The following is a 57,671-nucleotide window of genomic DNA, read 5'->3' as shown; positions in this document are numbered from 1 at the left end:
TCCTGCTGTTTATATGTAAGCGCTTATACAGATGACGGAAGGTGCAGACATGTTGAAAAGGTTGATACGAACCACTAATAATCTCAAATTAAAGCATAAATTGCTCATTTCCTATGTACTGGTTGTCATGATTCCGGTCCTGATTGTTGGTCTTGCTGTGACCAGTTATTTTCGCCAGCAAGCCCTGGACAACGCGATAGGACAGACGATCATCAATGTGGACAAAATCAAGAGCCAGACGGCAACCATGCTTCGTGTACCAACCGATATATCCAATCTATTAATGTTTAATGCGGATCTCAAGGAGATCGTCAATAAACGGTACAAGAGCGTTGTAGAGCTAACCTCAGCGTATCTTGCATACAAAGACTTTCAGGAGTACAGGCGTTTGTACCGTGAGATAGCAGGCATTCGTTTTTACTCAACTAACCCAACATTGATCAACAACCTCGAATTCATCCCGGTAGACAAGCAGACGGAAGAGAGCTACTGGTACCAACAGGCACTGAAAACAACCAGCATCGGGTGGTTCTACATTCCAGACAAGGAAGATAATCCTGTACACAAGCTCAGCCTGGTGCGCAAAGTACCTTTTGCCGAATATCGGACCGAGGGCGTGTTGATGATTGTGATCAATCAGGATGAGCTGAATGGATTGTTGCGTCAGGAACAGTTTGAGACGATGATTACGGACGAGCAGGGGTATGTGGTTGCGGCCAAGAATACCGAGCTGGTGGGTAAAACGCTGGATGAGCTTGATTTTGGCGTTGATCTGCAGAATCAGGCGAAAGGCACCATAGAGGGGGATTTCCGAGGGGAACCATCTAATATTGTTATTGATGAGCTGGGCCCTGGATCGAGTATGAACAGCCTGAAGGTGATTTCGGTTTTTGCCACCAAAAATATCGTCAAAGACGCTAACACCGTCAGCTTGATTGGCATGATTTTTATTATCCTTGTGCTGGTTATCGCCCTATTATTCGTATATATCATCTCGTTCCTCACTTCGAACCGATTGCTCCGGCTGAGTAAACACCTCAACAAGCTGGCATTAGGAGACCTGAACGTGACTTCACGGATTGATGGAAACGATGAGATTGGACAACTGTCACGACAGTTCAACTATATGGTGAAAAGTATCAATGAACTCATGACGCAGGTGGTAGAAGCGACCGAACAGAACAATCAATTGGAAATCGCCCAAAAAGAGATTAAATTGAAAATGATGGCGAGCCAGATCAATCCCCATTTCTTGTTTAATGCACTGGAGTCCATTCGGATGAAAGCGCATATCAAGGGAGAAGCAGAGATTGCCAACATCGTCAGGTTGCTGGGCAAGCTGATGCGCAAGAGTCTGGAGATTGGCAGTGGAAAAACAACCTTCCGGGCTGAACTTGAAATGGTACGTTCCTATTTGGAAATTCAGAAATTTCGTTACGGCGACCGCCTTGCATTCCAGATCCATATCGATCCCGAGGTGGAGAAGATGTACATTCCGCCTTTGATTATTCAACCTCTGGTTGAGAATGCGATTGTCCATGGTCTGGAGAACAAAGAGGGCACAGTCCGTGTTCATATAAGTATTCGTTTAGTAGAGAACATTGTGCAGATCCGTGTGGATGACAATGGTGCAGGCATAACGCCAGAACGACTGGCTGAGGTGATGCAGTTTATCTGTGGACCGGAGGAACAGGAGAAGAGTCGGATCGGCATGCGTAATGTACATCAACGCTTAACCTTGACGTACGGGGAGCCATATGGGTTACAGATTACGAGTGTATATGGGGAAGGAACAGAGGTTTCTTTCACTTTGCCAGCAGGAGGGGACCAACATGTATAAAGTGTTTTTGGTGGATGACGAACCGAGCATACGTGAGGGACTGACAACCATTATCGAGTGGGAAAAATACGGATTCCAGGTTATCGCTACAGCTGCCAGCGGGCGTGAGGCCATCTCCCGGTTTGAGGAATTGGAGCCTGATCTGACGATTATTGATATTCGCATGCCCGGTATGACCGGGCTGGATGTGATTGAAGAAGTGCGCCGGAATCATCCGGATTCGCACTTTTTGATATTGAGTGGTTACGCGGATTTTGATTATGCCAAAAAAGCCATCAGTTTTGGTGTGGATGGTTATCTGCTCAAACCGGTGGATGAAGAAGAGATTATTGGTGAACTGGAGCGTATTGCTACAATCCTGACCCGTGAACGGGAGACAATGGCACGTCATGCTGGTGAAGATATCGTCTTTCGGGAGCATCAGATCGAGGCTTTGCTCTTTGACAGTCTGGAGGGTGCGGGCAGCATGGAAGAAGATAGTCTGGGGCTGCATTGGCCTCACTATCAGATTGTGCTGCTTGAGATGCATGTAACCCCCGACCTGCAACGGGGAAGTGTTATGAAACGCAAACTGATTGAAGCATTTGACCATAAAGACCGAGGCATTGTATTCTCGTTCCATTCTGGTCTGGGACTGTTAAGTAAGGAAATAATCACATCCGAGTCATCTGCAAGAAATCTGTATGATGAGCTGGAAGGACTGCTGGGAGAATGGGAGGTTCACATGTATGGTGCTGCAGGAGAACCCGTACATTCCACTTCTGAAATTGCGCAGTCATACACGCAGGCAAATTGTTTACTCGGGGAACGCTTCTTGTTCACGGAGCAACGCATCATTCTGTGGACTGAAGGCAGCGAAGGCCAAAGCGTTGTTAAACCAGAAGTTGAAGCTGTGGACGGAGCACATGAGCCAGTTGAGGACGAACTCGCGGACAAGCTGTATTATGCGTTAGACATCCGCAGTAGTGAGTCCGTTATGCGGGTGCTGGGTGAGATGGAAGAGCGCCTGGTTCCATATCACCGAACAGAGCAAGCGATTAAGACGGCGTTCTCACAGGTATTTTCCCTGGCTTTCAACAAACTTGCAGCGACGAATCAACATATGCACTCCATTATGCAGGAACATTCGGTTCTGATTAATGAAGTCTATCATCAATTTACGATGTCTGATCTCAAAGTCATGGCATCGGAACATTTGAATCGACTTATTCAACGTATGGGTGGGGGAAGCAAGGATACTGTATTGAAACAGATGATTGAATTTATCCAGCGTAACCCTGGCGAAAATCTCAAACTCGAAGTGCTGGCAGAAGTGTTTAACTATAACAGCAGTTACTTGGGTAAGTTGTTCAAGAATCATACTGGAGAATATTTCAATGCATTTCTGGACAAGGTTCGTATGGAAAAGGCCAAGGAATTGCTGGACGAAGGACTGAAGGTCCATCAGGTCGCGGCGAGAGTGGGATATGCTAATGTGGACTACTTCCACGGTAAGTTCAAGAAATATGTAGGGGAATCCCCATCCGCTTACAAACAGGCCAGAACCCAATCATCAATTAAAGGAACGGCTACGGATATAAACGAGGAATAAGTACGGAGTGCTGGGCTTTGCCCCTACCTATTGTGTAAAACGTTTTCGGTATTCCTGAGAAATTTCCAGATTCATCATATTGTCCATGCACTTCCCATGATAAGCAATGGTCCCCGAATGCTTTACATTTTAGACTGGATTTACAAGTATCCAGATGAAGGGATGGCTATACGATATGAATTTGTCTGATATAGGCTCTGTGCGTCATACATTGAACTTAAATGGAACATGGCAGTTTTGTTTGGATCTGGAGTCCGATATACTCGTTGAACAAGAGATATTACCGCCATCACAGTGTGAAAATACATCATGGGAGACCATTCAGATTCCCGGTTCATGGGAAGAGCAAGGATACGGAGATGAGCCTGAATACGAAAGGCTCGATACTTGGACCAAGGTACGCGAATTTGAAGGCTCAGCCTGGTATGCTCAGGATGTTCATGTTCCATCAGACGGTCCCGGATGCCACTATGTATTCAGATTGGAAGGTGTCCGATGGACAACGCATCTCTGGATCAATGGACAGTATGCCGGGCAGCAGGATAGTCTGGTGAATCAACAGAAGTGGGATGTTACCTCTCTGGTGAAGCAGGGAGAAGTGAATCGTGTGGAGATGCGCGTGGATAATACGATGAAACTTCCGCTGGCGGGTAGCCATATTCATTCATTGCATACGGCCACAGCCTGGGGTGGAATCACGGGTGGTGTTTATCTGGACAGTCTGCCCCCATGCCGATTACAGACGTTACGTATTCAAACAGATGCTGAGAACGGAACCATTCTGGTTGATTGTACTGTAAGCGCTCCCGCAGATGATTCCGCTAGATCGATGCAATTACATGTGGATATCCAGCAACCGGACGGCACATGGCTTGATCGATATAGTTGTCATGTGGATATGAGTGTTCCAGCGCATGTGGATATAAGCTCAGTAGGTGTAAATGAAAGCAACGCTTTAATAGATCAGTGGCGATTGGAACTTGGGACAGGAAAGTCTGTCGCAAGATGGTCAGATGAATCCCCTGAATTATACAAGGCAGTGATCCGTCTGCATGACGGTGAACGGGAACTGGATCGGCTGGAGCAATCATTTGGTGTACGCTCCTTTGCAACAAACGGGAAGCAGCTTGAGTTGAATGGGACACCAGTATATTTGCGTGGATACGTCGATTGCTGTATCTTTCCACTGACGGGTTATCCCGTCTGGGACAAGGAGCATTATCTTCAGCAATTTCGAATCGCCAGATCGTATGGCTTCAATCATGTCCGACTGCATGGGTGGAGCGCGCCGGAGCCTTTCTGGGATGCTGCTGATGAAGCAGGCATGCTGGTGCAGGCAGAACTTCCCCATTGGTCTCGTTTCTTTGAGCAATCGGATCAGTCTGCGCCAGCTGAAGTATTGTCCTATCTGACACAAGAACTGGACGGGTTGCTTCAGTCGCTGCATAGGCATCCTTCATTCGTCATGTTCTCCATGGGGAATGAACTCATTGGTCCGAACGGCCACCCTGAACTCAATGCATTAGTATCGAGGGCAAGGGATATGGACCCGACCCGGTTATATACGGACAATACAGGTTTTGGACAGCTTCCGACGCAAGGGCGGGAAGGTGATTATTATATTCAGTCGTTGAACTGGCATCCCCCGTTGGAATCCGCATATTCTGCTGTGCCGGATACCACGCTGGACTATCATGCAGTCACTCGGCTCGCGGAGCATCCCGTCATTGGGCACGAACATGCACAGTACACCATGTATGTGCGGCCCCAAGAGCGAGCGAAGTATACTGGCGTATTGCGTCCTAGCTGGTTACGACCGATCGAAGAATCGTTAACAAACAAAGGTATGATCGAGGACCTGGAGCATTTTCAACAGGTCAGTGGTACCCATCTGGTACGTTCCTTAAAAGAAGCTATGGAGCGAATTCGGCGAACACCGGACGCTGCGGGCGTACAGCTTCTGGACATTCGTGATTTTCCAGGGCAGGGACATGCTACGACGGGCATTCTGGATGTATTTTGGGATGACAAAGGCATTACAACACCAGAAGAATTCATGTGTTTCAACGCAGATGTGGTGCTGTTGTTAAGCTGCAAGGAGCGTACATTTTACGCCGGAGAACCCATTCATGTCGATGTACGCATCTCTCACTACGGTAAGGAGCCGCTTGAGGACGCGGTTACTCAGTGGAGGTTAATAAGCGATGATGTGACACTTACTGAAGGGGAATGGAAGACCGGAGATATCCAATGTGGGTCTGTCATGTCACTGGGAAGCATCGTCGCTACCGCTCCTCATGAAGGGGCAGTAGCTTTTCGGATCGAAGCAGAGCTGATATCAGGCGATTCGGAAAGAACTGTAGCGAATGTATGGCATGGCTGGTCGTTTCCTTTTTATCAGTCTCATCCTAGTTCAAATCGGTTCTGGAATACCGTGGCAGAGTTGAAGCCATTATTGGGTGAAGCGCATGATGATTGCGTAGATCGCATCGATGGATTCCAGTTGTTGAAAAATCGGGAGATTGACTTGGTTATCGTTCAGTCGTTAACACCCAATGTCGTTGATTATGTGGTCAACGGGGGGAGTGTTTGGCTACAGCCAACCGCAGAAGGGTTATATGATTCAGTGGAGACCAAGTATCTGCCTGTATTCTGGAATTACCTGATGTTTGCTACACAGCCTGGTGCAACGATGGGTATGTATTTGAGAGATCGGCCAGCACTACTAGGCTCCTTCCCGCATGATGGGGCTTCGGACTGGCATTGGTATCACTTGGTGAACGGTACACCAGCGATATGTTTGGATACGTTGCCCGGGGTGGAACCGCTGATCGAAGTGGTGGACCATTTCCATCGGGCCAAACGACTCGCTTATGCCTTTGAGGCAAAAGTAGGGAAGGGCAAGATTTTGATATCCTCACTTCCGTTTGCCAATCTGGCTGTAATGAAGCGTCCGGAAGCCGCCTACTTATTTCAGGAGATGCTTGCGTATCTGAATGGAGATCAATTCCGTCCAGCAACCTCCATATCCGTAGCGCAATTACTCGGCATCGTTAAACTGCAAACCATTCAATTTACATTGTAATCAGAGGGACCCGAAAGGGTCCTTTTTGTATGCCATGTAATTGAAGTAAACGATTACTATAAAACGTTTTCGATATTTACCACTTTAGATAGTATTTTACCTTAATATTACTTTTATATCATTTGAAAGTAGAATTTATCACTGATTTTAACGAATTAATGTCTGATTATATATGTCTATATCTAATTTTTATATGATTTTCTCTAAAATCCAGATGGTATTTTGAAAACGCTCTATCGAGTATGATTATTTTATAAAACAGAGGAGGGGGAACGGAGATGGAAACGCTAACAAAAAAATCCGCTTCCGCGAACAGAAGCAGTGACCCCAAACCGCCTTTAAAGAATCGGCGGAACGGAATTTGGGACAGAATGAAACAGCAGAAATATCTCTATCTCATGTCATTGCCATTCGTAGCTTGGGTTTTCGTATTTAACTATCTGCCACTATGGGGATGGACGATGGCTTTCCAAAATTATAAACCTGCCAGATCATTTGGTGATCAAGAGTGGGTTGGTTTTAAACACTTTGTAGAGCTTTTCAGTGATGATCGTTTCTATCTGGTACTTCGTAATACGCTTGCAATGAGCTTGATGGGACTAGTTGTCGGTTTTATCGTACCGATATTCTTCGCTATTCTCCTGAATGAAATGAGAGGCATGTTCTTCAAACGTGCCGTGCAAACGGTATCATATCTGCCTCACTTTGTATCCTGGGTTGTTGTAGCCGGGATCATTACGAAGATGCTCTCCACCGATGGAGGGATTATCAATGATCTATTGGTAGGACTGAACATTATCGATCAACCGATCCAATTCATGGCCAAGGGGAACTTGTTCTGGTACATTGTAACCGCTTCAGATATGTGGAAGGAAACCGGTTGGAATGCCATCATCTATCTGGCGGCGATTACAGGTATCGACAATGAGCTGTATGAAGCTTCCCGTGTAGATGGAGCCAACCGCTGGAGACAGATGTGGCATATTACGCTGCCTGGCATACGGACCACGATTTCTGTACTTTTCATCATGTCGATTGGACATCTTATCAGTATCGGTTTCGAGAAGCAATTTTTGCTACAAAACAGTCTGGTCACAGACTACTCGGAAGTACTTGATCTATACGCGCTCAATTATGGTTTGAATATGGGACGATTCTCGTATGGTACAGCCATAGGTATATTCAACTCCGTTGTCAGTATCATCCTTCTGTTTACTGCGAACGGCTTGTTCAAAAAATTCACAAAAGAAAGCATCATGTAGGGAGGGGACGACATTATGGCGAACAAAGCATTCAATGCTACTCGGGGCGATAAACTGTTCGATATATTCAACATCCTCGCGATGACCATGGTGCTGGTTGTAACACTTTATCCATTCCTTAACGTACTAGCCATCTCACTCAATAACTCGACAGATACAGTACGTGGCGGAATTTACTTGTGGCCTCGCGAATTCACATTACAGAACTACAAAACGATTTTCCAATATGATGGATTGTTACAAGGTTTGCAGATATCCATTCTGCGTACACTTGTAGGTACCGTGCTCGGATTGATCAGTTCATCTATGATCGCCTTTACACTGAGCAGACCTGACTTTGGACTTAGAAAATTTGTATCCACAACACTCGCACTCACGATGTATTTCTCCGGTGGTCTGATTCCGGTATACATCCTGATGCGTGACTTGGACCTGATCGGTACATTCTGGGTATATGTATTGCCTGGCATGATCAGTGCATTTAACGTGTTTATCATCCGTTCATTCATTGATGGCCTGCCATACTCATTGCAGGAATCCGCGAAGCTGGATGGAGCGAATGACTTTACAATCTATTACAGAATCATCTTGCCACTGTGTAAACCAGTGCTTGCTACCATCGCATTGTTCCTGGCTGTAGGTCAATGGAATGCGTGGTTTGATACGTACCTGTATAATGGTTCAAAGGCACATCTGACCACGCTCCAATATGAGCTGATGAAAGTATTGCAAAGTACACAGCAGGGCTCAGGTGCTGGACGAAATGCCAATGATATGGCGCAGCAAATGACACAGATTTCACCGGAATCGATCAAAATGGCGATTACGATCGTTGTGACGGTTCCAATCCTCATTGTATATCCATTCCTTCAGAAGTACTTTGTTGGTGGTATGACACTGGGCGCAGTAAAAGGTTAAACAATAGGGTACAGGCTGCCACATAGAGCGGCCGTACATCTACAAATGAAGCATCAGGATACCCGAAGCGCAGCCATTTGGTCTGCGCTTCACCGTATAGGGCTGCGGTGTGGTATTCATGAAGCTATAGACAGGGACAAAAAAGTCCCGGACAAACAGACATATGAAACAGGGAGGATTACCATTATGGCAAGTTCCAAAATGAAGATTGCACTGGCACCAGTGCTTGCAATGTCTTTACTCGCAGGTTGCGGTGGAGGAAGCGGCAGTGATACGTCGTTCAAGGATACAAGCGCAGAGACAACTCCACTTACTTTTGATTTCTTCAGCGTTGACCCCAGTCCGAACTGGAATGGCATGAAGGATGAAGTAGGTAAAGTCCTTACGGAAAAAACAGGGATAACCCTTAACGGTGAATTTGCCGTTAGTGGTGGTCAAGATAAAATATCCTTAATGGCGGCGAGCGGAGACTATCCGGATATTGTCTCCCCCAAAGGAGAACTCAGCAAACTGGTGGATGCCGGAGCAATGCTCGATCTGACAGATCTGATCGACCAATATGCTCCCAATCTGAAGAAGCTGTATGGTAATTACATGGACCGGTTGAAATACAGTAATGAAGATCAGGCTATTTATGTGCTGCCAACGTATTATGCGGTAGACCAAAAGTACTTTGATGCAGGTGGTGGATTTGGCATTCAGCACCGTGTACTGAAAGAACTCGGATATCCGGAAGTACGTACACTTCAGGATTACGAGAATGTATTGAAGGCGTACAAAGAAAAACACCCAACAATTGATGGTCAGCCAACCATCCCGTTAACACTGGACGCGGATGATTGGAGAATCATGATTACCGTAACGAACCCAGCCTTCCAGGCAACAGGAGCTCCGGATGATGGTGAATACTACATCGATCCAGAGACGTATGAAGCAAGTCTGCATTACAAACGTCCAGAGGAAAAAGAATACTTCCGCTGGTTGAACCATATGTACAACACTGGATTGCTGGATCAGGACAGCTTTATCCAGAAAACAGACCAATACAAATCCAAAATTGCAAGTGGACGTGTTCTGGGTGTCATTGACCAGGATTGGGGATATTCCGATGCAGAAAATGCATTGAAATCCGCTGGTAAGACTGAAGCAACGTATTCACACTTTCCAGTAACCCTGTCCGAGGATATCAAGGATCATGCCTACCAAGACCCTGGTTTTGTATCCGGTTGGGGTGTAGGGATTACAACATCGAATCCTGACCCGGTTCGTACGATCAAATTCTTCGATTACCTGGCTTCTGAAGAAGGGCAAGTGCTGATGAACTGGGGAATTGAGGGCAAACAGTATGAAGTGCAGGACGGCAAACGTGTCATTCCTGCCGACATTCTGGATCAGAAAACCAATAATGCAGCCGTATTCCAGAAAGAAACGGGTATTGGACTGTACACCAATATGTCCGGTCACTATGGAGACGGTGTGAAGGATTCAACGGATAACTACTACACTACGAATTTCCCTGAACAGATCGTGGCAGCATATTCCGATGCAGAGAAAGAAACACTCAAAGCTTACGGTGCTACGACGTGGAAAGATCTGTTCCCGAGTGAAGATGAATTCCCAATCAAACCATGGGGAGCAGCATACAATCTGCCAACACCAGGTGACTCCAACTACAACGTCATCTTCAAGAAAACACAGGATATCATTCGGAAACGTATCCCGGAAGCCATTCTGAGTACTCCTGAACAGTTCGATGCGATCTATGACGGCATGATTGCAGAAGTGAACCAAGCAGGAGCAGAGGATATGGAGAAACAATATACAGAACTCGTTCAAAACCGTGTTCAATTGTGGAGCGGTGAAGAGGCTAAATAAACGATTAGCAATTCAGATCTAAAACGAAAAAGAACCCAGAATATTTGGGTTCTTTTTTTATATAAAACGTTTTCTAAAAAACGTTTTCAATTTTATAAATTCACTATTGACAAGGGATATAGGAGCGATTATTATTCAAGTATGAAAGCACTTACATTTGCTTGTACAACACGTGGCATACACCTGAATCTCAAAGTAAACATTTGCAGAATGAAGAGGAAATAAGGAAAGAAGAACATTTTTTTATTTTTTAAGAAAACGCTTCTAATGTTATAAAAACAAGAAAATTACATTTGTTTCATCTGGTCACGGTATGTGCAGGTCAGCCTGTTATACAAATATACAGCTTCATTAATATCCATAAGGGGGATTACACATGAAGGGCAAAACACCAAAAACATTCGCAATGCTTCTGTTAGCCAGTGCTCTTGCAATTACAGCAGGATGCAGCGGCAGTGGAGGAGGAACTAACGCTTCAGAGAAACCGGTTGATTCCGGAGATACAACCAGTCCAGTGACCTTTACATTCTTTGGTGCAGACGCGAGTCCGAACTGGAATAACATGAAGGATGCTGTCGGTCAAGAAATTACTAAGGCAACGGGAGTTACAATTGAAGCTGAGTATGATGTGAATAATGGCGGTGACCAAAAGATTCCTTTGATGGCTGCCAGTGGTGATTACCCTGATATTATCTATCCTAAAGGCAACTTGTCTAAGCTTGTGGATGCAGGCGCGATGCTGGACCTGACCGATCTAATTGAGGAGCATGCTCCCAACTTGAAAAAAATCTATGGTGATCAGATGAACCGTCTGAAATACAGTTTGGAAGATCAAGCCATTTACACGATCCCGACCAACATGGGTGTAGATAACGTTTCATTTGACGCTACGGGCGGATTCGAAATTCAACAAAGAGTATTGAAAGAGCTTGGCTACCCTGAAGTAAAAACGCTTGAGGACTACGAGAACGTACTGAGAACGTATTATGAAAAACATCCAACGATTGATGGTCAACCGACGATTCCGTTAACATTGAATGCAGATGACTGGAAAATTATGATTACGGTAACGAACCCTGCATTCCAAGCTACGGGTGGACCGGATGACGGTGAGTATTATATCAACCCTGAGACGTATGAAGCCGTTCTACACTACAAACGTCCTGAAGAAAAAGAATATTTCCGTTGGTTGAACAAAATGTACAATGAGGGTCTGCTTGATAAAGATACATTTGTTCAAAAGGATGACCAATACAAATCCAAAATTGCCAGTGGCCGTGTACTTGGTCTAATTGACCAAGAGTGGAACTATGGTGAGGCGGAAAATGCTTTGAAATCATCTAACGGTGGCGACAAAACATATGCCCACTTCTCCGTATCCCTGAACAAGGATATTGTGGATCATACGTTCCAACCGACAGGATTTGACGGTTATGGTATCGGAATCACAACTTCGGCCAAAGATCCGGTACGTATCATCAAATTCATGGATTGGCTTGCTTCCGAGGAAGGTCAGGTCCTGAGAAACTGGGGTGTTGAAGGCCAACATTACCAAGTAGAGAATGGTAAACGCATCATTCCGGATGACGTACAAGATCGCAAAACCAATGATAACTCTGCTTTTACCAAAGAATCAGGCGTAGGCATGTATAACGTATTTAGCGCCAGATACGGTGATGGTGTGAAAGATGCCACAGATAACTATTACACAACGAATTTCCCTGAACAGATTCAAGCAGGTTACACTGCCGCTGAGAAGGAAACGTTGAAAGCATACGGTATTACAACATGGAAAGATTTCTATCCTTCCGAAGATGATCTGAAGCTGAAAGATTGGGGCGCAGCATACAACATGCCTGTACCATCTGACACGGATTACAACGTAACGTTCCAGAAAACACAGGATATCGTACGTAAACGTATTCCAGAAGCGATCCTTGCCAAACCTGAGAACTTCGACAGCGTATATGATAGTCTTCTGGCTGAACTCGATAAAGCGGGTGCAGTGGAGATGGAGAAACAATACACGGTTTGGATCAAAGAACGTGTAGCTCTCTGGACTGGAAAAGATGTGAAATAAGCTTGAAAACCAAGCATTAAAGTTAAGGATTTTCATAGCAAAAAAAGCCCTTTCTCAAGGGCTTTTTTTATTGTTGACGTGAGGTGATGGATAGCCTATAATCTATCATGTAAGCACTTTCAGTAAGCGGTTTATCTCATTTCCGAAAACGTTTTACGTTTGTTAGAAGAAGAATCTTTCTTTTTGCAGAATCGAAACGTCAGCTTTAGTGAACACGTCGGAATGAACGATACCGAAAGCGCATTCAAAAAAAGTGGTATCCTCAGGCATAAAGCCTGTTATACAGATAAAACCTTCATAAATAATAGGGGGAACTAGACAATGAGAGGCAAAATGAAAGGCAATACACCCAAGACGTTTGCAATGTTGATGCTCGCAAGTGCAATGTTGGTTACAGCTGGTTGTGGGAATTCGGGAACCAAAGAGACTACAGAGTCCAGCGGTACCGAACCAATTACAGTTACGTTCTTCGGGGGGGATGCTAGTCCGACCTGGAACAAGATGCAAGATGCTGTTGGTAAAAAGATTACGGAACAAACAGGCGTGACAATTGAAGCTGAATATGATGTAAACGATGGTGGTAACCAGAAGATTGCACTGATGGCTGCCAGTGGTGACTTTCCTGATATGATCTACCCTAAAGGTAACTTATCTAAGCTTGTGGATGCAGGCGCGATGCTGGATCTCACGGATCTGATTGAGGAGCATGCTCCCAATCTGAAAAAAATCTATGGGGAACAGATGAACCGTTTGAAATACAGTTTGGAAGATCAAGCGATCTATACCATTCCAACCAATATGGGTGTTGATAATGTTACGTTTGACGCTACAGGTGGATTTGAAATTCAGCAAAGAGTATTGAAAGAGCTCGGATATCCTGAAGTGAAGACACTTGAGGATTACGAGAATGTACTTAGAGCCTATTATGAAAAACATCCAACCATTGATGGTCAACCAACCATTCCATTAACATTGAATGCAGATGATTGGAAAATCATGATCACGGTAACGAACCCGGCTTTCCAGGCAACAGGTGCACCGGATGATGGTGAATATTACATTGACCCTGAAACGTATGAAGCCAAATTGCACTATAAACGTCCAGAGGAAAGAGAATATTTCCGCTGGTTGAATAAAATGTACAATGAAGGCCTACTGGACAAAGATGCCTTTGTTCAAAAGGATGACCAATACAAGTCCAAAATTGCCAGTGGCCGTGTCCTCGGTCTGATTGACCAAGAGTGGAACTATCAAGAAGCGGAGAACGCGCTTAAATCATCTGGTAAGGATGATGCCACATACGCTCACTTCTCTGTATCACTTAACGATGAGATTGTGGATCACACGTTCCAACCAGCCGGATTTGACGGTTATGGCATCGGGATTACAACTTCGGCCAAAGATCCAGTGCGTATCATCAAATTCATGGATTGGCTTGCTTCCGATGAAGGACAAGTTCTGAGAAACTGGGGTATCGAAGGTGAACATTACAACGTAGAAGATGGTAAACGCGTGATTCCAGATGACGTACAGGACCGCAAAACGAATGACAACTCCAATTTCAGCAAGGAAACAGGAATTGGGATGTATAACATATTTAGCGCAAGATACGGTGATGGTGTAAAAGATTCTACGGATAACTATTACACAACAAACTTCCCTGAGCAGATTGTAGCTGGTTACACGGCTGCAGAGAAAGAAACGCTGAAAGCTTACGGTATCACGACTTGGAAAGAGTTCTATCCGGCTGAAGAAGATCTGCCAGTTAAGGATTGGGGCGCAGCGTATAACATGTCCGTACCTTCCGGTACAGACTATGAGGTAACGTTCCAGAAAACGCAGGATATCATCCGTAAACGGATTCCGGAAGCTGTTCTGACTACACCAGCAAACTTTGATGCAACCTATGATGCTTTACTGGCTGATTTGGACAAAGCGGGTGCAGTTGAAATGGAGAAACAATTTACGGTTTGGGTTAAGGAACGTGTCTCTCTGTGGACAGGAAAAGACGTAAAATAATATGGATTGTCTGTGATCCATGGTTACACAAGGAAAGGGCCCTATACGGGGCCTTTTTTTTGTGGAATGATGTGATGATTTGCATTGACGCAAATTTTGAAATCACATATAATTTTATTATTGTAAGCACTTACCGAAAACGTTTTATAACATAAGAAATATACAGCTTATTCAGGAACAGGAGCTAATCATGTCCCAACACAATAACCAACCTAAAATCAATCGTCTATGGTATCAACAACCGGCAAAACGCTGGGAAGAAGCATTGCCCATCGGAAACGGCCGTCTTGGAGGCATGGTGTACGGTGGCGCAGCAGATGAACGAATTCAGCTCAATGAAGATACATTATGGTCAGGGTTTCCACGGGATACGATTCAATACAGCAGTCAGCGGTATTTGAAGCAGACGCGAGAGTTGATCATGTCTGGGCAGTATGGTGAAGCTGAGGATTTGTTGAACCGTGAAATGCTTGGTCGTGATGTGGAGGCTTACCAGCCGATGGGTCATTTTCTATTGCACCATGAGGGTCTGGAAGATCTTTCATATGATGCATTTGAACGGGAGCTTGATCTGGAATCGGGTATTGCAACCTCAACCTACTCATTGGAAGGAACTCAATACGTACGTGAAGTGTATTCAAGTGCTTCGGATGATCTGATGGTCTGCACATTAACTGCTGATCAGAAGGGCGCTGTGAGTGTAAGTGTTACGCTAGACAGTCCCCATCCTTATCGCGTTGAGACTTCGGGAGATGCTCTAACCATGTTCAGTCGGTGCCCAAGTCATGTGGAGTCCAATTACTTCGGAGATCACCCGGAATCCGTTCTCTATGAAGAGGATCGGGGAACGGCTTATGCTGTCCGTCTAGCATTTACGGCATCTGGTGACCAGGTGAAGGTCTCCAATCTGGAAGGCAAGTTACATATTCTGGGTGCTGATCAGGTTGTGTTTTATCTGGCAGCGGCTACCTCCTTTGAGAGTTACGATGTGTTACCTGTGAAGGATCATCTTGTATTGGAAGAGGAATGCAAGGAGATGATCTCCAAAGCGACCACACATGGCGCGGAAGCGCTTCGTGACCGACATATTCAGGATCATAGCGCGTTGTTTAACAGAGTCTCTATTGATTTAGGGGTATCGGCTAACGGCGAATTACCTACAGATGAGCGGCTGCAGGCTTATCAGGCAGGGCAACAAGACCCTGGACTGGAGGCACTTTATTTTCAATATGGAAGATATCTGTTAATGGCTAGTTCGCGTCCGGGCAGCCAGCCTGCCAATCTGCAGGGAATCTGGAATCATCAGGTAGAGCCGCCATGGCACAGTGACTACACGATCAACATCAACACGGAGATGAATTACTGGCCAGCGGAAGTCTGTAATCTCAGTGAATGTCATGAGCCACTGTTTGATATGCTGACCGATCTCAGTGATACAGGACGAAGAACGGCGCGGATTCTGTATGGAGCCCGTGGATGGACTGCCCATCATAACGTGGATATCTGGAGAACCTCTACACCGACAGGTGGAGATGCAAGCTGGGCTTTTTGGCCGATGGGTGGCGTGTGGCTGACCTCGCATCTATGGGAGCATTACCAATTTACCGGGGATCAGCGTTTTCTTGAGGAACGTGCGTATCCCATCATGAAAGAGGCGGCGCTGTTCTGTCTCGATTGGCTGGTGGAAGGGCCCGATGGTTATCTGGTTACGATTCCATCCACTTCACCAGAGAATAAGTTTCTCACAGATGCTGGGGAGGCACGCAGTATATCCATGGCTTCAACGATGGATATGACGTTAATTCGTGAACTGTTCAGCCGCTGTATTGAGGCCTCGAAGCAACTAAATATAGATGAGTCGTTGGCAAGCGAGTGGAGTGAGGCTCTGGAGAAACTCTATCCATTCCGAATTGGAAGCGAAGGACAATTGCTGGAGTGGTTTAAGGATTTTGCCGAATCCGAGCCAGGGCATCGTCACGTCTCCCATCTGTATGGACTGTATCCGGGAGAGCAGATCAATCGAGTGCACACACCAGAACTTGTGGAAGCTGCAAGGGTATCGCTTGAACGTCGTATCTCACAAGGTGGTGGGCATACAGGATGGAGCTGTGCATGGTTGATCAATCTGTATGCACGACTGCTGGATGGCAGCCAGGCACATCAATTTGTGCGCACCTTGCTGGCCCGATCCACACATCCGAATCTGTTTGACGATCATCCGCCGTTCCAGATCGATGGTAACTTTGGAGGCACGGCTGGAATAGCCGAGATGTTGTTGCAGAGTCACTTGAACGAGTTACATTTACTGCCGGCACTGCCTGAACTCTGGACTCAAGGTCGAGTTGAAGGGCTTCGTGCAAGAGGTAGTTATACAGTGGGAATAACATGGGCGGACAACAAGCTTGCGTCAGCAGTCATCAAAGCAGAACGAAGTGACACGCTGACCGTTCGCAGTGCTTATCCGCTGCGTGTGGAAGGAAACGAACAAGCCAAGGCAGAGCTTACGCCTCAGGGCGATTATGTAATTATTTTAACCATGACCGCAGGACAGACGATCCGCGTGTCATTATGAGACGGAGGAGCCAACCATGACGATTTTTAAATTTCCGCAAGATTTTCGCTGGGGAACAGCAACAGCTTCCTATCAAATAGAAGGAGCTGCACAGGAAGGTGGACGCGGGGTATCCATCTGGGATACGTTTGCGCGCACACCTGGCAAGGTATATAACGGAGACAATGGGGATGTCGCATGTGACAGTTACCACCGTTACGAGGAAGACATCGAACTAATGAAGAAACTCGGGATTAATACGTACCGGTTCTCCATTGCGTGGCCGCGTATTATTCCTGACGGAGATGGTGAGATCAATCGGGAAGGTCTGGACTTCTACCACCGCTTCGTGGATGCATTAATCGCAGCTGGAATTGAACCGTTCCTCACACTGTATCACTGGGATCTTCCGCAAACGCTGGAGGATGACGGAGGCTGGGGCAACCGCAGAACTGTGGATGCTTTTGTGAAATATGCGGAAGTGATTTTCAAAGAATTCTCGGGCAAAATCAACTTCTGGCTGACATTCAACGAACCATGGTGTATCGCGTTCCTGTCGAACCTTCTGGGGATTCATGCGCCAGGAAACAAAGACCTGCAAACTTCTATTAATGTGGCACATGGATTACTGGTTGCTCATGGTAAAGCCGTTCAATCTTTCCGTCGCTTGGGAACAACCGGTCAGATTGGTATTGCTCCGAACGTGTGCTGGGCTGAGCCGTACAGCAAATCTCCCGAGGACCAAGCTGCGTGTGACCGATCAATTGCGCTTAATACCGATTGGTTCCTTGATCCAATCTACAAAGGTTCATATCCGCAGTTTATGGTGGATTGGTTTGCAGAAGCGGGGGCTACTGTGCCAATTCAGGAAGGCGATATGGAGATTATCTCGCAACCGATCGATCTGCTCGGCATTAACTATTACACGATGGGGATCAATCGCTTCAATCCGGAGGCAGGTGCTCTGCAATCGGAAGAAGTTGATATGGGCCTCACCAAAACTGATATTGGCTGGCCCGTAGAATCACGTGGTTTGTATGAATTTATGCATTACTTGCAAAAGTACGGCAATGTGGATGTATATATCACAGAGAATGGTGCCTGCATCAATGATGACCTGGAAAACGGAAAAATTAACGATGATCGCCGGATTTCATATTATGAGCAGCATTTGGCTCAAATTCACCGCATCATTAATGACGGCATTAACCTGAAAGGGTACATGGCATGGTCACTGATGGATAATTTCGAGTGGGCAGAAGGCTACCGTATGCGTTTTGGTCTTGTTCATATGGACTATCGTTCACTCGTGAGAACACCGAAGGAGAGTTATTACTGGTATCAGAACGTTATCAAGAATAATTGGTTGGAGACACGGAACGAACATAATCCCCAATAGTTTGGGTGGCAGGTTTCAAGGGTAAAGCAGGTCCTCATTATATATGGTTCCCTTATTAAAGCTGAGAACGACGGTAACATTGGAGTATTCCAATGTGCCGTCTTTTTTTGTGTTTTTACCGTTGGAAAGGAGTAGTTCATAAAGGTTTCATAAGGTCAAGTGCAGTTCCTGTTATGAAGAGACGTTTTTTGGGTTATAAGAAGTATGAAAGAATTTAATAATGTTTTGTCAATGGTCGAAATGAAAATAAAGTGTCCAAATTGCGAATAAAATTTGAACATTTGTTGACTAAAAATCATACTGATGTGGTATATTGGTATAAGGAAAGCACTTACAAAAAGGGAAAAGGAAGTGTTTACTATGGCATCGAAGACAGCAATGGTTAGCCAATTGGAGCGCAAAGACAAAAATATGCGGCGCGCCGTCTTGACGATGACAGTTCTGGCATGGGTCGCACTCATTACGGGAGTGATCATGTGTCTGATCAATCTGAACGAATTTAATGATCGTAATCTTGGCTTGATGGTTGGTATTGGATTCCTTGTAGGTAGTGTGTTTATTTACGTTATTGCCAAAGCGATTGGCCTTGTTCATACACGCCGGGAAGACGAAGGCGCTGATTGATTATAATCCTGCGTTAATTCGTTCATAATAAGACTGGATGAGTTCCCGGAATCCAGTCAATAAAGCCCTTTGCGGATTCGTTGACACTGTTCAACGGGACTGCAAAGGGTTTTATTTTGTGACTTGATGTGTAAAGATTACGAAGTACAAATATCAAGCATGCAAGCGATTTGTGAGAAAAAATTCACACATTTAAGGTGTAAAATCGACAAATTTGTTAACAAGAACAAAAAAGTTGTTCATTTCTGATATCTTTAGTAGGAAGAGAGTAGTATACTGATTTTTCAGTATGAGCGAATTTAAGGAGAGGGGATCAAAATGAACAAGAAACCTAGGTCGCTAATCCGGATTATCATTCCGGTTGTCCTGACGTTGGTTACAATTGCATTGATTGTCTGGCCAATGCTGGCAGGCGGACAGTACGTTGTTCTGGATCCGAAGGGGCCAATTGGCGCTTCGCAGAGAGATTTGATTGTCATCTCGACAATTTTGTGTGCTGTCATTATTGTGCCAGTACTCATTTTGGCTGCCGTAATCGTATGGCGTTACCGTGAGAAACCGGACAACAAAGCAGCATATGAACCTAACTGGGCTCATAGCACCAAAGCGGAGGTTGTATGGTGGACCATTCCAATTATTATTATTGGAATACTTGCAATTGTAACGATTCGTTACACGTATGTTTTGGAACCTTCGAAGCCGTTGGCTCACGAGAAAGCACCAATTACCATCCAAGTGTCTTCACTGGACTGGAAATGGCTGTTTATGTATCCAGAACAAGGAATTGCAACGGTTAATACGTTGAATATTCCGGCAGACCGGCCCGTGAAATTTGAACTCACTGCGGATTCACCGATGAACTCATTCTGGATTCCGCAACTTGGAGGACAGATTTATACGATGTCGGGTATGGCGATGACCTTGTATCTGCAGGCAGATCATGAAGGCAAGTACTGGGGTTCAGGCGCTAACTTCACAGGTGAGCATTTTGGAGAAATGCGTTTTGATGTGAATGCTACATCGGACGAAGATTTTGACAATTGGGTAGCTGAAGTGAAACAGAGTTCTCAGGCGTTGACTACAGAAGGTTACAAAGCACTGGCTGAGCCAGGCACAAGCAACGTTGCTTATTATTCTGCCTTCCCAGAAGGATTGTTCCAAAATATTGTGACCAAGTATGTAGTAGATGGTCAAAGTGCTCACAGTAAGCATGGAACTTCAAAAGAAGCTTCTGGAGCCATTCAAAATGCAACTGATACGTCCAATCAAGACGAGGACGAGAGTGCTAACTAAAGATTCGAAAGGAGGCCCCCAATGTTAGAGGGACTTAAAGAGTTTGCATCGGAGTTTTTCGTAACCGGTGATCCGCTCATTTATGGTGCGATGGTAGCTATCGGAATTACCATGATTACTATTGTAGCGGTGCTAACTTATTTCAAAAAATGGGGCTGGCTCTGGCGTAACTGGTTAACGACTGTCGATCACAAAAAGATCGGTATCATGTATATCATTGCTTCCATTATCATGTTGTTCCGTGGTGGTGTGGATGCGCTAATGATGCGCCTTCAGCTAGCTATGCCTAACAATGAATTTCTGAATCCTGAGCATTATAATCAGGTCTTTACAACTCACGGTACGATCATGATCTTGTTCATGGCGATGCCATTTATGTTTGGTCTATTTAACGTTATCGTGCCATTACAGATCGGAGCAAGGGACGTTGCGTTCCCGTTCCTGAATGCACTGAGCTTCTGGTTATTCTTCCTGGGAGCAATGCTGTTTAACCTGTCATTTGTTATCGGTGGTTCACCGGATGCAGGATGGCTGAGTTATCCGCCTCTATCGGAGCTGTCACACAGTCCGGGGGTAGGACAGAACTTCTATATATGGGGTATACAGATATCGGGTATCGGTTCCTTGGCTACCGGTATCAACTTCCTGGTTACCATCATTAAAATGCGTGCGCCAGGCATGAGATGGATGAAAATGCCGATGTTCACATGGTCGGTATTCTCCACTTGTATCATTATCTTGTTTGCTTTCCCGATCTTGACTGTGACACTTGCATTGTTATTCCTCGACAGGTTTGCCGGGGCGCATTTCTTCACACTTGATCTGGGCGGTAACCCAATGATGTATATCAACTTGATCTGGATGTGGGGTCACCCTGAGGTATACATTGTCGTCTTGCCGGCATTCGGTGTGTTCTCCGAGATTGTAAGTACCTTCTCTCGGAAAAAACTGTTTGGCTACAAATCGATGGTATTCGCGATGTTGATCATCAGCTTCCTGTCCTTCTTCACATGGGCGCATCACTTCTTCACGATGGGTTCCGGAGCAGACGTGAATGCATTCTTCGCCGTAACTACGATGTTGATTGCTATTCCAACAGGGGTTAAGATATTCAACTGGCTGTTTACCATGTATCGAGGAAGGATTCGCATGGCGACTCCGATGATGTGGACACTTGCCTTTATCCCGTGCTTTATTGTCGGGGGTATGACAGGCGTTCTGTTATCCGTTGCTCCTGCTGACTTCCAGTTCCACAACAGTTACTTCCTGATTGCCCACTTCCACCAAGTATTGATCGGTGGAGTTGTCTTCGGATACTTCGCAGGTCTGTACTACTGGTGGCCTAAAATGTTCGGTTTCCAACTCGAAGAGAAACTGGGCAAATGGGCATTCTGGACTTGGAATATTGGTTTCTATGTCTGCTTCATGCCGCAGTACGCTGTCGGTCTAATGGGTATGACACGTCGTCTGAGCACATACGGCTGGGATACTGGCTGGTGGGAACTGAACTTCGTATCCACAATCGGGGCATTCCTGATGGGTGTCGGATTCCTGTTCCAAGTTGCACAAATCGCAGACGGTATTCGCAAATACAAATCACTCAAAGCTTCCGCCGATCCATGGGATGGCCGTACGCTGGAGTGGTCAATTCCTTCACCAGCTCCTGAATACAACTTCGCCGTTACACCGCGCGGAGATGATATTGATGAGTGGTGGGAAGAGAAAGAACGTCGTGCCAAAGGCATCTATCCGGCAGAGCAACCGCTTGAGCCGATTCATATGCCGAAGAACTCTGGAATTCCGTTCATCATGTCTGTCTTCTGGTTCATCGCCGGTTTCGGCTTTGTATTCGGATGGTTGTGGATGGCAATTCTCGGACTCGCTGGCGTAGGGATCTGTATGATCGCCCGTTCATTCTCATATGATACGGATTATTACATTCCGGTCGACGAAATTAAACGTACCGAAGCGTCGTTAAGGGGGTCGGTATAGATGGCTCAAGCAGCCGCTAAGCACGGTGAGAATCATGCACATGGTCACGACCATGGACATCATGATCCACAGGAAATGAAAATTCTCGGTTTCTGGTTCTTCCTGATTTCCGACGTTATCCTGTTCTCCGTATTGTTCGCAACCTTCATTGTGTTGCGTGACAATACGGCGGGCGGACCGATTTTGTCTGAATTGATCAAAATGCCTGGTGTTATTGCCGAAACGTTTATCTTGCTCACAAGTTCATTCACGAGCGGACTAGCCGTACTGGCGATGAATCAAGGCAAAGTAAAACAATTAATCAGTTGGCTGGCAGTTACAGCCGTTCTGGGTGCAAGCTTTATCGCACTGGAAGTATATGAGTTTATTGAGTTGATTCACGAAGGGTTCAGCTTTACAACGAGTGCTGCTTCTGGCGCATTCTTCACCCTTGTGGGAACTCACGGACTTCACGTATCGCTTGGTCTGATCTGGATGATTGGACTTATGTTACAACTGAAAAAACGTGGTATTACTGATGTTACTCGCGGTAAAATCAACGTCATCAGTTTGTACTGGCACTTCTTGGACGTCGTATGGATTTTCCTCCTGTCGATCGTCTATCTCATGGGGGTGATGTAGATGGCAGAGCACAACTCACATGATTCCCACGGCCATGAACAACATGGCTCACTGAAGTCTTATGTCATCGGCTTCATTCTGTCCGTCGTACTGACAATCATTCCACTTGTGGTGGTTTTGAACGACATGATGGGCAAAACAGGAACACTCGTTGTGATTCTTGGTACAGCAGCACTTCAGTTTGTGGTTCAACTCTTCTTCTTCATGCATATCCGTGAAACAGGGAAACCACGCTGGAATGTGATGGCACTTATTTTCGGATTACTGATTATGATGACTATCGTGATTGGTTCGATCTGGATCATGCTTAACAACGCTGTTGCACATTAATTCACATGATGAAGAGCTTCACGACCTTGGAATTCAAGGTTGTGGGGCTCTTTTTTTCGAATCAGAAGTTATCGCATATTTTAATGAAAAAGTTGTATTATATCTTAATAAGTCGTTTATGAAATAATTTACCAGTGATACTATTGTCATACACTCTGGAAATATATTCAATATTTTAGTTAGAGAAATTTTAGAAAAATTATTTTAGGAGATGTACCAATGAAAGCAAGGGTAATCCGTTATTATCGTTTTGGCGAACCAAGTGAAGTGTTATGTATGGAAGAAAAAGATGTGATACCCCCTGGACCCGGTGAATTAGCAGTGAGGATGTATGCTCGGCCTATTAATCCCTCCGATATTATTCCTGTTCGAGGAGCTTACCCGCATCGTACCCGATTACCAGCTGTTCCCGGGTTTGAGGGTATGGGGATAGTAGAAGCAGTAGGATTGGGAGTATCCAATCAAATGTTGGGGCGCCGCGTCTTGCCACTAAAAGGCGAGAATACTTGGCAGGACGTCGTGAAGACTTTGGAGCGACATACAATTATTGTGCCGAATGATATCGATGATCACTCAGCCAGCCAGCTCTATATTAATCCGGTTACGGCTTGGTTGATCTGTACAGAGGTGCTTAAGCTTACGTATGGTGATACCCTGATTGTGAATGCAGGGGGATCTGCAATCGGGCGAATCTTTGCACAGATCTCAAAAATTTATGGATTTAAATTGATTGCGCTTACGAGAGATGATCGTCATACTGCTGAACTGTATCGTCTTGGAGCAGTTTCTGTTATCAATACGACGAAAGAGTTGCTACAGTCTAGAATTACGGAATTAACAGAGGGATACGGTGCTGATGCTGCCGTGGATTGTATTGGAGGGACAGACGGGGAACAATTGGTGAGTTGCCTTAAACCAAATGGGACGGTCATCAGTGTAGGACTGCTTTCGGGGATCACACCGTTATGGCATGAAGTAACCCGGGGAACACAAGTTCATGTGAAACTTTTCTGGTTAAAACATTGGGTGGAACGCTGTTCGCAAGAACGCTGGGAACAGGTATTTCATGAGGTGATGGAGCTGGTCAGAGCAGGGAGACTTGTCATGGCAAACATTGGGGCGACGTATGAACTAACGAATGTACAACAGGCTATTACAGCGGCTGAATCGGGTATCGAGGGGAAGGTTCTCTTAATACAGTAGTACATAAGACTTGGAAAAAAGTCTTAAGCTCATTATCACATAAATTACTTTTTCAAAAATAAAGGTACACAAAAGATACATAATGAACTAAAATGAACTTATATGAACATTATCAAACTCAATCCCAACTAATTTAAATGACGAAAGGAATGGATTAATAATGGAAAATCGTTATGCTACACATCCCAATGAAGTGAAAACGTATGATACATCTCGCCTGCGTGAGGAATTTTTGATGGAGCAACTGTTTGCAACCGATGAATTGGTAACGGTGTATTCTCATGTGGATCGTTATATTGTGGGAACGGCTGTACCTGAGAGCAAGGACATTACCCTTGAAGTGAACCTGAAAGATATCGGAACGAACTTTTTCCTGGAGCGTCGTGAAATCGGTATCATTAATGTCGGTGGTCACGGAACAGTGACAGCGGACGGACAAGGTTATGAGATTGGAGCGAAGGAATGTCTCTACATCGGTAGAGGTGTGAAGGAAGTTGTGTTCACAAGCAGTGACAAGGCTCAACCTGCCCAATTCTATTTTGTATCCACACCGGCTCATCACACCTATCCAACAGTTAAAGCAACGCAAGAACAAGCTCAGCCGAATCATCTGGGTAGCATCGAAACATCCAATGAGCGTACGATCTATCGTTACATTCACCAAGGAGAAGGTGGAATTCAGAGTTGTCAGTTGGTGATGGGCATTACCGAACTCAACAAGGGTAACATGTGGAACACGATGCCTGCACATACCCATAACCGCCGTTCCGAAGTATACTTGTACTGGAACTTGCCTGAAGACGGTGTTGTATTCCATATGATGGGTGAGCCAAACGAAACACGTCATCTGGTTGTACGCGACCGTCAGGCGATCATTTCCCCAAGCTGGTCCATTCACAGTGGTGTGGGTACAAGCAATTACACCTTCTGTTGGGCGATGGCTGGTGAGAACCAGACGTTCGAAGATATGGACGGCGTAGCGATGAAAGACCTGAAATAATAAATTACAGATGTCTGAGTTAAATTGACAGGGTAGACACTAGAACGGAGGGTACAGAAAGGACCAGAAGAAGCGAAGCGTGCGCCTTTATCACCAGATTTCTCCCTTTAAATAAGGGATCAAAGGAAATATGGGGATAAGAGTGATCGGAAGGTTTTCTGTACCCGAAGTGTAAGTGCGAAACTACCATTTAACTCAGGTAATATAGGAAGTTGATTATGATGAATCCATTGAAAAGACATGAAAAAATTATGGAGGCTCTGCTGGAACGCCAGGAAGTAACCGTCAGTGATCTGAGTGAGTTGTTGCAGGTGACGGGGAAGACTGTGCGAGAGGATCTCGACAAGTTGGAGAGTATGGGACTGCTCGTACGTGTCCATGGTGGTGCTATGCTGGCTCAGAATGACCAGTATGGCATCTTGAATAGCCGCGGAGTTACCGAGAAGCATCATTCGGAGAAGACGGAGATTGCTGAACGTGCCCTTGCTTACATTCGACCTGGAGATATCGTTGCTCTCGATGGTGGCAGCACTACGCTAGAGATGGCCAAACGTCTCGATAATCAACCGCTGACGGTGGTGACTAATGATCTATTCATCATTGCGGAGTTGACCAAAAAGGAGCAAGTGCGACTGGTTGTGCCTGGCGGGGCGCGTGTACGGAATATGCTGGTTGGGGATGATACGGCTGCATTTATATCCAGTCTTAACATTCATAAAGCCTTTATATCCACGACAGCCCTTCATCCGGAATTTGGATTATCCATATACACGGGAGATCTGGTTCCTTTAAAAAAAGCAATGATATCTGCCTCGCAGCAAGTATACGGCGTTGTGGATCATTATAAATTCGGACAATTTGCACTGCGAACTTTCGCCCAGTGTTCGCAACTGGACTATATTATCAGCGATAGTCGTTTGGATGAAGAGACGGCTGCCTTATACGAGCAGAGCGGTGTCACAGTGGATTATCAAAGTTAACCTCATTCATTATTCACGGCATTAAAGAACGGACGGATCTAAGGATTGCATATCAAAACCATGCGGAGGAATCATTCATGAACCCATTTGATTTAAGCGGACAAGTTGCATTGGTGACAGGTACCTCGGGAGGACTTGGACAAGGGATGGCCATTGGTTTGGCAGAAGCAGGTGCTGATGTGGTGCTGGTCTCTTATTCCAAGCCTGCGGCAACGGCAAGTGCCATCGAAGCACTCGGACGCAAAGCTTATGTGATTGAAGCGGATTTAAGTCGTGAAGATGAGTTGTCGGCTGTGTTCGAACAGGCGCTTGCGTTCCAGGGCAGAATTGACATTCTCGTCAACAATGCCGGAATCATTCGTCGCACACCTGCGGCTGATCATGCAGTGCAGGACTGGCATGATGTAATTGGTCTGAACCTGAACACTGTATTTTTCCTAAGCCAATTGGCAGGCAGACATATGATTGAACGCGGAAGTGGCAAAATCATTAATATTGCATCCATGTTGTCCTATCAAGGTGGGATCAACGTGCCAGGGTATACAGCCAGTAAACATGGCGTTGCCGGTTTAACCAAAGCACTCGCCAATGAATGGGCAGGGAAGGGAATCCAAATTAACGGTATCGCACCTGGTTATATGGAAACCGATAATACTACCCAGATCCGTGCGGACGAGAATCGGTACCGGGATATTACAGCTCGTATTCCTGCTGGGCGTTGGGGAACACCTGAAGATCTGAAAGGCCCGGTTGTCTTTCTGGCATCTGCCGCTTCGGATTATCTGAATGGTCATGTGCTGAATGTCGATGGCGGCTGGATGGCACGTTAATCGTTTGATAATCGGATTAGCATAGGGAGGCAGTGAGATGAAACTTGGTATCCTGGCACATACATTTGGCAAACAGCCTACAGCACAGCTTGCGCAGACGATTGCGGATAACGGATTTAATTCCGTACAGCTGGCGCTGGCCAAAGCATTATCCGATGTGGACTCATCGAATGGCAAGCTGAGCCCAGGGCTAGCGAATGAGATTGGAGATCAATTTGCCCAGCGCGGGGTGAAGATTGCAGTACTGGGCTGTTATATTAATCCGATTGACCCTGATCCGGTAAGACGACGTGCGGACATTGATCGATTCAAGGAGCATCTGCGTTATGCCCGGGATTTTGGTTGCAGCATGGTAGCAACAGAGACCGGGGGCTTGGACACCTATCAGGATACACATCCGGATGGATATGAGGAGAAGGCGTGGAGTGTGCTGAAAGAAACGGTTGAGGAGTTGGCTGAGGAAGCGGAGAAATGGGGCGTGCATGCGGCGATTGAGCCTGTGTCCACACATACTCTTCATACCCATGAACATATGACACGTTTGTTTGAAGAGATTCCTTCATCGAATCTGGGGATGCTGTTCGATCCGTGTAATCTGATCAAACAACCACATGCAGCAGATCAAGGGGCTTTCTTGCGCGAGGTGATGGAATCGCTGTATCAGCGCATGATTGTGATCCATGCCAAAGATGTAGCCTTTGATGCACAGGGAGAGAAGTACAATCCGGTACCTGGGGCAGGGATACTGGATTACCCGTTATTTTTTGAATTGTTAAAAACGTATAAGCCACATATCGATATTTCACTTGAAGGCGTAACTGCGGAGGAAGCTGTACCTGCGGCCAAACATTTGCGTGAAGTATGGAGTGCAGTTCGGGTCTAACCAAACCCAGGATGAGGTATTGCATACCGAAGCCAAAGTAGCTGAAAAACCTTTGCGAGTGCAAAGGTTTTTTTGGTACAGAAATTGATAATATACATATTTAATATTTCTTATCGGAAAAATCGGAAATAATTCTTTTCAAATGCGACATCTTGTGAGAGAATATGGAAAACATACGCCACCATGCGAAGACATCAGGAACTTAAAGAACGTATATATTGAGGGAGGATTCAGATTTATGTCAAACGAACGTGAGCTTTCATTTGAAACATTGGCAATTCACGCAGGCCAGGAGATTGATCCAACCACCAACGCACGAGCTGTGCCCTTGTATCAGACAACATCCTATGGATTCAAGGACACCGAGCATGCAGCTAACTTGTTTGGTTTGAAAGAGTTTGGCAACATTTATACCCGTCTGATGAATCCAACAACCGACGTGTTTGAGCAACGGATTGCGGCGTTGGAAGGCGGAGCTGGAGCGCTGGCTACAGCTTCTGGTCAGGCAGCCATTACGTTTTCACTTCTGAATATTGCTGGTGCAGGTGATGAGATCGTATCTTCGGCGAGTTTGTATGGAGGTACATACAATCTGTTCTCGACGACTTTGCCGAAACTGGGTCTGGACGTAAAATTTGTGGATTCCAGTGATCCTGAGAATTTCCGGGCAGCGATTACGGAGAAAACGAAAGCATTGTATGCCGAAACGATCGGTAATCCAAAGGGGAATGTACTGGATATTGAAGCGGTGGCAGCCATCGCTCATGAACATGGAATTCCTTTGATCGTGGATAACACATTCCCGAGTCCGTACCTGCTTCGTCCAATCGAACATGGCGCAGATATTGTCGTTCACTCTGCAACGAAATTTATTGGAGGTCATGGTACATCCATTGGTGGCGTTATCGTGGATAGCGGAAAATTTGACTGGAAAGCAAGTGGCAAGTTCCCTGGATTGACGGAGCCGGACTCCAGTTATAACGGTGTTGTATATACGGAAGCGGTTGGACCGATTGCTTATATTATCAAAGCTCGTGTACAACTTCTGCGTGACTTGGGTGCAACGATCTCTCCATTCAACTCCTGGTTGTTGCTGCAAGGACTCGAGACATTACATCTGCGCGTAGAGCGTCATAGTAGCAACGCCCTTGCGGTTGCAGAATTCCTTGAGAAACATGAGGATGTGTCTTGGGTAAGTTATGCAGGTCTACCGAGCCACGGTTCTTATGAGCTTGCACAGAAGTATCTGCCAAGAGGGCAGGGTGCGATTCTAACCTTTGGGATCAAAGGTGGTGCGGACGCGGGTCGCAAGTTGATTGAGAGTGTCAAACTGTTCTCTCACCTTGCAAACGTGGGCGATTCCAAGTCACTGATTATTCACCCGGCAAGTACAACTCACGCGCAGTTGACCGAAGATGAACAAACTGCAGCAGGCGTTAATCCGGAGTTGATTCGTCTTTCTGTGGGTACGGAGAACATTCAAGACATTATCTATGATCTGGAGCAAGCCATCAAAGCAAGTCAGGGATCAAGTGTAGGCGCGTAAATGGCATTTGGGTGGATGTGTAAACAATCACTTAAGTGATATGCCATAAACAGGTCATATGAATATCAATAGATGGTTAAAGCCGTTGTCCTCCGGGACAGCGGCTTTTTGTCTTTTTGAACACGCATGTATGACTATCCATCGAAAAAAGCCCATTTACAAATGTGGATCGCAGGCATATACTGATTAAAAGTTGTATTGAGTAAACACAATTGCATAAGCGCAAAAATGATTATCATTCTCATTCGAGATTATGTCAAAATCATTCACAAAACCATGCTGCTGCGGGATTCCCGCAGCAGCATGTGTCATTTTTAGGGCATTAACAATGGCTCTCATTCTCAATACAACTTCATTTTTGGGAGCGGAATTTAGCAGACTCTTCATCCGCAAACCTACCATTCGAAAGGAACGTGATTCATATGCAAGCGATACATCAACCACTACACAGACAGAAACAAGCGGAACAGCGCTTATCCCAAACACCAGGCCCAAACCGGGGACGTAAGCCTGATTTTCGAGCCATGGTGCAGAATAAAGAGATGCAATCTGCATTGGGCAGCGGGCTGTTGATGCTGATTGCCTGGGGAACTGCACCTTATTTTGGTACCTTATCCATCATGCTCTACATTGTGGCGTATGCCGTTGGCGGTTGGACCAAAGCGAAGGAAGGTATCGAGACACTGGTGAAGGAACGTGATCTGGATGTAAACCTGCTGATGATTGCCGCATCCCTTGGGGCAGCAGCCATCGGTTACTGGAATGAAGGTGCGATGCTGATCTTTATTTTTGCACTCAGTGGTGCATTGGAAAGTTACGCGACAGAGCGCAGTCATAAGGATATCTCATCTTTACTGGCGCTCAAGCCAGAGACTGCACTGCGTATTGAGGATGGACAGATGAACCTCGTGGCTATTGATGATCTGGAGCCGGGTGATCTGCTGTTGGTCAAACCGGGAGAACTCATCCCAGCAGATGGCGTGGTGTACCGTGGGAGTTCTTTCATCAATCAGTCGTCCATCACCGGAGAATCCCTGCCTGTGGACAAAGTTGCGGGGGATGAAGTCTATGCAGGTACGGTAAACGGGGAGGGTGCATTATACGTAGAGGTTACAAAATCGGCTGAAGGGTCACTGTTTGGCAAGATCATTAAAATGGTGGAAGAAGCGCAGGCAGAAGTGCCGGATTCCCAGCGTTTTATGGAGCGGTTTGAAGGGATTTACGCACGTATTGTTGTAGGGGTGACTTTACTTGTGATTGCAGGAACTCCACTACTGCTTGGCTGGACATGGAATGAGGCATTTTATAAAGCGATGGTGTTTCTGGTGGTTGCTTCACCTTGTGCATTGGTGTCTTCCATCATGCCTGTTATGTTGTCCGCGATGTCCAGCAGTGCGCGCCGTGGTATTCTCTTCAAGGGTGGTGCCCATATGGAGAATATGGCTCGCACGCGGGTTGTGGCTTTTGACAAAACAGGTACATTGACCATGGGCACCCCACAAGTGACCGATATTATTACGGCTGAACATGTAGATCGTGCCCAGCTGTTAGCTGCAGTAGCGGCGATTGAGAACCTGTCCATGCACCCTTTGGCTCGTGCCATCGTAGATCAGGCGAACAAGGAGAACATTACACTTCAGGAAGCGGAGCACGTACAGGCTCTAACAGGCTGGGGCATCGAAGGAACTGTGAACGATGTGGTCTGGAGCATTGGCAAAACAAATGTAATGGAATCGTTGCAGTCAGAGAAGATAAAGGACGCTAACGTTGATGATTCAGATGAACATGATGTTAACCCTGTGAAAGTATCTTCTGAGTGGGGTGATGTATGCTCCCGTCTTGAGGGGGAGGGGAAAACTGTATCCGTTGTTATGGCTGATGGTGAATTGGTCGGGCTGATCGCGATGCGGGATACGGTACGGCCACAGGCAGCCGCTGCAGTGAAAAAGCTTGAAGCGATGGGTGTAAAAGTTGCCATGTTAACAGGTGATCGGGCCAGATCAGCTTCTGTAGTTGCGTGTGAAACTGGAGTAAACATGGTCTATGCAGACTTGCTGCCTGGAGATAAGGTGAAGCAGGTACAAGCACTCCGCAAACAGTATGGTCCTGTGCTGATGGTAGGGGATGGTGTCAATGATGCACCGGCACTTGCAGCAGCTACTGTGGGTATGGGGATGGGATTGTCCGGCAGCGGGACTGCACTGGAGGTCGCTGATGCGGTACTTATGAACGATAACATTGAAGAGATCGCTTGGGTGATTGGGCAGGCTCGTCGAGCACAGCGCACGGTGAAACAGAATATGTTTTTTGCCATTACCGTTATTCTGGCTTTGATTGTTGGTAACTTCCTCCAAGACGTTGCATTGCCTCTGGGTGTGGTAGGTCATGAAGGCAGTACAATTCTGGTTATTCTGAATGGGCTTAGACTGCTACGGTAATCAGATTAGAAGAGGAAAATGGCTAATTGGTCTCGCTAGTAGTATGCGGCTGGTTGAACAGCTTACGTTTGAACCTTGGGTCAGCGGGTAATGATTCGAAGAGACGATTCGATAATAAGGGAGCTGTGAAATATGGGACGTTATGTACAAGTGGAACCAAATGTAAAAGTATATGTTGAAGATATTGGCGAAGGAACCCCGGTTGTCTTTTTGCACGGCTGGCCTGTTAATTATAAAATGTTTGAATATCAATTGAACGTACTGCCGAACCATGGCATTCGTGCCATTGCGATAGATTTTAGAGGATATGGCTTATCGGATAAGCCGTCCACAGGATATGATTATGATCGCATGGCAGACGATGTTCGTGCCGTTATTGATGATCTGGAGCTGAAAGACGCGGTACTCGCAGGATTCTCTATGGGTGGAGCGATCGCAGTACATTACATGGCTCGCCATAAGGGACATGGCGTCTCCAAGCTGGCCTTGTTATCTGCGGCAGCACCTGTGTTCACACAGCGTGAAGGTTATCCGTATGGATTGACTCCAGAGCAGCTGAACGAGCAGATCATTGAGCCGATCTTTGCAGATCGTCCGAAGTTGTTGGAGACGTTTGGCGGCATGTTCTTCGCGAAGAAACACAGCCAGCCATTCATGGATTGGTTCCACGCCCTCGGCATGGAAGCTTCATCTTATGGTACCATTCGCAGTGCAATTGCGTTGCGGGATGAGGACTTGCGAGGTGACCTGAGTTCCATTCAAGTGCCAACAGCCATTTTGCACGGGAAAAAAGATGAGATCTGTCCGTTTGAGTTCGCCGAGCAGATGCACCAAGGCATCGCTTCGTCTCAGCTGATTGCTTTTGAAGAGAGTGGTCATGGTGCATTCTATGATGAATTGGAAAAATTCAATTCGGAATTGATTCGTTTCATCCAATCCTGATCAGGAGAGGGCAGAATACCTCTGACAGACGATCCCAGTAATTTCATGGAATCTTCATTTGTGGCTAAACAAAGAACCCGGTCGACAGTCTTGGACTGTTCGCTCGGGTTCTTTAGTCTTCAATTAAAACAGTTCGGTCAGACCAATCATCGTGATGAGCCCGAGTAAAAAGGACATCGTCGCCACACGTGCATTGCCATCGCCGTGACTTTCGGGAATAAGTTCCTTATAAACAATGAACATCATCGCACCGGCTGCAAAGGCCAGACCATAAGGCACAAGACCAGCTACGAGACTGCTTAAGGTGTAACCAATCATAGCTGTAATAATCTCTACCGCTCCGGTCAGGGTGGCAATACCCAGCGCTTTGAAGCGGCCAATGTTCTGGTTTACTAGGAAAAGGGCCACCAGAAATCCTTCCGGCGCATTTTGCAATCCAATGGAAAAGGCAATGAGATTGCCAAGGTTCTCATCCGAGCTTGCATAGCTAACGCCAACGGATAACCCTTCTGGCAGGTTATGCATGGTGATGGCTGCAATAATCATGAAGGCTTTGGTTTCAATTTTAAAAGGCATTTTCTCGGGATTCTCCAGATCGACGTGTGGAATCTTCATCTCCAGCACCAGTAGAACCAGGCTACCAAGCATAATACCAAATGCAAGTACAAAGAGATTCGATTGGCCAAGCGCTTCCGGAATGAGATTATACACCGAGGCTGAGGTCATAATACCTGCGGCGTATGCCAGCAAGATATCACGCAGACGGTGTGATATTTTACGCATAAATAGAATCGGTACGGCCCCTAGGCCGGTAGACATGGCTGATATAAAACTGCCAATGAGTGCATCGTTCATGCTTCCATTTTCCCTCCTGATGAAGACTTCTTCATAATCGCTGCCGAGCATTGACACCGTACATAAAAGAGATCATAATGAACAACAGATTAGAATGATTATAAATTAGAATTCCGTTTCTGCATAGGGCCATTGTCATATCACAGGCAGGTCTTGTGGACATGATGTGGGCTTTTCGTTCTAGTGTATGCAAAAGCCTAAGCTTTTGATGCCGGAGGGTCTAACCTTTTTGCAGAACCCGGGGGAGGAACTATACATGTATAAATCAATTATTATTGGAACAGGCCCTGCAGGGCTGACAGCAGCAATCTATCTGGCACGTGCCAACTTGAACCCACTCGTTATTGAAGGACCACAACCTGGTGGCCAACTGACAACAACGACTGAAGTGGAGAACTTCCCAGGTTTCCCTGATGGAATTATGGGTCCTGAACTGATGGATAACATGCGTAAACAAGCTGAGCGCTTCGGTGCTGAATTCCGTACAGGCTGGGTTAACAACATCGACATGAGCGAGCGTCCATTCAAGATTCAAGTTGAAGGTATGGGTGAACTCGTATCGGAAACATTGATCCTGTCCACAGGCGCAACTGCTAAATACCTGGGTATCCCTGGCGAAGAAACGAATGTAGGCCGCGGTGTCAGCACATGTGCAACATGTGATGGATTCTTCTTCCGTAACAAAGAAATCATCGTTATCGGCGGTGGCGACTCTGCTCTTGAGGAAGCAAGCTTCCTGTCCCGTTTCGGTTCCAAAGTAACGTTGGTACACCGTCGTGAAGAACTGCGTGGCTCCAAAATCATGCAGGATCGTGCACGGAGCAACGAAAAAGTAGAAATGGCTTTGAACCGTACACCACTCGAAGTACTTGCTGGCGACAACGGCGTAACCGGACTGAAAGTGTTAAACAACGAAACAGGTGAAGAAGAAGTGATTCCGGCAAGTGGCGTATTCGTAGCGATCGGTCACACACCAAACACTGGTTTCCTTGGCGGACAGATCACTACGGACGAACATGGATATATCCTGACTACACCAGGTACATCCGAGACAAACATCCCAGGCGTATTTGCATGTGGTGACGTTCAGGATACACGTTACAAACAAGCGATTACAGCTGCAGGTAGCGGATGTATGGCTGCCATGGACACAGAGAAATACATTGAGAGCTTGGAGCACAGCGCAGTTGTTCTGTAATAGAATGAGCTGATTCCAACCAAACTATAGATTAATATAAAACCATATGAGGTGAATTAAACATGGAAAACGTAATTGTATATACATCAACGAACTGCCCGAACTGCAAATCCGTAAAAACGTTCCTGGCTGACAAAGGTATCTCTTATGAAGAGCGCAACATCGAAACTAGCGATGAATTTGCACAACAAGTATGGGACATGGGTGTACGTGCCGTGCCATTGACTGTCATTGGTGAACACCGCATTCTGGGTATGAACAAAACCCAATTTGCCAAAGCATTGGACGCTTAAATCAGGCTGATTATCTGAATCATCATGTGTTGAAAGAAATTTTCGATTCATATGCAATTCCGGTTTTCGCGAGCCGTTAGGATATAGAAAGAACCGTACCCGGAAGGGTACGGTTTTTTGTGCGTTTTCTATGAGTGGCTCGGATGAATTGGTATCTGGTCACAAACATCATTCGCAATTGTCCGATGTACAGAAGTGCGATATCATTTTCTTGAGTCGCAGAGCATAATTGAGGTGAACAAGCAGCATGATTATAGATCAGGAGGAGCATTTTCGCTTCTGGGAACAGGCGAGTATACGAGATATCCATTCTCACATACTAGTTAAAACAACTGGAATTAAGGCCATTATAATAATAACTGACATTACTTTTTTATTAGTTCGGGATTTGATCATTAGTTTTCGTGAGGTATACCAATTTCCAAAATTATAAAATCTAGAATGAATAAGAAAAGTTATCAAAGAATTAATTACAAAGAATATCAAAATATAATCTTCTGGATTAACACTCATCATAGGATAAACTTGCAGTTCTATACCCCATAGTAGGGTTATACCAATAAAATAAAGAATAGAACAAAGTATAAAATCAAACAGGAAACCAGATGTCTTTTTAAGCATATTAAAGCTCCTCTCTAATCTAGTGGTAAATCCAATATTAATTTCCAACCAACAATCATTTTACATTGAAAAAGTAAAAAAAACATACTTGTTTGACTACTTTTGTTCCGTTAACTAGGATTAAAGAGTAAGTCAAAAAACTCCATTGCTTATCTTCTGCAGAGGTCAGATCTCAAAACAACGTAAACGTATTAAATATATAGGTACTCAATCCAGAATATCGTTTATATGATTGAAGAACGATTTAAAGAAAGTTCGAGTTGTCCATAATTCAGCATCGATGTTAAGAATGGGCAAAAATATGCAGAAAAATCCCCTTGCGTCTGTAATTCAGAGTACATGATAACGTGTACCCATGAATTACTGCGAAAGGGGATTTTGCATGAAAACAAATAATTACATCTAGAAAAAAATACTCATGAAAGTCTGAAATACAACATACACCAGCAATCCTGACAGCATGTACATGAAACCAGCCTTCTTTTTGCTCTGGAACAATCGGAGTATGCCAAGGCTGAACAGGGGCGCAAGCACAATCAGGAACAGGAGGACGGTGACAAACATTTGCGCCGAGATATCTGAAGTATCCACGTAGGTCACGCTTTTTTTCACTCCGTTTCGTTATCGGAATTAACACAGCTTGATTCACACAGCCATGACAAAAATCACATAACCCCATTATACATCTGGATTTCTTTAACAAAAAGGGAGGAAATGGGGCGAAATGATGTCAATTTTCATCTGTTATTAGACAGACACCCTAATTTTACCTAAAAACTGGGATATCGCAGAGTAAGCGGCACCAACGCGGGTGGAACGGCTACCCAGAGCTGCCCATTCAATCTGCAAACTGCGGCGGTGATAAGGTAATGTACGTTCCTCGACAACTTGTTTTAACGCTGTTTCAATCCATGGACCTGCTTCAGAGAGCGGACCGCCAATGATAATACGTTCCGGGTTGAAACTGTTAACGATATTGGTAATGCCAATCCCCAGTTTTCGCCCAATCGTGTTGTATAATTCTTGAACAGCCTCGTGGCCTTGCTCCGCATAATGAATAAGTTCGCGTGTGGTATGAGCAGGTAATTTTAGCTGATGATCCGGGTGTTCGTAGGCTTTTTCCGATGCGTACAACTCCCAGCAACCACGATTACCACAGGAGCAGGGCAGACCTTCCGCTTCAATGGACATATGGCCTGTTTCTCCTGCGTAGCCCCACGCGCCTTTGTATAATTCACCATCTACCATGATGCCTGAACCAATCCCCATGCCTGCACTGATGTAGATCATGTGACGGACACCGATACCTGCCCCAAAATTCAGCTCTCCATGGGCACCGGCATTGGCTTCATTATCGATCGTTACAGGCAGTTGAAATTCTTCTTCAAGCATCGAGCGCAGAGTTACCTTCTCCCACCCCAGGTTGGGTGCAAACAGGACCGTTCCTGCCTCATCCACCATGCCGGGCACGCCGATACCAATACCAATGACACCGTGAGGGGAAGGAGGAGCTGCTTCAATGAGCTGCTTTGCTGCCAATTTCAATTGCTCCAGTACAGAGGACACGTCATGATGTTCCAAGGTCACTGCGTACTCTGTAATGATGTGTCCTTCCAGATCTGTAAGCACGCCTTTCAAATGGGTCACACTGAGTTCCAGACCGACTGCATAGCCTGATGTCCCTCGGAACAGCAGCATGAGTGGTTTACGTCCGCCGCTGGATTCACCAGGGCCAATCTCCTGCACCAGGTCATCACTGATCAGATCAGCAACCAGGTTGGATACCGTTGCTTTGTTCAGCCCCGTAACCTCGGACACTCGTGCGCGAGAAAGAGGGGCATGGCGCCGGATCGTATCCAGAACGATCGACTTGTTTATTTTTTTGACCAGCATCTGGTCTCCGGTAATTTTCATATGGTTAAGGCACTCCTATTCTTCTGATAAAAGGGTTCTGACCCACATCCGAAACAAGTTATTCGACTATTATAGCGTAAACAACCATGTAAAAAACAATTTTATTTTACTTTGTTTAACCAATAGACAAAGTAAATTCGATGTGATAGGATAACGGTGTAAACGATTTCTTAAAACTATTGAGGAGGCATTTTACACATGGCCTATTTTGAATCCGTTAATAAAATTGCATTTGAAGGTAAAGATTCCAAGAATCCTTTTGCTTTTAAACATTATAATCCGGAAGAAGTGGTAGCCGGCAAATCGATGGAAGAACATTTCCGTTTTGGCATGGCTTACTGGCATACATTAACTGCAGGCGGCAGTGACCCGTTTGGTGCGGAGACAGCTGTTCGTTCGTGGGATAAATACTCGGGTCTGGACCTCGCGAAAGTACGCGTGGAAGCGGCATTTGAATTTTTGGAAAAAATGAATCTCCCGTTCTTCTGTTTCCACGATGTGGACATTGCACCAGAAGGCAACAACCTGCGTGAGTTCTACAGCAACATTGATACGATTGTTGATCTGATTGAAGATCATATGAAATCCAGCGGCAAAAAACTGCTCTGGAACACGGCGAACATGTTCTCGAACCCACGCTTCATGTTTGGTGCGGCTTCTACTTGCAACGCAGACGTGTACGCTCACGCTGCAGCACAGATCAAAAAAGGTCTGGAAGTTGGTAAACGTCTGGGCGCTGAAAACTATGTATTCTGGGGCGGTCGTGAAGGTTACGACACATTGCTGAATACAGACATGCAACTGGAGCAAGACAACATTGCTCGCATGTTCCACATGGCTGTAGACTACGCGAAGGAAATTGGCTTTGATGCACAATTCCTGATCGAGCCTAAACCAAAAGAGCCAACGAAACACCAATATGATTATGATGCAGCAACTTCCATTGCTTTCTTGCAAAAATACGGTTTGGACAAACACTTCAAACTCAACCTGGAAGCAAACCACGCTACACTGGCTGGTCATACATTTGATCACGAAATCCGCGTTGCTCGTACAAATGGTATGCTCGGTTCCCTCGATGCGAACCAAGGCGACATGTTGATCGGTTGGGATACGGACGAGTTCCCGGTTGATATGTACGATGCTACATTGACAATGTATGAAGTATTGAAAAACGGCGGTATCGGCCGTGGTGGTGTGAACTTTGACGCGAAAGTACGTCGTGGTTCCTTCGAAGCTGATGATCTGTTCTTGGCACACATCGCAGGTATGGACACGTATGCAAAAGGTCTGAAAGTAGCAGCGAAGTTGATTGAAGATCGCGTATTCGATGACTTCATCGAAAAACGTTACAGCAGCTTCAGCGAAGGTATCGGTGCAGATGTAGTTGCAGGTAAAGCAACACTGGCTTCCCTTGCTGAGTATGCACTCAACAACGAAAGCCCACGCAAAAACCAATCCGGACGTCAGGAATTGCTGAGAGCACAACTCAACCAGTACATCTTGGCTGACTAATAGCGCATTAGGCAGGGTTGGTGCACGTCGACCACCGATGGTTACTCAACTTATATGTGTTGGACATTAGTATCCAAGCTTGCCTATGCACAAGATTAGCTTGTACCATGGAACGCCTGAACAAGCATGACATTCGGACCGTCCCCGACTTTCCCTTGGGAAGACGGGGGCGGTTTTTTGGTTAAACAAATAACATGGTTTTTAAGATTTTTGATATAAATGTATCTTTAAGATGGTGCATGCAAAACGGAGTGAGCAGAAAGAACCCGAGGAAGCGGAGCGTTCGCTAAGAGCTTTCTGAAAGAAAGCTGGCTTCGGAAGCATAGGCTTATCCCCGGATTTGTCCCTTGTCAAAGGGATTAAAGGAAATCCGGGGGTAACGGCGATCCAAGGGTTTTCTGATCACGAAGTGACCATATGAGCATAAGGGTTTCATTTATACTCAATGACGAATCAAGGTCATTGGATCAATCTTTCTGCTATAAGAACGAGTACGTTTTACTCGTTTCATATCCATGTGTGTCCAGTATCATGCATGCAAAACGGAGTGAGCAGAAAGGACCCGAGGAAGCAAAGCGGTCGCATTTATCCCCGGATTTCACCCTTGCTAAGGGGTATAAAGGAAATCTGGGGGTAACGGCGATCCAAGGGTTTTCTGATCACGGAGTGACTTTCATGCGTACTTGGATCTTTCGTGGATATAACCTGTGATAAACGAGAGGAGTTAACCTATGAGTTACGTAATTGGCGTCGATCTTGGAACCAGCGCGGTCAAAACCGTGTTGGTCAATCGCGAAGGAAAAGTGGCATTTGAAGCATCCGAGGCATACCCGTTGTACCAGCCCAAGGCTGGATACAGTGAACAAAATCCCGAAGATTGGGTAGAGCAGACCATTGTTTCCTTGCGTAAATTGCTTGAAGTATCTGGCGTGCAGCCTTCGGAAATCGAAGGATTGAGCTTCTCGGGCCAGATGCATGGACTGGTCTTGGTGGATGCAGAAGGTAAACCGCTGCGTAACGCAATCCTGTGGAACGATACACGCACAACGGCTCAGTGCCGTCGCATCGAAAAAGTGCTGGATGGCAAGCTGTTAAGTATTGCCCGGAACCGTGCACTGGAAGGGTTTACCTTGCCAAAAATTCTGTGGGTTCAGGAGAACGAGCCTGAATTGTTACAGCAAGCATCCTTGTTCCTGTTGCCTAAAGACTATGTGCGTTATCGCCTGACCGGGGATTACGCTATGGATTATTCTGATGCAGCGGGAACTTTGTTGCTGGACGTTGCAGGCAAACAGTGGAGCGACGAGATTGCAGAAGCTTTCGAACTGCCAATCTCTCTTTGTCCACGTCTTGTGGAATCATTTGAGGAAGTGGGCACGTTGCTGCCTGAGATTGCGGATCAAACGGGTCTAGCGGCTGCAACAAAAGTATACGCAGGTGGTGCGGATAATGCGTGTGGTGCCATTGGCGCAGGCATTCTGAGTGAAGGACAGACGATGTGCAGCATCGGAACGTCCGGGGTTGTGCTTTCCTACGAAGAGCGTAAAGATCTCGACTTCGAAGGCAAAGTACACTTTTTTAACCACGGAGAGAAAGATGCCTTCTATATTATGGGTGTAACGCTTGCCGCAGGATATAGCCTGTCCTGGTTCAAGGATACGTTTGCAGCGGATAAATCGTTTGATGTGCTCTTGCAGGGCATCGATCAGATTCCGGCGGGCAGCAACGGATTGTTGTTCACACCATATATCGTTGGGGAGCGTACACCTCATCCGGATGCGAATATCCGTGGCAGTTTCATCGGTATGGATGCAGGGCACAAGCTGGAGCACTTTGGACGTGCGGTGATGGAGGGTATTACCTTCTCGCTACGCGAGTCCATTGATATTCTGCGTGGTGCAGGCAAAACCGTCAATGAAGTCATCTCCATTGGTGGCGGCGCCAAGAACGAAGCTTGGTTGCAAATGCAGGCTGATGTCTTTAACGCCACGATTGTGAAGCTGGAGAGCGAACAGGGTCCAGCGATGGGTGCAGCGATGCTGGCTGCCTATGGCTGTGGCTGGTTCCCGTCTTTGCAAGAATGTGCAACAGCGTTTATTCGTCCAGCGAAGTCCTATGAGCCGAACCCGGAAACGGTTGCTGTCTATGATGGACTGTTCGCACTGTATCAGGAAGTCTATGGACAGACACGTAGTCTCAATGATCGTTTGGCTGAATACCGTTAATTCATTTATTTCACTACATTAATCTTGTGATGACATTTAAAAGCATCCGCGAAGGAGGGTGCTTTTTTTGTCGTTCATCAAGATTAACCCCATGAAAGGTTTCTTTGGCCTGCATATCCGTATTCCGGCTCTGCATAGATTGGAAATAGAGGATTGTGATTCGTCCAGGCATCGTGTGTCCGACATTTTAAATAGGTAGAAGCTTGAGCATGGGGGTGAAGCTTTGGATGGACATGAGGAACATGGAAGACCACATATTACCTTGTCGATGATCGTTCGTAATGAAGAAAATCGTTATCTCAGGCAGGCACTGGAGAGACATCGTCCCTGGATTGATCGCGCAGTAATCATTGATGACGGAAGCACGGATGGAACGGTCGCACTGTGCAGGGAACTTCTGGACGGTATTCCACTCATATTAGTGGAGAACGTAGCTTCACGTTTTGCAGACGAGGTAAGCCTGAGAAAACAACAATGGGAAGAGACGGTGGCAACCGATCCGGAGTGGATTTTGAATCTGGATGCGGATGAGATTCTAACCAGTGACTTTGGGTTGGTACGGGATCTGCTGCTCAGTGGCAAAGAAGATGCGATCTATTTCAGATTGTTTGATATGTGGAGTGAGACGCATTACCGGGAAGATGAGTTCTGGCAGGCGCATGCCTATTATCGGCCATTTCTGATTCGTTATCACCCGGGGATGAACTATGAATGGAAGGAGACACCCCAGCATTGTGGTCGTTTTCCGTTAACGATCCAGCATTGGTCCTATGGATGTCATGCTCCCCGGGTGAAGCACTATGGTTGGGCGCGGGAAGAAGACCGTATCCGCAAATATGAACGCTATCAAGCACTGGACCCTGAAGCAAGATACGGTTGGAAGGAACAGTACGAATCGATATTGGATCAAGAGCCACGACTGTTGGCATGGTTCGAATAAGGAGAGGGGGAGTGAGCACGTTGAAGAAAGAACTGTTACGCAAATCGCAAGAAGAATCCCAACCTCAAATAGAGCTGAATTCACAAGAAAAAGAGAATGAGAAAGAACATCAAAAAGAGGAGCAACATGAGAGCCAGAGTAATCATCGACCGTCCAGACGTTCTGATAATTCGCTGGAAACCCGCCAATCGGAAGAGCATGAAGCGTTTGAGCAAGAAAGAATACTGATCGCCAGCCCGATTCGCCAGACAACTCCGGTGCTCCGTGAATTTCTGGATTCTCTGCATGCACTGGAACGAACAACAGTGAAGACGGATTATCTGTTTGTTGACGATAACGTGGAAGAAGCCGCATCGAATATATTGCATGAATTTGTGCTTCAGCATGAAGGGACGGTTATTCAAGCAGATGAACATGGTAGCGGTAGTCCTGACAACAAAGGGGTGTACAGCAAGGATGAGGGAGGACACTATTGGCAGGATGAGCAGATTTGGCGTGTAGCCGGTTTGAAAAATCGCATATTGCAATATGCACGCGACAATCACTACGATGCGGTGTTCCTGATTGATTCTGACTTGGTGCTGCATCCGCGGACGCTGGAGCAACTTGTATCGAGTGGCAAAGACATTGTATCCAATATTTTTTGGACCCGCTGGCAGCCGGATGCCAGGGAAATGCCGCAGGTATGGCTGCAAGATGAGTATGCCTTGTATCGCCGCGGTGGCAAAACAGTAGACGGAACCGAGACGGAGGACGAGGGCACGCAAACGACTGCTTTTCTAACTCAACTGCGGATCCCGGGTTGTTATGAAGTTGGAGGGCTAGGGGCATGTACTCTTATTCGCAAAAATGTTCTGGCAGCAGGAGTCTCATATGACCAGATTCCCAATGTATCCTTCTGGGGCGAAGATCGTCATTTCTGCATCCGTGCTCAAGCACTGGGTTTTCGTTTGTTCGTTGATACTCATCTCCCCGCATACCACATCTATCGATTGTCCGAACTTCCGGGGGTTTCCGCCTTTAACCGCAGGGCGAGACGAGGGGAGGAGACGATCAGTATTACCCTGTGTATGATTGTGAAAAATGAAGAAGCTTCCCTTGCGAGATGTCTGGACTCGGTCAACGGTATCGCCGATGAGATTGTAATCGTGGATACCGGATCAACGGATCGTACCCGTCAGATCGCTTCCAGATATACGGATCGTATCGTTGATTTTGAATGGGTGGATGACTTTGCAGCAGCACGCAACTATGCCTTCGATCAGGCAAAGAGTGAATATATTCTGTGGCTGGATGCAGACGATGTGTTCGAACCGGAAGATCGGGCGAAATTGATCGCCTTGAAACGTTCGCTGGACCCGGATGTTGATAGTGTGACGATGGATTACAATCTGTCATTCACAGCAGATGGCAAGGTAGCCTACAGCCTGCGCCGGAATCGTCTGGTGCGTCGGGATCGGCAATTTCGCTGGATTGGCGCGGTGCATGAATATCTGGCTGTAGCGGGCAATCTGCTGCATAGTGATATAGCGGTTACCCACAAGAAAGATAAGGAGTATACCGATCGGAATCTGCGGATCTATCGTAAAAGGGAACAGGCCGGAGAGGAATTTGGGCCGCGTGACTTGTACTATTTCGGTAATGAACTGAAGGACCATGGACAGCATGAGGATGCGGTGAAGTACTATGAGAAGTTTCTGGATACCGGACTGGGCTGGGTGGAAGATCAGATCGCTGCTTGCCAGAAAATTGCGGATTGTGAAGCTGCACTTGAACATCCGGAACAGGAAGTCACGGCGTTGTTCCGATCATTTGCCTATGATTTGCCAAGAGCCGAGATTTGCTGTCGATTGGGTGGTTATTTTGCCGACCGTGAAGATTATCGCAAGGCCCTGTTCTGGTACGAACAGGCGACTCGTGCTGTACGTCCTGATGACCCTATGGTAGTGCTGAATGAAGCAGCTTGGACCTGGATGCCGCATCTGCAACTATGTGTGTGTTATGACCGGATGGGTAACCGTGCCAAGGCCCGGGAACATAATGATATCGCACTCGCCTATCATCCAACACATCCAAGCATGTTATATAACGATCGATACTTTAAAGATTTGGAGAAGGATAACGTATTGGAAAATGCCTAAAGCATGCATATAGATTGGAACTGTAGGTATAGATATTGCTGGAACAGTTGTTTGTAACAAGAGCCTCCTCTGATGAAAGAGTGGACGCAATGTGCCACTTTTATGAGAGGGGGTTATTGACGTAATTGTATTAAAGGAGTTATTGTAGATATATTAAGTCTTTTATTAGGGAGGAATGAGATGATGAAGTATTCCAAAGCTACCAATTACGCCCTGCACACGATGCTTTTTCTTGCGGCATCCGATTCAGATAAACCTGTGGGTGTGCAGCAACTTTCAAAGTGGCAGAATGTTTCACCCACATATCTGTCCAAGATTTTAACCAAATTGACGAAAGAGGGGATGATTCATTCTTCATCTGGTGCCCATGGCGGGTATACACTTCAGGAGAAGTGGGAGGATCTTACGTTTTTGGACATCATCCAGGCCATTGAGGGTACAACCTCTCTGTTTGATTGCTGTCATCATAAACAGGGATGCTTAATTCAAGAAACCATGATCACTGCCGAAGGACAGATGGAAGAAGTGCTTAAAAATCGAAAATTATCTTCAATTGCCGGTAAAATATCAATGATGCATTAAGTATTTTTTTTGTATTTATAATAGATATAATTTGTCTTTTATATCTATTATAAATTTCAAAAAACGAATATATCCAGAAGATTTCACACACTATTCTTTTGAATAAAGGAGACTGAAATGAATTCATTTATTATCTATTTATTGGCTTTAGGAGCCTTTGTTGTGGGAACAGCCGAATTTGTCGTATCTGGTGTTTTAGATATCATTGCCCGCGATTTACAGGTTTCGATCTCATTAGCGGGACAATTGGTCACCGTATATGCACTATCTCATGCATTGGGAGCCTGGGCTCTGGTCATGCTGACTTCCAAGTTACAACGTAAAAAAGTACTTCTGTATTCCATGCTTATTTTTATCTTGGGAAATATCATTGCATTCTTCAGTTTGAACTTTGGCATGCTTATGTTCTCACGCATCGTATTGGCCATGAGTGGTGGTCTATATTTTGTCCTAGCCACGAACTATGCTGCAAGACTAGCTCCTTCTGGCAAACAGGGTAGTGCCATTGCAACTGTCATCACAGGATTCACCGTTTCATTGGTATTAGGAGTGCCGATTGGTACCTTCATTGCTGCCTACATGGATTGGCACTACGTTTATATCATGATTGCAATTATCGCATTTATTAATTTCATGCTGTTGTACAGATTTATTCCTCGAATGGAGGGTAACCCGTCTCTCTCCCTGAAGCAACAATTATTGATTATCAAAGATAAAAAGGTTATCACCGGATTATTAACGACTGTTTTCTGGATTCTGGGTTACACCATGGTATTTGCTTATATCGCTCCACTTTTAAGTTCTGTAGCCGATTTTTCAATAGAAATGATTAGTACGGCGCTACTTGTATTGGGTGTATTTGCATTCATAGGTTCCCGTCTTGGTGGCTATGCGGTAGATCGATGGGGACCTGTTCGCACGATTCCAATCAGTTTGATTATTCATGCTGGTGCCCTCTTTATTTTGCCAATCACAGCAGGTTCCACAATAGGTATTCTTCTGACCATCATGATTTGGGGCACAGCTGCCTGGATAACAACGCCCGCGAATCAGTTCTATTTGATAACATTGAGACCACAGTCTTCTGAAACAGTCCTGAGTTACAATACGGCAGTAATGAACATAGGTATGACTTTCGGTGCCGGATTGGGAGGTGTAGTTGTGAAATACAATTCCGTTCAAAATTTGGGGTGGATTGGTGGTATGGTCCTGCTGTTGGCGTTGGCAATTGCCCTTGTTTCCTTCAGGTTGACTACAAAACCAAGTTGAATTCAATGTCTTTTTAAAAGCAAGAAGTGAATATTGGATCAAATGATTTCATCCAGGAGAGGATATGCCTTACAATAATGAATAACGGAAAAGCGGTGACCATGATTGCCTGTCTTCGGCTGCCGAATTGATGAAGCAAGGGGAACTGGATATGAATTTGACGGAAGTACTATTGGAGTCAAGGCTAGTTGCGATTGTGCGCGGTATAAGCCGCGAAGCGGCAGTAACAGCTGGACAAGGTATGACAGGTGGCGGCATCCGACTAATGGAAGTCACACTGAACACACCTGGAGCACATGATATTATTGCAGACTGGCGTGAGCGGCATGAAGGAAAGGCTTATGTTGGAGCGGGTACGGTACTGAATGTGCAGATGGCGAAGGAAGCCGTCGCTGCAGGAGCACAATTTCTGGTATCTCCCAATGTCGATCTGTCTGTCATTGAATATGCTGTAGAACATGGTGTCGAGATCTGGCCTGGAGCCATGACACCTACGGAGATTGTCGCTGCCCATGAAGCGGGAGCACGAGTTGTGAAGTTGTTTCCGATGGCGAGTCTGGGTATACCGTATCTGCGGGAGATCAAAGCGCCACTGAATCATATTCCACTGCTGGCAACAGGTGGTGCCACACTGGAGAATATTGCTGATTATTACGCAGCAGGCGCTGCTGCAGTGGGTCTGGGAAGTGCACTTTTACCACGAGAAGCTCTTGTGGCAGGAGATCATGAGCAGATTGCAGCATGTGCACGGAGATTTGTGGAAGCAGCTGAAGCCTAGGATTCCAGCATCAGATGAGGAATATGTATATTTGGGTATATATATGATGGTTCCTTTAAATTAGTTGTTGGATTAATCTTTATCATAAAAACCCATGTCGCTTAACGTGCCGTTCATTCTATTGTTTTATGATGGATGTATGCCAGAATTCGGAGAGGAGAGATGCCCTGTGAAAGCTAAAACAATGATAGGCGGCATGCTCGCCGTTGCCGCAGTAACGGCAGGTGGATTATGGAAGGCAGCGGTAAAGAGCCAAACCCCCAAGAAGATTCCAATCACACTCACACCCCCAATGCCATTTGAGGATGTGACCTTTGACAGTGGGGGAGGTCGGGTGCATGGATGGTTCATCCCGGCCAGAGCCGACATTCCGAAACCATGGCCGCTCGTTATTATTGCACATGGCTGGGGCTCCAATCGCTCCCGTGTTCTTCGTTACGCACGTCCGATCTGGGAAGCTGGATATGCCTTATTTATGTATGATGTGCGTAGTCATGGGGCCAGTGATCCGGTTCGTGCTGCATCTGCCTACCTGTTCCGGGATGATCTGCTCGCGGCATTGCAGTATACGACTGCACGACCAGAGATTGATGCGGATGCCATCGGAGTGCTTGGACATTCTTTGGGTGGACTGGGTACGATTCTTGCAGTGACGGAGGGAATTCCTGTATCAGCAGTGATTACGGACTCGATGCCATCGCAATTTGAAGTAATCGTCAGTTCAGAGCTGAGACGCCGACGTCTGCCCTTGTTTCCACTGGCCCAGTTAATTCCGAGAATCTGGTTCTGGCGACTGGGTGAATCTCTGAAATCTTATCGTCAGCGTGATCCGGTGATGATGCTGAATGAACGGCGCAGGGGGATGCAACTGCCGATGCTTATGGTGCACTCCAAGGGAGATAATTTCATTCCCCCGAGTGAGCTTGAATATTTTATGTCCAAAGCCGATCCGCCTGTTGAACATCTATGGGTCAACAGCGGAGGACACAGTTGTTCTGAGGAAGATCCCACCTTCTGGGACACCGTTATTCCATTTTTGAAAACCCATGTCCAAAGTCAGGCGAAGTTGAACGATTCGTCTAAAGCGAGTAGTTGACAAGGTAGATTCAGCCTACATAAGAGTGCAGGCTAACAGAGAAAACGCCAACGTGGTTGGCGTTTTTTTTGCTGTAACTAGCAATATGCAGAAATTCACATTTGTAAAATTGCCCTGAAAACGACGATTAAAAAGGAAGCTTATGGTATCATAGAATAGACTGGCAATATTCATGCGAGGTTATTTGTTATGCTTCTTTGTATGAAATTGAAGGGAGAGGTCCAGATTTGAGTTTGAATTGGAAGTTTAATTTACGATTGAAAATGTTCGCAACCAAAGCAACAACCGCAGCGATGGCAACACTGCTGCTTGCTTCGCAAACACCAGGTTTTGCAGGCAGTGCATCAGCCGCGCAAGCAGAGCAGTTGACCGCAGCGACAACGGGGGAAAATGAACAACTAGACGCAACGAGCAATGACGTGCCTGAGGGAGCGAAAATCTCATCCAGGCAAGCCAGTGAAAATATACTGAAATTATTTCCATTATTAAAAAAAGCAACGATCTCATCTGCACGATTCGATTCACCTAATTCCTATCCACCGCCAGACTACAAGGCGTGGGAGATCGGGTTCCAGATTACACAAGGTAATCATACGTCGGGATTCAGTGGAACTGTACATGCAGGCACAGGGGAAGTGTTAAGTGTACATTTGCCGTCGGATATCCTGGATAAACATGTCTCGGAATCAGATGTGAAGTTAACCAAAGCTCAAGCTGAAGAAAAGGCCGTGACACTGTTGTACCAAGCGATTCCGGGTCTTAAGGACAATGAATATGCTCCGCTTGGAGATCTGTATTCTTCCATCGAACAAGAGTCATTGTTTGGCAGAACAGAGTATCGATACGGGTACCAGTTAAAACATGATGGATTGTTATCTGACGCAGAGACAGTCTACATTAATGTGGATGAAAGTGGTTTGGTGACAGGTTACTCACGGGGTACTATTGAAGCCAAGTATCCCTCATCGAAACCGGCAGCTTCAGAAGAGAAGGCCAGACAGCAGTTTGAAGAACAGTTCGATGTGGAGCTGGCTTATATCGCCAAAGATCGTCTATCTTCCAAACAGGGTCAGCAGTATTACCTTGCATATACACCAAAAAATATCAGTATCGTTCCGATTGAAGCCAATACGTTGGAACGGATTAATACATTAACAGGTAAAGCTGTAGATGAAGATTCTTTGCAGCAGGATACGAAGTTAAAAGGTGATGTAACGCCTTTTGTCCCGGCCAATGGTACGAGGTTAAATGTTCAGCAGGCCGCCAATCGGGTCGCAACAAACTTTGATATTCCCAAGGGATATAAGCTGGAGCATAACCAGTTGGGCAAGGGATATTACTCAAGTCCGAACAATCAGGTGTGGAGTCTGAGCTGGAGCGATCGAAGTGCCAATATGTCCTATATGTTCATGCGGGATATCTCAGCACAGGTAGATGCAGTTACCGGGCAGATCTACAGTTATACGATGATGCAACGAATGGGACCGGAGATGGAACAGGAGAAGCCGGCTGAGGAGAAGGCAGGCAAATTGGTAACCCGGAAGCAGGCTGAGAAACTGGCGATGGACACGGTGATTGCGCTAGTTCCAGACGCAACGGAGCAGTTCCGACTGGCTAACGTGATTGAGGTGGATGATGCTCGCACATTTTTGTTCCAGCGTTATCTGAACGGAATTCCGGTTAAGGAAGATACGGCACAAGTACAGGTGTTAAACAACGGGACGATTAACGAGTTCTATACACGTATAGCGGCAACGCCTGAACAACTGCCGGCAGATGTTAAGCCAGCCATCAGTTATGAAGAGGCCAAGGCACTCTATCTGGAGGAATTCAAGCTGATCCTCGCATATTCCCGTTATGGCGGATATGGTATGAACGGTGGTCAAGTCATCCCAGCGGGGGTGAACCTTGCTTATATGCCTACACGTGATGAGAATTCGATCTATGGCAACTATGAAGCGCTGGATGCGAACACAGGGGAGTGGAAGCTTTTATACGGGGACACAAGCTCTGCAACCAAGGCTGAACCTACGGATATCTTGGGTCATGTGGCCGAAGCAGCTCTACGCAATATGACACAGCATGGCGTATTGCTTGCTGATGAACAGGGACGCGTATTCCCGGATCGTGTGATCACCCGAGGGGATTGGTTTAACTATCTGGCAAGAGCGATTAATCCAAATATGGATCTGTACTACAGTGGGGACGGAGATGACAAGTTATACGCTGATGTGACACCTGACAGCCCGTATTATAAGGCAGTTCGGGCATTAATCGATCAGCGCTGGCTTGCCGGAGCGGACCCTGAACAGAATTTGAATCCGCAGGAAGAGATGACACGTGAAGAATTGGCAGTGCTGCTTGTACGTATTTTACGCTATGAGAAGCTGGCCGGATTCTATACGTTGCCATCGGATCTTCCCAACATTGCGGATGCCAGTGCCATTACGAGTAAGGGAGCGGTCTCCCTGAGTCTGAAGCTAGGATTGCTTCCTTCGATTGAAGGACGATTCATGCCTGCACGTAAAGTGACGGTAGCTGAAGCGTCACAGGTATTGGAACGGCTGGCGAAGCTTCAAGGTAAGACAGATACGTTTATGAGTGGTAATCGCCTGTATTAGACGAGGAATCACTCATATCGTGACCAAACGAAACATAGGATGAAGATAACGGGTAGTCGTGATTCAATGAACTAAAGATCAAAGGGACCTTCCATAGAAGGTCTCTTTTGATTTAATTTTTACAAAAATCAAATCATTTCAACTAACATTTACACGAGTGTTCTTGTAAATATTCTTTAGTTGAAATGATATAGAAGAATGACGATAGAGCCTTTTGTGATACAATAGGGCGTGAGAACTTTGCAAAGAAGGGTGGGTTCCTTTCATGGGTAAGAACGGGAAACGAATTATCACCATACTGCTGGCAGGCTGTCTGATTGCTGTAGCGTTACCACGTACGGTTGATCTGGATCAACTGTATGCTGCATCAGGGACATCAGATATATCCACGGCAACAGATTTGCGCCAGACCTTGCTTACCGCAATGTCACAGCGAACGGAGGAACTTGTTTTTACATACAAAGGCAATGTGAAAGGCCTCAAAAAACAATTACAAACCTCCATCGATGAGGCAATGAAGAGTGACCCCTATATCCAATATACCGTTAAAAGTTATGCATTTAATTATAAAGGCTCCAATGTGTCGGCCGAGGTGCATGTGACTCTCTCCTATCGGGAGACCAAGGAGCAGACCGATTATGTGAATCGTAAAGTCACAAACGTGTTGAAAGAAATCATCAAACCAAGCATGACGGATCATGAGAAGGTCAAGGTCATCCACGACTGGATTGTGCTTAACCTTTCCTACGATACCTCTCTGAAGAAATATACGGCCTATGACGGGCTTGTTACAGGCAGTACCGTCTGTCAGGGATATTCACTGTTGGCATATCGGATGCTGGAGCGAGTAGGTATCGATAACCGGATTGTGGAAGGTACAGCGGGCGGGCAGCTTCATGCCTGGAATATCGTGAACCTGGACGGCAAGTGGTATCACATGGACACCACCTGGGATGATCCTACCCCTGACCGCAAAGGTAAGGTTAGCCACAGCTATTATTTGCTGAGTGATGATGAGATGGCACGTGACCATATCTGGACAGGCAAAAGCAAGTACCCCGTTGCGCCTGCCCCATATCGAGAAGCTTTATTAAAGCTGGTGAAGGCCGGAGATAGCAAAAAAGCCGCTTATCAGAAGCTGTACCATGCTCTGGACTATTCCCTGTATGATGAACAGGATGCTGTTAAAGGCCATGCTGCGCTGAAGACCAAAGTTCAGAGTAAGCTGAAGGAAGGCGGAACCTCACTCACGTTCAGGTACAAGGGTACGGAGGCTGGACTGATTGAAGATTTGCAGGATTTGTACCAACTTGGCATGAAATCGATATCTTATTATGTATCCAAAATGGAAGGTACTACGGATCTGCGCGTCAAAATTAACTGGACATTATAACAACCGTTTGAACAGGATGCTCCGCTTGAGGAGTATCCTTTTTTGTGTTCAATTTTGTGTTCAAAAACGAGGATTTTAGTGTTGTCTATTTTTTGTATATGTAGCTTTGCTATTCTAATCTTCGGCGTATGCCAACACTACGTACGAGGAGGATATGCAAACAATGAGGAAAAAAGTGAGCATAGTGATCATTGCTCTGTTACTGGTCACGCAAATGATGCAGGGTTGGATATTTACACCAACAATGCATGCTCAGGATGAATTAACTAATTTGCCAGCCAGTGCAATCAGCGATACAGCATCAGAAGAAGGTTTGGCAGGTTCGGAAGAGGTTAACAACGTTGACGTTGCTGCCACTCCGGAAGAAGAGGGGGAGGGAAACCTCAACCAGAGCAGTTTAGCAATCGCAGCTGCAGGCCCGGTAATTACAGATCAATTGATTACCAGTGTGCAGATGTACAATCAGGCACCAGAAGACAACGGGAATGGCACGATTGAAGTCAAAGGAGATAAAATCGAGGATATTCGACCACGAATCCAGGATGAGGTGGCTGTAGTCTTTACATGGGGACTTGCAGATGAAAACCACAACTACAGCGATGGCTCTACGTTCACCTTTAACTTGCCTGATAAATTCATCATCGGATCGCAGCTTAAGGGTAATCTGGATGGCGGTGTTGGGGAGTATGTGGTGAATCCAGATGGCACAATCATCTTTACCTTTAATGAACTGATCGATCATGCGAAGCTGGAAGGCAACTTCTACGTGTGGATTAAGTTCGATGAGAGCAAGATGGAAGATGGCTTGAAACAGGAGATAGACTTTAGTTCCGTAGGGCAGGGCATCATTGATGTACATTTTGCCAACACAGCCGTAGATAAGTTGAAGAAATCGGGAAGCGCAAACAAAGACAACTTCAACTCGGATGAAATTAAATGGACTGTAGATTTTAACCAAGGCGAGAAGGCAATGAAAAATGCTGTTCTTGCAGACACGTTCCCAGCAGAGCTGGAGCTCAAGGGCAATATCGAAATTCGCGAATTGGAAGTGCAATTGAATGGATCTGTAAAAGAAGGCCCAGTAGTTCAAACGGAACCACAGTTTCCAATTCAATTGGGAGATACAGATAAGGCCTATCGTGTAACCTATACGACAAGTGTTAAAGCACCAACCACTGCTCCGTTCACCAACGTGGAGTATCAAAACCAGGTTGCGCTTACAACGGATCAGAGTGAGCACAACGAAACAGATATTGGCCGAGTTCGTGTGAGTTTTAATGAGCCTTTGAACAAATCAGGGCAAGAGAGTGCGTATGATCCGGTAACCCAGACGATCACATGGAAAGTGCAATATAACTACAATCAGCAAGAAATTATGCAAACGAATGCATGGATTGAAGACCGCTTTGATACGGCAAAACAGCAACTGATCAACAATTCCGTCAAAGTGTATCAAGTGGACATTAATGCAAGTGGAGCGGCTTCCAACAGAACACTGATCAATCCGAATGAATACACACTCGAAGCGATGGGTACAGGGTTCGATAATGGCTTCAGATTACATTTTAAGAACGATATTACAAAGGCCTATGAGATCGAATATGATACTCAATCTATTCATCGTGTGTATACAAACGACACCATTACGAACACAGTGAACATGTATGATGGTACTTCCAAAACAGGCCGAAGAGACATCCAGGAAGTCATTTTTGCAAAGAGTGTAAAAAGTGAAAACTTCAACACAAAAGAAATCGAATGGCAGATTGTTGTGAACCGTGATTTGCAGGACATGACGGATATCGTCATCACCGACAATTACGAAGGCAGACATATGAAACTGATTCCGGGTAGTCTTCAAGTGAGTGGTGTTAACAAAGACGACTTTGAACTGACTCCAGACCCGGCTGATCCAACGTATGAAAAAGGATTCTCACTTCGCTTGAAGGACGGCGTAACGCTCAGTACGGAGCATGTTATTACTTATAAAACAAGCTTTGATCCCACAGCGGGTATGCCAACGAATGATGAATATCGCAACTCAGCCAAGATCGATTGGGAAGAGTCTGATGTAAAACAGACTGCGATTACCAAAACTGCTGCGGTCAAACCGCAAGACTACACAATTCAAAATGGTAACAAAAAGGGTGAATATAGCGCCAAAGATAAAAAGATCACCTGGACAATCGATGTAAACTACAATTTGTTTGATATTCAGGATGCAATCCTTAAGGATGCTTACACTGGAGACCAATCTTTCGTAGACGGCTCATTGAAAGTTCATGAGTTAGAGTTGCAGGGAGCCAATAATGTTACTGCTGTGGGTAGCGAGGTTCTGCTCACACCTGGTCAATTCCAGTTGAACCCGGACGGTAAAGGTTTTGCGTTGGATCTGGGTAACATGGGCAAAATGGCTTATCGCATTCAGTACCAAACAAGTCTGGATGGACCATATTCTGTAGCAGGCGCATATGCCAACCAGGCTGTTCTGACGGATGGTGAGGGTGGTGCAATACGATTTAATAGATCAGCCAGTGTTACACCTGCCAACGGTGGTGTATACGTGCGCAAAACAGGGAAGCAAGAAGGTACAACGGATAAAGCATCATGGACGGTAAATATCAATCCAAGTCAATCTTTCATTCCTGCGGGTAACCAATTAACAGATACCTTGTCAGAGAACCAGATTTTATTGGCTGATTCATTGAAATTATATGCAACCAATTTACCTGCCAACAATTCAGGCAATGTATCCACCAAAGCTGGACTTGTTGATCCGGCTGATTATGAATTGGACGTGGAGGGCAATACATTTACCTTCACCTTCAAGAAAGATATCCATACTGCATTCATTTTGGAATATCAGTCTTATATTAATGCCGATCATGGCGCCCGAATTGAGAATAAGGTTGAATTTGCAGGCCAATCTTCCTCGGTAATCGGAGAAGGTAATCAGTCGGGAATCAAAGTTTCCTTGGCTGGAGCTGGTGGAGGAGCCTCTACAGGTCTGGGCAAAATCAGAATTCACAAAGTCAGTGATACAGGAGTTCCGCTGGAGGGTGCAATATTTGCAATCTATAATGCGTCTGGAACTACGCTTCTGGAAACATTGAAACCAACGGACGAGAATGGTGTGGTTGAAAGCTCCAGAAACTATCGATTAAACAATCTAACCAACGGTGTACCTTATAAGTTAAAAGAATTATCTGCACCGGCAGGATATTTGGTTGATCCTGAATATGGCTCTGCCTCAGGTCAAACGATTGAATTTAAGGATGCGGATATTGCTTTTGAAATTGAAAATAAAAAGATTCGCCAAGGGTTTGAATTAACCAAGGTAGATGCGGTGGACTCCTCCAAGACACTTAAGGGTGCAACTTTCGAATTGTACTCCAAGGACGGCGCAACGCGAGAGAAAATCGATGAGTTAACGACAGGGGAAGATGGGAAGATCGCCAAAGGTGGACTGTCGCCAGGGGATTATGAGCTGGTAGAAGTCGTGGCACCTGAGTTTTATCAATTGGATGCTACACCAATTCCGTTTACCATTGTAGAGAATCAGACGGAGAGTATTACCTTGACGAAGTCTAATGCAATGGGTGCAGGTGGTAAACTTGTCGTTACCAAAGTAAATGCCAAGGATAAGTCTGTATTAAGCGGAATCGAATTCGAATTGCGTGATCGTTCCAACATTGTCATCGATACAAAAGTAACCGACCTAAATGGGGTCATTGAATTCGATGGTTTGGATTATGGTTCATATACATTGGTAGAGACCAAGGCAGAAGGCTTTGTTATTGAACAGCCGGAGACCCTTGTATCTATTATCAAACCGGAAACTCAAATAACCATTGAAAATAAAAAAAATGATCGTTCTGTTAAATTGATTAAAACCAATGCGGGCCGAACTCTGCACCTTCAAGGAGCTGTATTTGAATTACGAGCTCAAACTGCATTGATGGATGCAAATGGGAATTGGGAATTCCACAAGGTAACAGGTCTAGATGAAGCTTCACTGACAACCAATCAACAAGGTGAAATTGTACTTGAAGGCTTGGATATCAATAAATATCAGTTGGTTGAAATAAAAGCGCCTAACGGATACATGTTGGAAACAACACCAGTACCATTCGAAATTACGAACATACAAACCGAAGCTGTAGTTGTGGAAAAAACGAATCAAGCTATCCCGGTATCGGGTGGTGGGTCTAGTGGACCTTATAATCCGGGAACACCTACTACGGGTGTAACACCAGATCCAGAGAAACCAGTAACTCCGGAACCAGGAAAACCAAATTCGTCGGTTCCAGGCACAGTTGTAACTGAACCTACAGAGTCTGGGGGAGGAAGCGAAGTTCCGACAGATGAAGATTCCGGGGTAGTGACACCGACACCAGGCGATTCCAACGGTGACGATACTGCACCTCCAGTTGGGGATACAGATGCACCTGATGGGGATGGTGCACTTGCACCTCCTGCTGGAACGGATACAGATGGATCACAGGGCAATGGAAATTCTGCATCACAGCCAAACGGAAATTCTGGATCTCAGGGAATGCTGCCACAAACAGGTGAAGAGAGCACAATGGCTTACACTGCTGTGGGCATGATGCTGATGGCGCTAGGTAGCGCGGGATTCATGTACTTCCGCCGCAGACAACAGCTTCATCGCTAGATCGAAACACGCAGTATCTAAAATTCATCGTGTGTAGATAGAGATACCCTTTAGCAATCACTACGAAGACTTAGCGTCGACGTGTGAATATGCTAGAGGGTATTTTTTTGTGATATTTAGGGAGGATCAGGTCCCCGTAACATTTGGTTTCACTGCAATAGCTCTTACAATTAGGCGATGTGTTGGATTGACGAGTGGATCACAGGTAATCAAGGTAAGGACCTGTCCAAGCCCGGGATCCTCCAGCACAGAT

The 57,671-nt window shown here is 45.8% G+C and carries 40 protein-coding genes and 1 pseudogene (1 of these 41 only partly in view); 37 read left to right on the top strand and 4 right to left on the bottom strand.

The window, feature by feature from the left end:
• Nucleotides 1–49: 49 nt before the first annotated feature.
• The 23 genes from AC1DE7_RS18410 to AC1DE7_RS18300 all read left to right on the top strand — a co-directional run bounded on the left by AC1DE7_RS18410 (nt 50) and on the right by AC1DE7_RS18300 (nt 33,302).
• Nucleotides 50–1,840 (top strand): sensor histidine kinase, encoded by a 1,791-nt coding sequence (locus AC1DE7_RS18410; protein WP_127546612.1) that lies wholly within the window; start codon nt 50–52, stop codon nt 1,838–1,840.
• Nucleotides 1,833–3,431, top strand: a complete 1,599-nt coding sequence (locus AC1DE7_RS18405) for a response regulator (protein WP_477534932.1) — start codon at nt 1,833–1,835, stop codon at nt 3,429–3,431. Before AC1DE7_RS18410 ends, AC1DE7_RS18405 begins: the two co-directional genes overlap by 8 nt.
• A 175-nt stretch (nt 3,432–3,606) precedes the next feature.
• Nucleotides 3,607–6,516 carry a glycoside hydrolase family 2 protein gene (locus AC1DE7_RS18400; protein WP_477534931.1) on the top strand — a complete coding sequence of 970 codons (2,910 nt, stop codon included), beginning with the start codon at nt 3,607–3,609 and terminating at the stop codon, nt 6,514–6,516.
• Nucleotides 6,517–6,794: 278 nt separating this feature from the next.
• A complete protein-coding gene (locus tag AC1DE7_RS18395; protein WP_127546607.1) occupies nt 6,795–7,778 on the top strand; it encodes an ABC transporter permease in 984 nt (327 codons plus the stop codon).
• A gap of 15 nt (nt 7,779–7,793) precedes the next feature.
• Nucleotides 7,794–8,696 carry a carbohydrate ABC transporter permease gene (locus AC1DE7_RS18390; protein ID WP_127546605.1) on the top strand — a complete coding sequence of 301 codons (903 nt, stop codon included), beginning with the start codon at nt 7,794–7,796 and terminating at the stop codon, nt 8,694–8,696.
• A gap of 186 nt (nt 8,697–8,882) precedes the next feature.
• Nucleotides 8,883–10,571, top strand: a complete 1,689-nt coding sequence (locus AC1DE7_RS18385) for an ABC transporter substrate-binding protein (protein ID WP_282320204.1) — start codon at nt 8,883–8,885, stop codon at nt 10,569–10,571.
• 376 nt (nt 10,572–10,947) lie between these two features.
• Nucleotides 10,948–12,651, top strand: coding sequence for an ABC transporter substrate-binding protein (locus AC1DE7_RS18380; RefSeq protein WP_340984230.1), 1,704 nt, complete (start codon nt 10,948–10,950; stop codon nt 12,649–12,651).
• Nucleotides 12,652–12,972: 321 nt separating this feature from the next.
• Nucleotides 12,973–14,670 (top strand): ABC transporter substrate-binding protein, encoded by a 1,698-nt coding sequence (locus tag AC1DE7_RS18375; RefSeq protein ID WP_373865015.1) that lies wholly within the window; start codon nt 12,973–12,975, stop codon nt 14,668–14,670.
• A 190-nt stretch (nt 14,671–14,860) separates the two neighbouring features.
• Complete coding sequence (locus AC1DE7_RS18370; protein WP_477534930.1) at nt 14,861–17,242, top strand: glycoside hydrolase family 95 protein; 2,382 nt, start codon at nt 14,861–14,863, stop codon at nt 17,240–17,242.
• A gap of 16 nt (nt 17,243–17,258) precedes the next feature.
• Nucleotides 17,259–18,620, top strand: a complete 1,362-nt coding sequence (locus AC1DE7_RS18365; protein ID WP_127546597.1) for a GH1 family beta-glucosidase — start codon at nt 17,259–17,261, stop codon at nt 18,618–18,620.
• Nucleotides 18,621–18,980: 360 nt separating this feature from the next.
• Entirely contained in the window at nt 18,981–19,244 is a 264-nt protein-coding gene (locus AC1DE7_RS18360; RefSeq protein WP_036606904.1) for a hypothetical protein, read from the top strand.
• A gap of 318 nt (nt 19,245–19,562) precedes the next feature.
• A complete protein-coding gene (cyoA, locus tag AC1DE7_RS18355; protein WP_076253565.1) occupies nt 19,563–20,537 on the top strand; it encodes a ubiquinol oxidase subunit II in 975 nt (324 codons plus the stop codon).
• A 21-nt stretch (nt 20,538–20,558) separates the two neighbouring features.
• Nucleotides 20,559–22,529, top strand: coding sequence for a cbb3-type cytochrome c oxidase subunit I (locus AC1DE7_RS18350; protein WP_405157955.1), 1,971 nt, complete (start codon nt 20,559–20,561; stop codon nt 22,527–22,529).
• Nucleotides 22,530–23,150 carry a cytochrome o ubiquinol oxidase subunit III gene (gene cyoC / locus AC1DE7_RS18345; RefSeq protein WP_036606911.1) on the top strand — a complete coding sequence of 207 codons (621 nt, stop codon included), beginning with the start codon at nt 22,530–22,532 and terminating at the stop codon, nt 23,148–23,150.
• On the top strand, nt 23,151–23,480 hold the full coding sequence (cyoD, locus tag AC1DE7_RS18340; protein WP_017692224.1) for a cytochrome o ubiquinol oxidase subunit IV: 330 nt from the start codon (nt 23,151–23,153) through the stop codon (nt 23,478–23,480).
• A 219-nt stretch (nt 23,481–23,699) separates the two neighbouring features.
• Nucleotides 23,700–24,683 carry a zinc-dependent alcohol dehydrogenase family protein gene (locus AC1DE7_RS18335; RefSeq protein ID WP_127546593.1) on the top strand — a complete coding sequence of 328 codons (984 nt, stop codon included), beginning with the start codon at nt 23,700–23,702 and terminating at the stop codon, nt 24,681–24,683.
• 160 nt (nt 24,684–24,843) lie between these two features.
• Nucleotides 24,844–25,683: a 5-dehydro-4-deoxy-D-glucuronate isomerase gene (kduI, locus tag AC1DE7_RS18330; RefSeq protein ID WP_477534929.1), complete on the top strand. Its 840-nt coding sequence runs from the start codon at nt 24,844–24,846 to the stop codon at nt 25,681–25,683.
• Nucleotides 25,684–25,904: 221 nt separating this feature from the next.
• Nucleotides 25,905–26,663 (top strand): DeoR/GlpR family DNA-binding transcription regulator, encoded by a 759-nt coding sequence (locus AC1DE7_RS18325; protein WP_282322274.1) that lies wholly within the window; start codon nt 25,905–25,907, stop codon nt 26,661–26,663.
• Between the two features lie 77 nt (nt 26,664–26,740).
• Nucleotides 26,741–27,493, top strand: a complete 753-nt coding sequence (gene kduD, locus AC1DE7_RS18320) for a 2-dehydro-3-deoxy-D-gluconate 5-dehydrogenase KduD (RefSeq protein ID WP_036606921.1) — start codon at nt 26,741–26,743, stop codon at nt 27,491–27,493.
• Nucleotides 27,494–27,530: 37 nt separating this feature from the next.
• Nucleotides 27,531–28,376 (top strand): sugar phosphate isomerase/epimerase family protein, encoded by an 846-nt coding sequence (locus tag AC1DE7_RS18315; RefSeq protein WP_036606923.1) that lies wholly within the window; start codon nt 27,531–27,533, stop codon nt 28,374–28,376.
• Between the two features lie 238 nt (nt 28,377–28,614).
• Nucleotides 28,615–29,922 (top strand): homocysteine synthase, encoded by a 1,308-nt coding sequence (locus AC1DE7_RS18310; protein WP_477534928.1) that lies wholly within the window; start codon nt 28,615–28,617, stop codon nt 29,920–29,922.
• A gap of 422 nt (nt 29,923–30,344) precedes the next feature.
• Nucleotides 30,345–32,360 carry a heavy metal translocating P-type ATPase gene (locus tag AC1DE7_RS18305; protein ID WP_477534927.1) on the top strand — a complete coding sequence of 672 codons (2,016 nt, stop codon included), beginning with the start codon at nt 30,345–30,347 and terminating at the stop codon, nt 32,358–32,360.
• 132 nt (nt 32,361–32,492) lie between these two features.
• Nucleotides 32,493–33,302, top strand: coding sequence for an alpha/beta fold hydrolase (locus AC1DE7_RS18300; protein ID WP_127546588.1), 810 nt, complete (start codon nt 32,493–32,495; stop codon nt 33,300–33,302).
• Nucleotides 33,303–33,425: 123 nt separating this feature from the next.
• On the opposite strand, the gene AC1DE7_RS18295 is transcribed toward AC1DE7_RS18300, so the two are convergent.
• The gene (locus AC1DE7_RS18295) at nt 33,426–34,157 is read right to left on the bottom strand and encodes a ZIP family metal transporter (protein ID WP_036606933.1); all 732 of its coding nucleotides are present in this window, start codon (nt 34,155–34,157) and stop codon (nt 33,426–33,428) included.
• Nucleotides 34,158–34,413: 256 nt separating this feature from the next.
• Here AC1DE7_RS18295 and trxB point away from each other — a divergent pair, with 256 nt between their 5' ends.
• On the top strand, nt 34,414–35,355 hold the full coding sequence (trxB, locus tag AC1DE7_RS18290) for a thioredoxin-disulfide reductase (RefSeq protein ID WP_047841589.1): 942 nt from the start codon (nt 34,414–34,416) through the stop codon (nt 35,353–35,355).
• A 62-nt stretch (nt 35,356–35,417) separates the two neighbouring features.
• Nucleotides 35,418–35,648, top strand: coding sequence for a glutaredoxin family protein (locus AC1DE7_RS18285; RefSeq protein WP_036668031.1), 231 nt, complete (start codon nt 35,418–35,420; stop codon nt 35,646–35,648).
• 1,023 nt (nt 35,649–36,671) lie between these two features.
• Here AC1DE7_RS18285 and AC1DE7_RS18280 read toward each other — a convergent pair.
• Complete coding sequence (locus AC1DE7_RS18280) at nt 36,672–36,869, bottom strand: hypothetical protein (protein ID WP_017692236.1); 198 nt, start codon at nt 36,867–36,869, stop codon at nt 36,672–36,674.
• A 147-nt stretch (nt 36,870–37,016) separates the two neighbouring features.
• The gene (locus tag AC1DE7_RS18275) at nt 37,017–38,183 is read right to left on the bottom strand and encodes an ROK family transcriptional regulator (protein WP_340984236.1); all 1,167 of its coding nucleotides are present in this window, start codon (nt 38,181–38,183) and stop codon (nt 37,017–37,019) included.
• 198 nt (nt 38,184–38,381) lie between these two features.
• Here AC1DE7_RS18275 and xylA point away from each other — a divergent pair, with 198 nt between their 5' ends.
• The 12 genes and pseudogenes from xylA (at nt 38,382) to AC1DE7_RS18215 (ending at nt 57,418) form a co-directional block, all read left to right on the top strand.
• Complete coding sequence (gene xylA / locus AC1DE7_RS18270; RefSeq protein ID WP_036606941.1) at nt 38,382–39,698, top strand: xylose isomerase; 1,317 nt, start codon at nt 38,382–38,384, stop codon at nt 39,696–39,698.
• 731 nt (nt 39,699–40,429) lie between these two features.
• Nucleotides 40,430–41,923, top strand: coding sequence for a xylulokinase (xylB, locus tag AC1DE7_RS18265; protein WP_076253582.1), 1,494 nt, complete (start codon nt 40,430–40,432; stop codon nt 41,921–41,923).
• A gap of 223 nt (nt 41,924–42,146) precedes the next feature.
• Nucleotides 42,147–42,863 (top strand): glycosyltransferase family 2 protein, encoded by a 717-nt coding sequence (locus AC1DE7_RS18260; RefSeq protein WP_477534926.1) that lies wholly within the window; start codon nt 42,147–42,149, stop codon nt 42,861–42,863.
• A pseudogene (locus tag AC1DE7_RS18255) lies at nt 42,851–43,513 on the top strand (glycosyltransferase); the annotation flags it as partial. The gene AC1DE7_RS18260 and the pseudogene AC1DE7_RS18255, both read left to right, overlap by 13 nt.
• A gap of 420 nt (nt 43,514–43,933) precedes the next feature.
• Nucleotides 43,934–45,004: a glycosyltransferase gene (locus tag AC1DE7_RS18250; protein ID WP_200869389.1), complete on the top strand. Its 1,071-nt coding sequence runs from the start codon at nt 43,934–43,936 to the stop codon at nt 45,002–45,004.
• Between the two features lie 183 nt (nt 45,005–45,187).
• Entirely contained in the window at nt 45,188–45,586 is a 399-nt protein-coding gene (locus tag AC1DE7_RS18245; RefSeq protein ID WP_076319720.1) for an Rrf2 family transcriptional regulator, read from the top strand.
• A 117-nt stretch (nt 45,587–45,703) separates the two neighbouring features.
• A complete protein-coding gene (locus AC1DE7_RS18240; protein WP_036606945.1) occupies nt 45,704–46,855 on the top strand; it encodes an MFS transporter in 1,152 nt (383 codons plus the stop codon).
• Nucleotides 46,856–47,006: 151 nt separating this feature from the next.
• Complete coding sequence (locus AC1DE7_RS18235) at nt 47,007–47,633, top strand: bifunctional 4-hydroxy-2-oxoglutarate aldolase/2-dehydro-3-deoxy-phosphogluconate aldolase (protein ID WP_047841586.1); 627 nt, start codon at nt 47,007–47,009, stop codon at nt 47,631–47,633.
• A 169-nt stretch (nt 47,634–47,802) separates the two neighbouring features.
• Nucleotides 47,803–48,729: an alpha/beta hydrolase gene (locus tag AC1DE7_RS18230; protein ID WP_477534925.1), complete on the top strand. Its 927-nt coding sequence runs from the start codon at nt 47,803–47,805 to the stop codon at nt 48,727–48,729.
• A gap of 227 nt (nt 48,730–48,956) precedes the next feature.
• Entirely contained in the window at nt 48,957–51,350 is a 2,394-nt protein-coding gene (locus tag AC1DE7_RS18225; RefSeq protein ID WP_477534924.1) for an S-layer homology domain-containing protein, read from the top strand.
• A 265-nt stretch (nt 51,351–51,615) separates the two neighbouring features.
• Nucleotides 51,616–52,743 carry a transglutaminase domain-containing protein gene (locus AC1DE7_RS18220; protein WP_477534923.1) on the top strand — a complete coding sequence of 376 codons (1,128 nt, stop codon included), beginning with the start codon at nt 51,616–51,618 and terminating at the stop codon, nt 52,741–52,743.
• Between the two features lie 163 nt (nt 52,744–52,906).
• Nucleotides 52,907–57,418 (top strand): collagen binding domain-containing protein, encoded by a 4,512-nt coding sequence (locus AC1DE7_RS18215; protein ID WP_477534922.1) that lies wholly within the window; start codon nt 52,907–52,909, stop codon nt 57,416–57,418.
• Nucleotides 57,419–57,544: 126 nt separating this feature from the next.
• Here the strand turns inward: AC1DE7_RS18215 and AC1DE7_RS18210 are convergent, their stop codons facing one another.
• Nucleotides 57,545–57,671, bottom strand: the final stretch of a protein-coding gene (locus AC1DE7_RS18210; RefSeq protein WP_477534921.1) for a class D sortase. 515 nt of this gene lie beyond the right edge of the window; only the last 127 of its 642 coding nucleotides appear in the window; its start codon lies off the right edge, out of view; it ends in the stop codon at nt 57,545–57,547.

Source organism: Paenibacillus sp. 10L310 (assembly GCF_056395745.1).
This window is presented reverse-complemented; position numbering and strand designations above follow the sequence as displayed.

Excerpts from the sequence above, each read along its gene's own strand:
- AC1DE7_RS18360 (WP_036606904.1), top strand. The coding sequence starts at position 18,981 with ATGGCATCGAAGACAGCAATGGTTAGCCAATTGGAGCGCAAAGACAAA.
- AC1DE7_RS18395 (WP_127546607.1), top strand. The coding sequence starts at position 6,795 with ATGGAAACGCTAACAAAAAAATCCGCTTCCGCGAACAGAAGCAGTGAC.
- AC1DE7_RS18390 (WP_127546605.1), top strand. The coding sequence starts at position 7,794 with ATGGCGAACAAAGCATTCAATGCTACTCGGGGCGATAAACTGTTCGAT.
- cyoA (WP_076253565.1), top strand. The coding sequence starts at position 19,563 with ATGAACAAGAAACCTAGGTCGCTAATCCGGATTATCATTCCGGTTGTC.
- AC1DE7_RS18385 (WP_282320204.1), top strand. The coding sequence starts at position 8,883 with ATGGCAAGTTCCAAAATGAAGATTGCACTGGCACCAGTGCTTGCAATG.
- AC1DE7_RS18365 (WP_127546597.1), top strand. The coding sequence starts at position 17,259 with ATGACGATTTTTAAATTTCCGCAAGATTTTCGCTGGGGAACAGCAACA.
- AC1DE7_RS18375 (WP_373865015.1), top strand. The coding sequence starts at position 12,973 with ATGAGAGGCAAAATGAAAGGCAATACACCCAAGACGTTTGCAATGTTG.
- AC1DE7_RS18245 (WP_076319720.1), top strand. The coding sequence starts at position 45,188 with ATGAAGTATTCCAAAGCTACCAATTACGCCCTGCACACGATGCTTTTT.
- AC1DE7_RS18350 (WP_405157955.1), top strand. The coding sequence starts at position 20,559 with ATGTTAGAGGGACTTAAAGAGTTTGCATCGGAGTTTTTCGTAACCGGT.
- AC1DE7_RS18285 (WP_036668031.1), top strand. The coding sequence starts at position 35,418 with ATGGAAAACGTAATTGTATATACATCAACGAACTGCCCGAACTGCAAA.
- AC1DE7_RS18305 (WP_477534927.1), top strand. The coding sequence starts at position 30,345 with ATGCAAGCGATACATCAACCACTACACAGACAGAAACAAGCGGAACAG.
- AC1DE7_RS18300 (WP_127546588.1), top strand. The coding sequence starts at position 32,493 with ATGGGACGTTATGTACAAGTGGAACCAAATGTAAAAGTATATGTTGAA.
- AC1DE7_RS18325 (WP_282322274.1), top strand. The coding sequence starts at position 25,905 with ATGAATCCATTGAAAAGACATGAAAAAATTATGGAGGCTCTGCTGGAA.
- AC1DE7_RS18400 (WP_477534931.1), top strand. The coding sequence starts at position 3,607 with ATGAATTTGTCTGATATAGGCTCTGTGCGTCATACATTGAACTTAAAT.
- AC1DE7_RS18370 (WP_477534930.1), top strand. The coding sequence starts at position 14,861 with ATGTCCCAACACAATAACCAACCTAAAATCAATCGTCTATGGTATCAA.
- AC1DE7_RS18380 (WP_340984230.1), top strand. The coding sequence starts at position 10,948 with ATGAAGGGCAAAACACCAAAAACATTCGCAATGCTTCTGTTAGCCAGT.
- AC1DE7_RS18215 (WP_477534922.1), top strand. The coding sequence starts at position 52,907 with ATGAGGAAAAAAGTGAGCATAGTGATCATTGCTCTGTTACTGGTCACG.
- AC1DE7_RS18410 (WP_127546612.1), top strand. The coding sequence starts at position 50 with ATGTTGAAAAGGTTGATACGAACCACTAATAATCTCAAATTAAAGCAT.
- trxB (WP_047841589.1), top strand. The coding sequence starts at position 34,414 with ATGTATAAATCAATTATTATTGGAACAGGCCCTGCAGGGCTGACAGCA.
- AC1DE7_RS18335 (WP_127546593.1), top strand. The coding sequence starts at position 23,700 with ATGAAAGCAAGGGTAATCCGTTATTATCGTTTTGGCGAACCAAGTGAA.
- AC1DE7_RS18310 (WP_477534928.1), top strand. The coding sequence starts at position 28,615 with ATGTCAAACGAACGTGAGCTTTCATTTGAAACATTGGCAATTCACGCA.
- AC1DE7_RS18235 (WP_047841586.1), top strand. The coding sequence starts at position 47,007 with ATGAATTTGACGGAAGTACTATTGGAGTCAAGGCTAGTTGCGATTGTG.
- AC1DE7_RS18295 (WP_036606933.1), bottom strand. The coding sequence starts at position 34,157 with ATGAACGATGCACTCATTGGCAGTTTTATATCAGCCATGTCTACCGGC.
- AC1DE7_RS18220 (WP_477534923.1), top strand. The coding sequence starts at position 51,616 with ATGGGTAAGAACGGGAAACGAATTATCACCATACTGCTGGCAGGCTGT.
- cyoC (WP_036606911.1), top strand. The coding sequence starts at position 22,530 with ATGGCTCAAGCAGCCGCTAAGCACGGTGAGAATCATGCACATGGTCAC.
- cyoD (WP_017692224.1), top strand. The coding sequence starts at position 23,151 with ATGGCAGAGCACAACTCACATGATTCCCACGGCCATGAACAACATGGC.
- AC1DE7_RS18315 (WP_036606923.1), top strand. The coding sequence starts at position 27,531 with ATGAAACTTGGTATCCTGGCACATACATTTGGCAAACAGCCTACAGCA.
- AC1DE7_RS18250 (WP_200869389.1), top strand. The coding sequence starts at position 43,934 with ATGATTGTGAAAAATGAAGAAGCTTCCCTTGCGAGATGTCTGGACTCG.
- kduD (WP_036606921.1), top strand. The coding sequence starts at position 26,741 with ATGAACCCATTTGATTTAAGCGGACAAGTTGCATTGGTGACAGGTACC.
- AC1DE7_RS18275 (WP_340984236.1), bottom strand. The coding sequence starts at position 38,183 with ATGAAAATTACCGGAGACCAGATGCTGGTCAAAAAAATAAACAAGTCG.
- xylB (WP_076253582.1), top strand. The coding sequence starts at position 40,430 with ATGAGTTACGTAATTGGCGTCGATCTTGGAACCAGCGCGGTCAAAACC.
- xylA (WP_036606941.1), top strand. The coding sequence starts at position 38,382 with ATGGCCTATTTTGAATCCGTTAATAAAATTGCATTTGAAGGTAAAGAT.
- AC1DE7_RS18240 (WP_036606945.1), top strand. The coding sequence starts at position 45,704 with ATGAATTCATTTATTATCTATTTATTGGCTTTAGGAGCCTTTGTTGTG.
- kduI (WP_477534929.1), top strand. The coding sequence starts at position 24,844 with ATGGAAAATCGTTATGCTACACATCCCAATGAAGTGAAAACGTATGAT.
- AC1DE7_RS18405 (WP_477534932.1), top strand. The coding sequence starts at position 1,833 with ATGTATAAAGTGTTTTTGGTGGATGACGAACCGAGCATACGTGAGGGA.